Below are 56,438 nucleotides of genomic sequence, written 5' to 3'. Positions count from 1 at the left end.
CCGTGCCCGCGGCGGAGGGCTCCGGCGTGGCCGCCGCGGCCGCCCTGGCGTTCTTGGTGGTCGCGGTGCGGGGCTGGCGGGTGGGCGTGCGCTGTGAGCGTGACCGGCTGGTCGTCCGGGGCTTCCTGTGGACCCGCCGGGTCGATCGTGCTCGGATCGGCGCGGTCACGGGCTTCCCCGCCGTCCGCTGGACGTCCCGGCGCGGCGGGCGGCGGTGGACCCCGGTGCTCGCCCTCCTGGACTCTGCGGGGGAGGAGACCGCCGGGTCGTACGCGCGCAAGCGGGAGAACCTGGCGCGGCTGCGGCGCTGGGCCGCCCGGCGCGGCTGAGTCAGCGGGCCGACGGGCGGGTCTTCGGGCGGCTGCGGAAGGAGAGGGCCTCCAGCAGGGGGCGGTGCTTCGTCTTCTGGACGGCGGCGATGCGCCAGGTGCCGTCGGGGACGCGGACCAGGGTGTACGTGGCGAGCTTGCCGAGGCGGCGGGGGCGGGCGCTCTTGTGGACCTTGCCGCGGGTGACCGCGACGGCCGTGCCCGGCGCCGGGAAGCGGAGGTCGACGACGTCCAGGGTGAGCCGGGTGCCCTTGAGGAAGCTGTCGAAGAGCGCCTGGTGGGCCCGGCCGATCTCGTCCCCGCCCTGGTAGACGGTGCCGACGAAGGTGACGTCCGTGGCGTCCTCGGTGAAGTGCGCCCCGTACCCGGCGCCGTCGCCCCGGCCCCAGGCCTCGGCGCTGGACCGGAGGAGGTCGTGGCTCGCGGTGGTGTCGGCGCCACCGACCTCTACGCGCTCAACATCCTGGACCTGGCCGGGCCCATGACCCCCGCGAGATCGGCGAGCGCACCGGCCTGACCACCGGGCCCGCCACCCGGCTCGTCGACCGCCTGGAGAAGGCCGGCTACGTCCACCGCGCCGCCGATCCCCATGACCGGCGCAAGGTCATCGTTGAACCCGTCGGCCGCCCCGACGAGCTCGACCGGGTCCTCGCCCCGGCCGGACGCCGCATCGCCGAGCTCCTCGGCGGCTACCCGCCCGAGCAGCTCGCCGTCCTCTTCGACTACTTCGGCCGCGCCGCCGAGGTCTGTCGCCAGGCGGCCGAGGATCTCTGACCGCCGGTCAAATGCGTTGCGGCCGACGGGGGGACGTCCGACACTGCGTCCCGTGAACGACGTGAGCATGATCCAGACCGCGCGGCTCCGACTGCACCCGCTCTCCCTCGACGACGCCCAGCGCATCGTCGACGCCCGACCCGCCCCCGGCGACCGCTGGGCCGAGGACTACCCCGGCGCCGGTGACACCGCCAGCGCGCGCGGCTTCCTCAACGGGGTCGCCGAGCGCGGCGATCCCGGCGTCTACCGGCCGTACGCGATACGCCTCGCGGACGGCGCCACCGTCGGCGGCATCGGCTTCCACGGCCCGCCGGACGCCGACGGCGTGGTCACCATCGGCTACGGCCTCGTCCCCGGCGCCCGCGGCCACGGCTATGCGAGCGAGTCGCTGCGCGCCCTGATCGCCCGCGCGCGCGAGGCCGGCGCGACCGCCGTGCGCGGCGACGCCGACCTCGACAACATCCCCTCCCAGCGCGTCATGGAGGCCGCGGGAATGGCGTACGAGGGGGAGGACGAGCGGGTCCGGAACTACCGCGTGGTGTTCCCGGACGCCTCCTAGTCCCCGGTCGGCCCCGTGCTGCCCCGGTTTCGGCCCCGTCCTGCCTCGGTCGGCCCCGTCCTGCCTCGGCGGGCTCCGTCCCTCCTCGGGCGGCGCCGCCTGGAGCCCGTCCGGCGGACCAGGGGCGGACGACGGCGGACTAGGGGCGGACGACGGCGGACCGGCACCCCCTAGCGCTGCGCCAGCTCCGACGGCGCCTCCTGCACCACCCAGCCGTTGCCGTCCGGGTCCTGGAACGACATGAAGGAGTTCCAGGTGCCGCCCTTGCCGGCCTCCCAGCCCGTCGCGCCCACGTGCATCACCGGCGACACGTGCACGCCCGCCGTCAGCAGCCGGTCCCGCGCCGCCTCGATGTCGGTGACGCACAGCTGGAGGCCGTGCAGGGCGCCCGGAGCCGTGAGGCCCGTGCCCGGGAACGGCGGCATGCCCTGGATCAGGGAGATCGAGCAGCGCGAGCCCGGCGGGGTGATCTGGACGATCCGCACCCCCGGGGCGACCTCCTGGTCCAGGTCCACCGTGAAGCCGCACTTCTCGCCGTAGAACTCCTTCGCCCTGTCCAGGTCGGTGACGGGCACGGTGATGACTTCCAGCGTCCAGTTCACGGTCGCATCTCCTCGGTCTCGGCTGCTCTCGGTCGGGGTGCTCTCGGGGTGCTCTCGGGGTGCTGTCGGGAGTCCAGGGTGGTCCGTACCACCCTCGCCCGCCAGCCCGCCGCCGCGCACCCGGAGGGCTTCGCCGGATAGGCTCGACCGGGGACTGGACCGAGCGGTATCGACCGGTGGAGGAGCGGCGGCATGACGGTGCCGGGACGCAGGAGCAGCACGTTCACCCGGCTGCTGCGGCACGGGTTCACCGATCCGTCCGCCGCCGAACGGCTGCTCGACCTGGACGACCTCGCCCCCCTGCGCGACGACTCCGTGCTCCTGGACGCCCTCGGCGCCACCGCCGACCCCGATCTCGCCCTGCGCGGCCTGGTCCGGCTCGTCGAGTCCCAGCCGGCGCCCGAGCGGTCGGCCCTCACCACCACCCTGCTGTCCGCCAAGCCGTTCCGCGACCGGCTGCTCGGCGTACTCGGCGCGTCCGAGGCGCTCGCCGACCACCTGGCCCGGCACCCCCACGACTGGCAGGCCCTCGTCACGTACGAGGCGGCCGACCTGCACCCGGGCGTCACCGAGTTCGAGCGCGGGCTCGCCGAGGCGACCGACCCGGTCTCGCTGCGCGTCGCCTACCGCCGCTGCCTGCTCGCCATCGCGGCCCGCGACGTGTGCGGCACCATCGACGTGGCCCAGACCGCCGCCGAGCTCGCCGACCTCGCCACCGCGACCCTGCGCGCCGCGCTGGCCCTGGCCCGCGCCGCCGCGCCGGAGGACGCGCTCCAGTGCCGCCTCGCCGTCATCGCCATGGGCAAGTGCGGCGGCCACGAGCTCAATTACGTCTCCGACGTGGACGTCATCTTCGTGGGAGAGGCGACCGACGAGAGCGCCGCCCGGGAAGGGGGCGAGGCCAAGGCACTGCAGGCCGCGACCCGGCTCGCCTCCCACCTCATGCGGATCTGCTCCGAGACCACGGTCGAGGGCACCATCTGGCCCGTCGACGCCAATCTGCGCCCCGAGGGCCGCAACGGCCCGCTGGTCCGCACCCTGTCCTCCCATCTCGCCTACTACCAGCGCTGGGCCAAGACCTGGGAGTTCCAGGCCCTGTTGAAGGCCCGCGCGGTGGCCGGCGACCAGGAGCTCGGCGCCGCGTACATCGACGCCGTCTCGCCGCTCGTCTGGCAGGCGGCCGAGCGCGAGAACTTCGTGGCCGACGTGCAGAAGATGCGCCGACGGGTCGTCGACAACATCCCGGCCGGCCAGGTCGACCGCGAGCTGAAGCTCGGCCCCGGCGGCCTCCGGGACGTCGAATTCGCCGTCCAGCTCCTGCAGTTGGTGCACGGGCGCAGCGACGGCAGCCTGCACAGCGGCACCACCCTCGACGCGCTCGCCGCCCTCGCCGCGGGCGGCTACGTCGGCCGCGCCGACGCCGCCCAGCTCGACGAGGCCTACCGCTTCCTGCGCGCCATGGAGCACCGCATCCAACTGCACCGGCTGCGCCGCACCCACCTCGTCCCCGAGGGCGAGGACGACCTGCGCCGCCTGGGGCGCTCCCTCGGCCTGCGCACCGACCCGGTCGCCGAGCTCAACCGCGAGTGGCGGCGGCACGCGGCCGTGGTGCGCCGGCTGCACGAGAAGCTGTTCTACCGCCCGCTCCTGGACGCCGTCGCCCAGCTCGCCCCCGGCGAGATCCGGCTCAGCCCGAAGGCCGCGGGGCAGCGGCTCGAAGCGCTCGGGTACGCCGATCCCGCCGCCGCCCTGCGCCACCTGGAGGCGCTGTCCTCCGGCGTCACCCGCAAGGCCGCCATCCAGCGCACGCTGCTGCCGGTGCTGCTCGGCTGGTTCGCCGACTCCGCCGACCCGGACGCGGGCCTCCTCGGCTTCCGCAAGGTGTCCGACGCGCTCGGCAAGACGCCCTGGTACCTGCGGCTGCTGCGGGACGAGGGCGCCGCGGCGGAGAACCTCGCCCGGGTCCTGTCCGCCGGCCGGCTCGCCCCCGACCTGCTGCTCCGGGCCCCCGAGGCGGTGGCGATCCTCGGCGACCCCGAGGGCCTGGGGCCGCGCGGCCGGGAGCACCTGGAGCAGGAGATCCTCGCCGCCGTCGGCCGCGCCGAGGGCGCCGAGCAGGCGGTGGCGGCGGCCCGGGGGGTGCGCCGCCGGGAGCTGTTCCGTACCGCGGCGGCCGACCTCATCGGCTCGTACGGCACCGAGGAGAATCCGCGCGAGCCCGACCCCGGCGCGCTCGTCGACCGGGTGGGGCAGGCGGTCACCGACCTCAACGCGGCCACCCTCTCGGGCGCGCTGCGGGCGGCCGTACGGGCCGAGTGGGGCGACGAGCTGCCGACCCGCTTCGCGGTGATCGGCATGGGCCGGTTCGGCGGGCACGAGCTCGGCTACGGCTCCGACGCGGACGTGCTCTTCGTGCACGAGCCGCGCGAGGGCGTCGACGAGCAGGAGGCGGCCCGGGCCGCCAACCGGGTCGTCACCGAGATGCGTCGGCTGCTCCAACTCCCCACCGCCGACCCGCCGTTGCTCATCGACGCCGACCTGCGCCCGGAGGGCAAGAACGGCCCGCTGGTGCGCACCCTCAAGTCGTACGAGGCCTACTACCGCCGCTGGTCCCTCGTCTGGGAGAGCCAGGCCCTGCTGCGCGCCGAACCGATGGCCGGCGACAAGGACCTGGGTGAGCGCTTCCTCGAACTCGTCGACCCGCTGCGCTACCCGGTGGAGGGGCTGGGGGAGGACGCGGTGCGCGAGATCCGCCGCCTCAAGGCCCGCATGGAGACCGAACGGCTGCCGCGCGGCGCCGACCCGACCCTGCACGCCAAGCTGGGCCGGGGCGGGCTGAGCGACGTCGAGTGGACGGTCCAGCTGCTCCAGATGCGGCACGGCTGGGCCGAGCCGGGCCTGCGCACCACGCGGACCCGCGAGGCCCTGGCCGCCGCCCACGCGGCCGGGCTCATGGGCACGGACGAGGCCCAGATCCTCGACGAGGCCTGGGTTCTCGCCTCGCGCGTCCGCAACGCGGTCATGCTGGTCCGCGGCCGCCCCGGCGACACGTTCCCCTCGGAACCGCGCGAACTGGCGGCGGTGGGGCGCTATCTGGGCTACGGACCGGGCAAGGTCGGCGAGATGGTCGACGACTACCGCCGCATCACCCGGCGCGCCCGAGCGGTGGTGGACGACCTCTTCTACGGCGCGTAGGGCGCGCCCGCCCGTTGCGGGGGCCTCCGCCCGCCCCCCCGTTGTGGGCAGTCGTTCCGCTGGGGCGGAACGGGTGGGCACAACGGAACGCAGCGCCTTGCCGCGCCCAGGCCCCTACCGCCTTGACGCCGGCCACAAGGGCGCGGCGCCGTGGTGGCGCGGGCAGGGAGCAGGGGGCGGACGCGCCACCAGGCGCGGTCCCGTGTGCCCACCCGTCCCGCCCCAGCGGGACGATTGCCCACACGGCGGTGGGCGAGCCCCGCGTGAGTGTGGGCGCGGCCAGGGTGGGCGGCGCCGCCCCAGCGGGGCGGTTGCCCGCACGGCGGTGGGGCGGACGCCCGCGTGAGTGTGGGCGCGGCCAGGGTGGGCGGCGTCGCCCCAGCGGGGCGATCGCCCGCACGGCGGTGGGCGAAGCCCGCGGGGGCGTCAGGCGCCGTCGCCCCCGCCCAGCGCCGACACGTCGTCGCCGTTCCGGCCCCCGCGGCCGGTCCGGTTCGCCTTGCGGGTCACCTCGCCCGCCGCCAGCGTGGCCCTGGCGACGCCGCGGGTCCAGCGGGGACCGCCGCGCGCCGCCCAGACCACGCAGACGCAGCCGGCGACGACGAGCACGAGGACGCCGGAAAGGATGAGCAGGGTCATGCGAGTCCCCCTTCACGAGTGGCCGCCGAGGGCGTCCCGGCGGCGGTCGGGCCCATGGTCTCAGGCCGAGGCGGCGAGCAGGCGACGGCACTGTTCCAGGTAGCCGGCGAGGGCGACCTCGAATGCCGCGTCGGAGCGGCCCCCGGCGACCGCCGCCAGGGCGTCGGCGAGCCGTGGCGTGGCCGTCTCGTCGGCGAGCTCCCACATCATCTCGGGCGCGGCCATGTCCAGGGCCGAGCCGAGGACGAGGTTCTCCAGGGCGAGCAGCATCACCGGCGCGCAGACCGCTGACGCGGCGAAGAACGGGACCGCCCGGGTGGGCGGCGAAGGCGACGCGATACGTGACTGGCGCCCACGGCATGGATCTCGGCGGCCACGACGTCCCCGGCCTGTTCACCGCGATCGAGGCCCGACGACGAGCTGCCGAACCGACGAGTGGTCGAAGCGGCTCGGCGAGGAGCGGGCCGCCCGGGCCTGGCGCTTCCGGGACCTCAGGGACGCGGGCGTGACGCTCGCGCTCGGCTCGGACTGGCCCATCGCCCACCCCGACGCCCGCCAGGTCCTCGCCACCGCCCAGGCCCCGCTCGGCGCCGCCTCGGCACGAGCCGGGCTCACCGGCCTGACGGCCCTGGAGGGCATGACCACGCACGCGGCGCTGGCGGCGGGGGAGGAGCGCATCGCGGGCCGGAATCGCCCCCGGCTACCGGGCGGACCTCACGGCTTTCACCGTCGACCCCACGGAGGCCCCGGCCGACGAGACGGCGACGGCCTCGGTCCCGCTCACCGTGAGCGGCGGCCGGATCACTTACCGGAGCTGACCGCTTCCGGCGTTCACCGTGCGGAGCTGACCGCCTCCGGGGTTCACCGTGCGGAGCTGACCTTCTCCTGCTCCACCGGCTCCTGGTCCGTCCCCGTCACCGGGGGCGGACCGCCCGCGGTCACGCCCTGCGGCACCGACGCCGCCGGCTCCACCAGCCGCGGCAGCTTGTGCGGGCGGGAGCCGTACCAGAAGTACGAGGCGGTGAAGCCGAAGGCCAGGCAGATCACGCCACCGACCGCGTCCAGCCAGAAGTGGTTGGCGGTGGCCACGATGACCACCAGGGTGGCCGCCGGGTAGAGCAGGCCGAGGATCCGGGCCCAGGGCGCCTTGGCGAGCAGGAAGATCGTCACGCCGCACCACAGCGACCAGCCGATGTGCATCGACGGCATCGCCGCGTACTGGTTCGACATGTGCTTGAGGTTGCCCGAGGCCATCGAGCCCCAGGTGTGGTGCACGAGCACGGTGTCGATGAAGCTCTGGCCGTTCATGAGGCGCGGCGGGGCCAGCGGGTACAGGTAGTAGCCGACCAGGGCCACGGCCGTGGTGGCGAACAGGACGGTGCGGAACGCCGCGTAACGGCCCGGCTGCGATCGGTACAGCCACACGAGCACACCGATCGTCACGACGAAGTGCAGGGTGGCGTAGTAGTAGTTCATCGACACGATCAGCCATGTCACCGAGTTCACGGCCTGGTTGACGGTGTGCTCGAAGGCCAGGCCGAGGGAGTGCTCGACCTGCCAGATCCAGTCGGCGTTCTTCAGCGCCTGGGTCTTCTGCTCGGGCACCGCGTTGCGGATGAGCGAGTACAGCCAGTAACTGACCGCGATGAGCAGGACCTCGAACCAGATCCGCGGGCGTCGCGGGGTACGGACGCGCAGTGCGCGCGCGAACCTGCCGCCGTCCACGGTGGGTGACGACGGGGTCGTCCGACTTTCCGAGGTCTTCACGGTCGTTTCACCCATGAGAGGAGAGTGTGCCAGATCCCGTTCCCTCGACCGATCATCCCTCGGTCGGGTATGAAGCGCACCCTCTCCGTCTCAGGAAGGAGAGGGAGCCGCGACCGAGGGCGCGGGCGCGGAGGCCGTTGAACCGCGAACCACCAGCTCAGGCATGAAGACGAACTCGCTGTGCGGGGCCGGCGTGCCGCCGACCTCCTCCAGGAGCGCCCGCACCGCGGCCTGCCCCATCGCCTGCACCGGCTGCCGGATCGTGGTCAGCGGCGGGTCGGTGAAGGCTATGAGCGGAGAGTCGTCGAAGCCGACCACCGACACGTCCTTCGGCACCTGGAGCCCCTGCTGCCGGGCGGCCCGGATCGCGCCGAGCGCCATCATGTCGCTCGCGCACACGATCGCGGTGCAGCCCCTGGAGATGAGCGCGGACGCGGCGGCCTGGCCGCCCTCCAGGGTGTAGAGGGAGTGCTGGATCAGGTCCTCGGACTCCTCGGGGGCGAGCCCGAACCGCTCCTGCATGCCCTTGCGGAAACCCTCGATCTTGCGCAGCACCGGCACGAAACGCTTCGGTCCGACGGCCAGCCCGATCCGGGTGTGTCCGAGCGCCGCCAGGTGCGTCACGGCGAGCACCATCGCGGCCCGGTCGTCGGGGGAGACGAAGGGGGCCTGCACCTTGGGCGAGAAGCCGTTGATGAGGACGTACGGGACGCCCTTGCCGCGCAGCTGGTCGTAGCGGGTGGTGTCGGCCGTGGTGTCGGCGTGCAGCCCGGAGACGAAGATGATGCCGGAGACACCGCGCTCCACGAGCATGTCGGTGAGTTCGTCCTCCGTGGACCCGCCGGGGGTCTGGGTGGCGAGCACCGGGGTGTATCCCTGCCGGGTGAGGGCTTGCCCGATGACCTGCGCGAGCGCGGGGAAGATCGGGTTGTCCAGTTCGGGGGTTATGAGTCCGACGAGGCCCGCGCTGCGCTGGCGCAGCCGTACCGGGCGTTCGTAGCCGAGCACGTCGAGTGCGGCAAGCACGGATTCACGGGTGGCCGCGGCCACACCGGGCTTGCCGTTGAGCACGCGGCTGACTGTGGCTTCACTGACCCCCGCCTGGGCTGCGATGTCGGCGAGCCTCGCGGTCATGGGTGTGGACTGTACCGGTCATGCGTCGGATTGCCCACCGAACGCGGGTTTCGGACGTCCCGACGGACTTGCGCAAGTTCTTGCAAGAGGTGACACGCCCCAGAAGCTGTCAAGCGGCTCGTCGGCAACCTTAGGGACACGCGGATGTAACGATCCCCGGGTCTTGCAGAAATTTCACGCAAGCTCTTTCGGCTCGTTTTCATCCCTGTTACGTTCCTGGCAACCCGGCGCGCCGCGAGGGAGCGGTCGCAGAGGAAGGTTCCAGCCCCTCGTCATCCGGGACCATCTGAAGGAGTTCACATGCGGCGTGGCATAGCGGCCACCGCGCTGGTCGCGGCCCTGGGCGTGACCCTGGCGGCGTGCGGAAGCGACAACGGTTCCACCGGCGGCGACACCAAGGGCTCGGGCGAGCTCTCCGGCACCGTCACCTGGTGGGACACCTCCACGGTCGGTTCCGAGGACAAGGTCTTCAAGAAGATCGCCGAGGGCTTCACCAAGAAGCACCCCAAGGTCACGATCAAGTACGTCAACGTGCCCTTCGGTGACGCCCAGAACAAGTTCAAGAACGCCGCCCAGTCCGGCGCCGGCGCCCCCGACGTGATCCGCTCCGAGGTCGCCTGGACCCCGGACTTCGCGAACCTCGGCTACCTCGCCCCGCTGGACGGCACGGCCGCCCTGAAGGACAAGGAAGACTTCCTCAAGCAGGCCGCCGCGTCCACCGAGTACAACGGCAAGACCTACGCCGTGCCGCAGGTCATCGACTCCATGGGCATCTTCTACAACAAGAAGATCTTCAAGGACGCCGGCGTCGAGGTCCCCAAGAGCATCGACGAGCTCAAGGCCGTCTCCGCCAAGATCAAGCAGAAGACCGGCAAGACCGGCCTCTACCTGCGCGGCGACGACGCCTACTGGTTCCTCTCCTTCCTGTACGGCGAGGGCGGCGACATGGTGAACGCCGACACCAAGACCGTCACCATCGACAACCCCGCGGGCGTCAAGGCCTTCAAGACCGTCAAGGACCTGGTCGACTCCAAGGCCGCGATCACCGACGCGACCAACGGCTGGGACAACATGCAGGCCGCCTTCAAGGACGGCAAGGTCGCGATGATGATCAACGGCCCGTGGGCCGTCGCCGACACCTACACGGGCAAGGAGTTCGCCGACAAGGCCAACCTGGGCATCGCCCCGGTCCCGGCCGGCTCGGCCGGCCAGGGCGCCCCGCAGGGCGGTCACAACCTCGCCGTCTACGCCGGCTCCAAGAACCTGGACGCCTCCTACGCCTTCGTCGAGTACATGAGCTCGACCGAGGTCCAGGCCCAGGTCGCCAAGGAGCTCAGCCTGCTCCCGACCCGTACCTCGGCGTACGGCAAGTCGGAGGTGGCCACCAACGAGATGATCGCCTTCTTCAAGCCGGTCGTCGACAAGGCCGTCGAGCGTCCCTGGATCCCGGAGGGCGGCAGCCTCTTCGCCCCGCTCGTCACCGAGTACACCAAGGTCCTCACCAACCAGGCCACCCCGGAGCAGGGAGCGAAGACGGCGGGTGACTCCTACCGCAAGCTCCTGAAGGACTGGAAGTAACAAGGAAGCGGGAAGGAAGGCAGACCGGCTGATGGCTGTGGACACCAGCAGCCAGTCGGTGGCGAAGGCCGCGGGCGAGAACGTCGCCCGCGGCCGGAGCCGCGGAACTGGCAAGCACAAGGGCGGGGGCCAGGGCGCCGTGCGGCGTTCGCTCTCCATCCACTGGTACGCCTGGGCGATGGTCGCCCCGGTGGTGCTCGTGATCGGCGTGATCATCGGATACCCGCTGGTCCGCGGCATCTGGCTGTCGCTCACCGATGCCGACGAACGCAACGTCGAGCGTTCCATCGGCGTCAACCACATCCCCGCGACCTACGAGTTCAAGGGCCTGGAGAACTACACCGACGCGCTCACCGGCGGCCAGTTCCTCGGCACGCTCGGCTGGACGCTGGTGTGGACGGTCTCCTGCGTATCGGTGACCTTCGCCCTCGGCCTGGCACTCGCCAACATCCTGAACCGGAAGATGGCCGGACGCTCCGTCTACCGGATGCTGCTGATCCTGCCCTGGGCGGTCCCCGGCTTCGTCTCCGTCTTCGCCTGGCGCTTCCTCTACGACGAGCGCCGCGGCATCCTCAACCAGTTGCTCGCGGGCGGCGGCATCGACGCCGTGCCGTGGCTCAACGACCCCACCTGGGCCAAGTTCTCGGTCATCGCCGTGAACGTCTGGCTCGGCGTGCCGTTCATGATGGTCGCCCTGCTCGGCGGTCTGCAGTCCATCCCCGGCGAGCTGTACGAGGCCGCCGAGATGGACGGCGCCGGCGCCTGGCAGCGCTTCCGGCACATCACCCTGCCCGGACTGCGGTCCGTCAGCACCACGGTGATCCTGCTGAGCACCATCTGGACCTTCAACATGTTCCCGGTGATCTTCCTGCTCACCCGGGGCGGTCCCGGCGAGGCCACCCAGATCCTGGTGACCCAGGCCTACAAGTTCTCCTTCGAGATCAGCCCCCGCGACTACGCGCAGTCCTCCACCTGGGGCGTGCTGATCCTGATCCTCCTGATGGTCTTCGCCGCGGTCTACCGGCGGGTCCTCCGCAAGCAGGGAGAAGTCTGGTGACCACCGCCCCCGCCCCCGCCCCGGTCAACGCACCCCGCCGCGGCCGCCGTTCGCCGCTCGCCTCCGTCGGGCTGCACACGACCCTGATCGTCGCCTCCGTGATCGCCGTCTTCCCGGTGCTCTGGGTGCTGCTGACCTCGCTCAAGCCGGCGAAGTTCGCGACCACCACGGACTTCGTCAAGGAGCCGACGCTCGAGAACTACACGAGCCTGCTGAACGACACCCCGTTCCTCACCTGGTTCGGCAACTCGCTGCTCGTCGCCGCCCTCACCACCGTGCTCGGCGTCTTCGTCTCCTCCACCACCGGCTACGCCGTCAGCCGCTTCCGGTTCCCCGGCAAGCGCGGCCTGATGTGGACCCTGCTCGTCACCCAGATGTTCCCGGTCGCCGTCCTCATCGTGCCGATCTACAACATCATGGCGTCGATGGGCCTGCTCAACAGCCCGACCGGCCTGGTCATCACGTACCTGACCATCGCCGTCCCGTTCTGCGCCTGGATGATGAAGGGCTTCTTCGACACCATCCCGCGCGAGATCGACGAGTCGGGCCAGGTCGACGGCCTCACCCCGTTCGGCACCTTCTGGCGGCTGATCCTGCCGCTCGCCAAGCCGGGCATCGCGGTCACCGCCTTCTACTCCTTCATCACCGCCTGGAGCGAGGTCGCCTACGCGTCCGCCTTCATGGTCGGCGACGAGAACCTGACCCTCGCCGGCGGACTGCAGAAGTTCGTCAACCAGTACGGCGCCCAGTGGGGCCCGATGACCGCGGCCTCCGTGCTCATCGCGATCCCGGCCGCCCTGGTGTTCCTCTTCGCCCAGCGTCACCTGGTGACCGGCATGTCCGCCGGCGCCGTCAAGGGCTGAGCTCCGAAGAGCCGCCGTGTCCGCGCACTCCGTGTCCGCACACTCCTTACGAAGCAAGGAAGACATGACCCAGCACCTCGCCGCCCCCGCCGACGCCGCAACCGCCACCGGCACGCAGTCGGGCTGGTGGAGAGACGCGGTGATCTACCAGGTCTACCCGCGCAGCTTCGCCGACGGCAACGGCGACGGCATGGGCGACCTGCAGGGCATCCGCAGCCGGCTCCCGTACCTGAAGGAGCTCGGCGTCGACGCCGTCTGGCTCTCCCCCTTCTACGCCTCCCCGCAGGCCGACGCCGGCTACGACGTCGCCGACTACCGGGCCATCGACCCCATGTTCGGCACCCTCCACGACGCCGACGCCGTCATCCGCGAGGCCCACGACCTGGGCCTGCGGATCATCGTCGACCTGGTGCCCAACCACTCCTCCGACCAGCACGAGTGGTTCCAGCGGGCGCTGCGCGAAGGCCCCGGCTCCCCGCTGCGCGAGCGCTACCACTTCCGCCCCGGCCAGGGCGTGCACGGCGAACTCCCGCCCAACGACTGGGAGTCCATCTTCGGCGGCCCCGCCTGGACCCGCACGGAGAACCCGGACGGCACGCCCGGCGACTGGTACCTGCACCTCTTCGCGCCGGAGCAGCCGGACTTCAACTGGGAGCACCCCGCCGTCCGCGACGAGTTCCGCTCGATCCTGCGCTTCTGGCTGGACATGGGCGTCGACGGCTTCCGCGTCGACGTCGCCCACGGCCTGGTCAAGGCCGCCGGCCTGCCCGACATCGGCGCGCACGACCAGCTGAAGCTGCTCGGCAACGACGTCATGCCCTTCTTCGACCAGGACGGCGTCCATGAGATCTACCGCACCTGGCGCAAGGTCCTCTCCGAGTACGACGGGGAGCGCGTCCTCGTCGCCGAGGCGTGGACCCCGACCGTCGAGCGCACCGCGAACTACGTGCGCCCCGACGAGATGCACCAGGCGTTCAACTTCCAGTACCTGGGCACCCACTGGGACGCGGCCGAGCTGCGCGGGGTCATCGACGCCTCGCTCGCCGCGATGCGCCCGGTCGGCGCCCCCACCACCTGGGTGCTCTCCAACCACGACGTCACCCGGCACGCCACCCGGTTCGCCAACCCGGCGGGCCTGGGCACCCAGCTGCGCACCCCGGGCGACCGCGCCCTCGGGCTGCGCCGGGCCCGCGCGGCGACCCTGCTGATGCTGGCGCTGCCCGGCTCCGCCTACGTCTACCAGGGCGAGGAGCTCGGCCTGCCCGACGTCACCGACCTGCCCGACGAGGTCCGCCAGGACCCGTCGTTCTTCCGGGCCACCGGCCAGGACGGCTTCCGCGACGGCTGCCGGGTGCCGCTGCCGTGGACCGCCGAGGGCTCCTCGTACGGCTTCGGGGCCGGCGGCTCCTGGCTGCCGCAGCCCGCCACGTGGGGCGGGCTGAGCGTCGAGGCGCAGACCGGCGACCCCACCTCCACCCTGGAGCTGTACCGCAGCGCGCTCGCCGTGCGCCGCGCGCAGCCGGGGCTCGGCGCGGGCGAGTCCATCGAGTGGCTGGACGCCCCCGAGGGCGTCCTCGCCTTCCGGCGCGACGGTTTCGTCTGCGTCGCCAACACCACCGGCCGGGCCATCTCCGTCCCGCTGCCCGGCCGGCTGCTCCTCTCCAACTCGGAGATCCTGATCGTCGACGATGCGGCGGAACTTCCCGCCGACACCACCGCCTGGTGGGCGGTGTGACGATCCCCCTGCCGCGGGGCGCCGGAGGGGGCGCCCCGCGGCTCGCGGACATCGCCGCCCAGTCCGGGGTGAGCGAGGCCACCGTCAGCCGTGTCCTCAACGGCAAGGCGGGGGTGGCCGGCGCGACCCGGCACAAGGTGCTGGCCGCGCTCGACGTGCTGGGCTACGACCGTCCCGTACGCCTCAAACGGCGCAGCGCGGGCCTCGTCGGCCTGGTCGTGCCCGAGCTGACGAACCCCATCTTCCCGGCCTTCGCGCAGGTCATCGAGCAGGTCCTGGCCGGGCACGGCTACACCCCGGTGCTGTGCACGCAGATGCCGGGCGGCGCGACCGAGGACGAGCTGGTCGAGCAGCTCGTGGAGCGCGGGGTGGCCGGCATCGTCTTCCTGTCCGGCCTGCACGCGGACGCCGCCGCCGACCCTGCCCGCTACACCCGGCTGGCCGCTCGCGGGGTGCCGTTCGTCCTCATCAACGGCTTCAACGAGCACGTCGACGCCAACTTCGTCTCGCCCGACGACCGGGCCGCGGCCCGGATGGCCGTACGGCACCTGGTCGAACTCGGCCACGAGCGGATCGGGCTGGCCATCGGGCCGACCCGCTACGTGCCCTCGCGCCGCAAGGCGGAGGGCTTCTGCGCCGAACTGCGCGAGCAGCTGGGCGTCGAGCGGGCCGAGGCCGAACGCTTCGTGCGGCCCACCCTGTTCGGTGTGGAGGGCGGCCACGCCGCCGCCGACCTGCTGTTCGCCGAGGGCTGCACCGGCATCGTGTGCGGTTCCGACCTGATGGCGCTCGGGGTGGTCAGGGCGGCCCGCGCCCGGGGCCTCGACGTGCCCCGGGACGTGTCGGTGGTCGGCTTCGACGACTCCCCGCTGATCGCGTTCACCGACCCGCCGCTGACCACCGTGCGCCAGCCGGTGCAGGCGATGGCGACGGCGGCGGTCGGCGCGCTGCTGGAGGAGATCGAGGGAAACCCGGTCCAGCGCACGGAGTTCGTCTTCCAGCCCGAGCTGGTCGTGCGCGGTTCCACGGCGCAGCCGCCGCAACTCCTTGCGTAATCGCTTGCCTTGGGTCGTCCGAAGGGTTGACCGCACGCCTGTACGCCCCTACGGTCGCGGCTGAAAACAGTTGCTGTCATTTTCGGCAACTTCTTGCGAACAGCTCTTGCGACAGGGACGTCGTACAGGAGGAAGCATGGCAAGAAAGACCGTGGCCGCTGCACTCGCCCTTGTGGCAGGAGCCGCTGTGGCCGTCACGGGAACCCCCACCGCGCAGGCCTCGGCCCCCGGCGAGAAGGACGTCACCGCGGTGATGTTCGAGTGGAACTTCGCCTCGGTGGCCAAGGCCTGCACCGACCAGCTCGGCCCCGCGGGCTACGGCTACGTGCAGGTCTCACCGCCCCAGGAGCGCATCCAGGGATCCCCGTGGTGGACCGCCTACCAGCCCGTCAGCTACAAGATCGCCGGACCGCTCGGCGACCGCACCGCCTTCAAGAGCATGATCGACACCTGCCACGCGGCAGGGGTGAAGGTCGTCGCCGACTCCGTCGTCAACCACATGGCCGGACCGTCGGACCCCAACGCCACCTTCACCGGCACCGGCGGATCCGCCTACAGCAAGTACAACTACCCCGGCGTCTACTCCGGCGCCGACATGGACGACTGCCGCGCCACCATCTCCAACTACCAGGACAAGGCGAACGTCCAGAACTGCGAGCTCGTCAACCTCGCCGACCTCGACACCGGCGAGGAGTACGTACGCGGCCGGATAGCCGCCTACCTCAACGACCTGCTGTCGCTCGGCGTCGACGGCTTCCGGATCGACGCCGCCAAGCACATGCCGGCCGCCGACCTCGCCAACATCAAGTCCCGGCTGACGAATCCTTCCGCCTACTGGAAGCAGGAGGCCATCCACGGCGCCGGCGAGGCCGTCTCCCCGAGCGAGTACCTCGGCAACGGCGACGTCCAGGAGTTCCGCTACGCCCGCGACCTCAAGAGGGTCCTGCAGAACGAGAAGCTCTCCTACCTGAAGAACTTCGGCGAGGCCTGGGGCTACATGCCGAGCGGGCAGTCCGCCGTCTTCGTCGACAACCACGACACCGAGCGCGGCGGCGACACCCTCACCTACAAGAACGGCGCCCAGTACACCCTGGCCTCCGTCTTCATGCTCGCCTGGCCCTACGGCTCCCCGGACGTCCACTCCGGCTACGAGTGGACCGACAAGGACGCCGGCGCCCCCAACGGGCACCAGGTCAGCGCCTGCTACAGCGACGGCTGGAAGTGCCAGCACGCCTGGCGCGAGATCTCCTCGATGGTCGCCTTCCGCAACACCGCCCGCGGACAGGCCGTGACCGACTGGTGGGACAACGGCAACAACGCGATCGCGTTCGGCCGCGGCACCAAGGCCTACGTGGCGATCAACCACGAGACCTCGGCCCTCACCCGTACCTTCCAGACCTCCCTGCCCGCCGGCACCTACTGCGACGTGCAGCGGGGCAACGCCGTGACGGTGAACTCCGCCGGCCAGTTCACGGCCACCCTCGGCGCCGACACCGCCCTCGCGCTGCACGCCAACGCCACGAGCTGCGCCTCCCAGCCGGTGGCCTCCGGAGCCTCGTTCAACGTCAACGCGACGACGGTGACGGGCCAGAACATCTACGTCACCGGCAACCGCGCAGAGCTCGGCAACTGGTCCCCGGCCGCCGCCCTCAAGCTCGACCCCGCCGCGTACCCGGTGTGGAAGCTCGCCGTCGCGCTGCCCGCCGGAACGGCCTTCGAGTACAAGTACATCCGCAAGGACGCCGCCGGGAACGTCACCTGGGAGTCCGGTGCCAACCGCACCGCGACCGTCCCCGCCTCCGGCCAGGTCGTCCTGAACGACACCTTCCGCAACTGACGCTCCCCGCGTCCCAGGGCCGCCCCGACCGGGGCGGCCCCCCTTCCCGTCCTCCTGGGAGCACCCCCGTGACACGCAAGAGAACGGCGGTCACCCTGGCCGCCGCCCTGTGCGCGGCCCTCGTGCCCGCCATCCCCGCGACGGCCGCGCCGCGGCCACCGGCCCCGCCCTCCGACCGGACCCTCGCCGCCGCCCCGGCCCGCCACGACCTGACCCGCGAGCAGTTCTACTTCGTGCTGCCCGACCGCTTCGCCAACGGCGACGCCTCCAACGACCGCGGCGGTCTCACCGGCAGCCGGACGTCGACCGGCTTCGACCCGAGCGACAAGGGCTTCTACCAGGGCGGCGACCTCAAGGGCCTCACCGAGCGCCTCGACTACATCAAGGGCCTCGGCACCACCGCCATCTGGATGGCGCCGATCTTCAAGAACCGGCCCGTCCAGGGCGAGGGCAAGGACGCCAGCGCCGGCTACCACGGCTACTGGATCACCGACTTCACCCAGGTCGACCCGCACTTCGGCACCAACGACGACCTCAAGCGCCTGATCGCCGCCGCCCACGCCAAGGGCATGAAGGTCTTCTTCGACGTCATCACCAACCACACGGCCGACGTCGTGGACTACGAGGAGAAGTCCTACGGCTACCTCTCCCAGGGCGCCTTCCCCTACCTGACCAAGGACGGCGTGCCCTTCGACGACGCCGACTACGCCGACGGCACCCGGCGCTTCCCCGCGGTCGACCGCGACTCCTTCCCGCGCACCCCCGTCGTCGCCGCGGACGAGAAGGACGTCAAGGTCCCCGCCTGGCTCAACGACCCGACGATGTACCACAACCGGGGCGACTCCACCTTCGCCGGCGAGTCCTCCACGTACGGCGACTTCGTCGGCCTGGACGACCTGTGGACCGAGCGTCCCGAGGTCGTCGCGGGCATGGAGAGGATCTACCAGCGCTGGGTGCGCGACTTCGACATCGACGGCTTCCGCATCGACACCGTCAAGCACGTCAACACCGAGTTCTGGACCCAGTGGGCCACCGCCCTCGACGAGTACGCCGCCGAGCGGGGCCGCGAGGACTTCTTCATGTTCGGCGAGGTCTACTCCGCCGACCCGGCGATCACCGCCCCGTACGTGACCGAGGGACGCCTCGACGCCACCCTCGACTTCCCCTTCCAGGACGCCGCCCGCGGTTTCGCCTCCCAGAGCGGCCCGGCGGACAAGCTGGCGAACCTCTTCGCGCAGGACTACCGCTACACCACCGACAAGGCCAACGCCTACGAGTCGGTCCCCTTCCTCGGCAACCACGACATGGGCCGCTTCGGCACCTTCCTCGAGCAGGACAACCCCGGGGCCGACGAGGCCGAACTCCTCCAGCGCTACCGCCTCGCCAACGAGCTGATGTTCCTCAGTCGCGGCAACCCCGTCGTCTACTACGGCGACGAGCAGGGCTTCACCGGCGCCGGCGGCGACAAGGACGCCCGGCAGACCCTCTTCGCGTCGAAGACCGCCGACTACCTCGACGACGACCAGCTCGGCACCGACCGCACCCACGCGAGCGACGCGTACGACACCACCCACCCGCTCTACCGCCAGATCGCCGCACTCTCCGCGCTCACCCGGCAGCACCCGGCGCTGCGCGACGGCATCCAGCAGGAGCGCTACTCCGAGGGCTCCGTCTACGCCTTCTCGCGCACCGACGCCCGGCGGCGCACCGAGTACCTCGTCGCCGCCAACAGCGCCACCACCCCGCGGACCGTCACCGTGCCCGTCGACTCGGCCGCCTTCCACGTCCTGCACGGCGGAAAGGGCGCCGTCACCGCGCAGGACGGCAAGGTCACCGTGACCGTCCCGGCCCTGTCCGCCCTCGTCCTCAAGGCCGACGCCCCGCTCCCGGCCCCGGCCACCGCGCCGCGGCTCACGCTGAAGGCCCCGGCCGCCGGCGCCACCGGCACCGTCGAACTCGCCGCCGACGTCACCGGCGGCGGCCTGAACCGCGTCGTCTTCGCCGCCCAGGCCGGCGACGGGCCGTGGCAGGTCCTCGGCTCCGCCGACCACGCCCCCTACAAGGTCACCCAGAAGGTCACGGCCCCCGCCGGAACCGCCCTGCGCTACAAGGCCGTCGTCGTCGACAGCGCGGGACGCACCGCGAGCGCGACCGCCGCGACCACCAGCGGCGCCCCGGCCGTCGAGCAGCCGCCGACCGCCACCCAGCGCGACTACGCGATCGTCCACTACAAGCGCGCCGACGGCGACTACGCCGACTGGGGCCTGTACACCTGGGGCGACATCGCCGACGGGGAGGGCACCAGCTGGCCCGCGGGCAAGCCCTTCACCGGCCGCGACGCCTACGGCGCCTTCGCCTACGTCCGGCTCAAGCCCGGCGCATCCTCGGTCGGCTTCATCGCCGTGAACAAGGACGGCGTGAAGGACACCGACGCCGACCGCAGCATCGACCTCTCGAAGACCGGCGAGGTCTGGATCGAGCAGGGCCGCCCCGAGGTCCGCACCGCCGCCCCCGACGGCGCCTACCCGCCCCAGGACACCACCAAGGCCGTCCTGCACTACAAGCGCGCCGACGGCGACTACTCCGGCTGGGGCCTGCACACCTGGACCGGGTCCGCGAACCCGACCGACTGGAGCAAGCCGCTGCAGCCCGTCCGCACCGACGCGTACGGCGCCGTGTTCGAGGTTCCGCTCGCGGCCGGGGCGACCTCGCTCAGCTACATCCTGCACAAGGGCGACGAGAAGGACCTGCCGACCGACCAGTCCCTCGACCTCAGGGCGAACGGGCACGAGGTGTGGCTGCTCGGCGGACAGGAGAAGTACCTGCTGCCGCAGCCCAAGGGCAGCGGCGCCGCCCTCGACCTCACCAAGTCCCAGGCCGTCTGGATCGACGCGAACACCCTCGCCTGGAACGGCAGCGACGCCGCCGCCTCCAGCGTGCTCCTCGCCTCCCGCGACGGCTCCCTCGCCGTGCGGGACGGCGCCCTCACCGGCGACCGCACGGTGCTCCGCCTCCAGCGGACCCAGCTCACCGACGCGCAGAAGGCCGCCTTCCCGCACCTGAAGGCGTACGGGGCCTACACCGTCGACCCGCGAGACCGCGACCGCGTCCGCGCGGCCCTCCGAGGCCAGCTCGTCGCCGCCCAGTACGCGGCGAACGGCGCCGTCCTCACCGCCACCGGCGTCCAGACCGCCGGCGTTCTCGACGACCTGTACGCGGCGCAGGCCACCGGCGCCGCCCTCGGCCCGGTCTTCCGCGCCGGCCGCCCCACCCTGTCGCTCTGGGCCCCGACCGCGCAGTCCGTCGCCCTCGAACTCGACGGCAGGGCCGTGCCCATGCGCCGCGACGACGCCTCCGGCGTCTGGTCCGTCACCGGGCCGAAGTCCTGGACGGGCAAGCCGTACCGGTTCGTCGTGAAGGTCTGGGCGCCCGGCGCCCGGAAGGTCGTCGAGAACCGGGTCACCGACCCGTACTCCACCGCCCTCACCACCGACTCCGCGCGCAGCCTCGTCGTCGACCTCTCCGACCCGGCCCTCGCGCCGGCCGGCTGGAAGACCCTGAAGAAGCCCGCCGCCGTACCGCTGCGGGACGCGCAGATCCAGGAACTCCACGTCCGCGACTTCTCCGTCGCCGACCCCACCGCGAAGGCCGACCACCGCGGCACCTACCTCGCCTTCACCGACCAGGACAGCAAGGGCTCCCGGCACCTCAAGGCCCTCGCCGCCGCCGGCACCTCCTACGTCCACCTGCTGCCGGCCTTCGACATCGGCACCATTCCCGAGAAGAAGTCCGAGCAGACCGCGCCCGCCTGCGACCTGAAGGTCTACGCCCCCGACTCCGAGGAGCAGCAGGCCTGCGTCACCGCCGCGGCGGCCAAGGACGCCTACAACTGGGGCTACGACCCGCTGCACTACACCGTTCCCGAGGGCTCGTACGCCACCGACCCCGAAGGCACCCGCCGCACCGTCGAGTTCCGGCGCATGGTCCAGGCCCTCAACGGCGACGGCCTGCGCACCGTCATGGACGTCGTCTACAACCACACCGTCGCCGCCGGACAGTCCGACAAGTCCGTCCTCGACAAGATCGTCCCCGGCTACTACCAGCGCCTCCAGGCCGACGGCTCCGTCGCCACCTCCACCTGCTGCGCCAACACCGCGCCCGAGAACGCGATGATGGGCAAGCTCGTCGTCGACTCGGTCGTCACCTGGGCCAGGCAGTACAAGGTCGACGGCTTCCGCTTCGACCTCATGGGCCACCACCCGAAGGCGAACATCCTCGCCGTCCGCAAGGCCCTGGACGCGCTGACCCCCGAGAAGGACGGCGTCGACGGCAAGGCGATCATCCTCTACGGCGAGGGCTGGAACTTCGGCGAGATCGCCGACGACGCCCGCTTCGTCCAGGCCACCCAGAAGAACATGGCCGGCACCGGCATCGCGACCTTCTCCGACCGGGCCCGCGACGCCGTCCGCGGCGGCGGCCCCTTCGACGAGGACCCCGGCATCCAGGGCTTCGCCTCCGGCCTCTACACCGACCCCAACGCCTCGGCCGCCAACGGCACCCCCGAGCAGCAGAAGGCCCGGCTGCTCCATTACCAGGACCTGATCAAGGTCGGGCTCTCCGGCAACCTCGCCTCCTACACCTTCACCGACACCTCCGGGCGCACGGTCAAGGGCTCCGAGGTCGACTACAACGGCGCCCCGGCCGGCTACGCCGCCGCCCCCGGCGACGCGCTGGCCTACGCCGACGCCCACGACAACGAGAGCCTCTACGACGCCCTCGCCTTCAAGCTGCCGGTCGGCACCCCCGCGGCCGACCGGGCCCGCATGCAGGTCCTCGCCATGGCCACGGCCACCCTCTCCCAGGGCCCCGCGCTCTCCCAGGCGGGCTCGGACCTGCTCCGCTCCAAGTCCCTCGACCGCAACTCGTACGACAGCGGCGACTGGTTCAACGCGATCCACTGGGACTGCCGCGACGGCAACGGCTTCGGGCGGGGGCTCCCGCCGGCCGCCGACAACGCCGCCAAGTGGGCGTACGCGAAGCCGCTGCTCGGCAACCCGGCCGTGACGCCCGGCTGCGCCGAGATCGACGGCGCCTCCGCCGCCTACCGCGACCTGCTGCGGATCCGCAGCGGCGAGCCCGTCTTCTCCCTCGACACGGCCGCCCGCGTCCAGGACGCGCTGTCCTTCCCGCTCTCGGGCCGTGACGAGACCCCGGGCGTGATCACCATGCGCCTCGGCGACCTGGTCGTCGTGCTCAACGCCACCCCGCAGGGGCAGCGGCAGACCGTCGGCGCCCTGGCAGGGAAGGGCTACCGCCTGCACCCGGTCCAGGCGAACGGCGCCGACGCCGTGGTGCGGACCGCCGCGTACGAGCAGGGTTCGGGCACCTTCACGGTCCCGGCCCGCACAGTGGCCGTCTTCACCGCGCGCTAGCCGCGCAGAGGCGTACTGCGAGGGACCGTCCGGTCACCGGACGGTCCCTTGTGCGTGCGGCGGGAGGCCGGTCAAGCTGTGCCCCGACATCCGCATCACCAGGAGCGACTCCCATGCCGCACATCACCGTCGACTACTCCGCGCCCCTCGACCGGCGCGGCTTCGCCCGCGCGCTGCACCCGATCGTCGTCGAGACGGTCGGGGCCCGCCTCGCCGGCTGCGTCACCAGCTTCCGCGAGATCGAGGAGACCGTGGTCGGCGACGGCGCGGACGAGACCGCGCTCGTCCATGTGGACATCGCCCTGCTGCCCGGCCGCAGCGCCGAGGCCAAGGGGCGACTCTCCGCGGCGGTCCTCGCGCTGCTCCCGGAGTACCTCAAGGACACCGAGGGCGTCACCCTCACCGCCGAGGTGCGCGACCTCGACCCCTCCTACGCCAAGCGCTGACCCGGGATCTCCGGCACCAGCCCCACGAGCCGGCCCACCAGGTCGCCGAACGGCCCGTCGGCCGGCTCGTCGGCGAGGATCCGGACCAGGATCTCCGCCATCTGCGTGTCGTAGGCCGCGCTCACCGCCGCGAGCGCCGCGAAGTCGTGCACGAGCTGCAGCTCCAGCTCCGCACGCGGCACCCGGCGCCCGTCCAGCCACAGCAGCGCGGTCGACTCGGCGAGCGACACCCACGAGCGGACGACCAGTTCGAGCCGCGCCGGGGGCTCGTCGACCTCCAGGTGGGCCAGGATCTGCTCGTACGCGGCCTGCCGCACCTCGTCGATCATCGCGTTCGTGGTCGAGGAGCCGACCGCCGGGCCGCCCCGCATCAGCGCGGCGAAACCCGGGCCGTGGTCGTCCACGAAGTCGAAGAACCGGCGCATCACCCGCAGCAGGCGCGCCCCGAGCGGGCCCTGCGGCGGTTCCACGAAGCGGGCGGCCAGCTCGTCGGCCGCGCGGCGCAGGGCCGCCTCGTACAGGGACTGCTTGCCGGGGAAGTAGTGGTAGACGAGCGGCCGTGAGATGCCCGCGGCGGCCGCGATCTCGTCGATGGAGACCTCGTCGGGCGAGCGGTGGCTGAACAGCTCAAGGGCCACCCCGATCAGTTGCTGCTTGCGCTCCTCGACGCCCATCCTGCGGCGCACCCCGGTCGTCATGCGAACAGCCTAACGGGAGTCCTATACGCTCCCGGCACATGAGCGCTTCTGAGCAGGCCCCCGAGCAGGACACCCCGGACGCGCCGGACGCGACCGACACCCCGGACGCGACGGACGCGACGGACGAGCCGACGGGCCTGACCCCCCGGCAGGCGCGGCTGCTGCGGGTGGTGGCCGGATCGGTCCTGCTCGTCGTGACGGGCGCGGTGCTGGTGGCCAGGCTGGCCAGCCACACCTCGGTGCTCGTCGTCGGCGTGTACGGGCTCGCCATGATCCTCTGCGGAGTCGTGATCGAACTCTCCCGCAACGGGCGTACGCGGCTTGCCACCTGGCTCCTGGTGGGGGGTCTGGCCACCGCGTTCACCCTGGACTGGCTGGTCCTCCCGTAACGGCTACAGATCGAGGACGAGCCGTTCCCCGGCGCACCGCGACACGCAGATCAGCATGGAGTCAGCCCGCTCGGCATCGGTGAGCAGCTCGTCGCGGTGGTCGATCTCGCCCTCCAGGACCCGCTGTCGGCAGGTCCCGCAGAAGCCCTGCTGACAGGAGTAGAGGAGCCCCGGCACGGCCTCGCGGACCGCGGACAGCACCGACTGGTCGGCCGCCACCGTCAACGTCCGCCCGGTGCGCCGCAGTTCGACCTCGAAGGCCTCGCCGTCCTCGGCCCGGGCGGCGGAGAAGCGCTCCAGACGCGGTGTCCGGCCCTCGGGCAGGGCGGCGCCGACCGCCTCCATGAGGCCTTCGGGGCCGCAGCAGTAGACCACGGTCCCGGCGGGGAGGCCGCCGAGGAAGGAGAGGTCGGGGAGCCCGCTCTCGTGCTCGGTGACCACGGTCGTCCGGTCGCGGCCCAGCTTCTCGGTCTCGTGGACGTACGGCATGGTGGCGCGGTGGCGCCCGCAGTACAGCAGCCGCCAGTCGGCCCCGGCGGCCTCGGCGGCGCGCACCATCGGCAGGATCGGGGTGATCCCGATGCCGCCGGCCACGAAGACGTAGGCGGGAGCGGGGGCCAGCGGGAAGCGGTTGCGCGGCCCGCGGATCTCCACCTCGGTGCCGACGTGCAGCTGTTCGTGCACCTCGGCCGAGCCGCCGCGGCCGCCCTGCTCGTCCTCGATGAGGCGGACGGCCACGGTGTAGGCGTCGCGGTCGGCCGGGTCGCCGCAGAGCGAGTACTGGCGGACGGTGCCGGAGGGCAGGACGAGATCGATGTGCGCGCCGGGCTGCCAGGCGGGCAGCCCGGAGCCCTCCAGGCGGAGCTGGACCACCCCGGCCGCCGGCGAGTGGCGCTCGGCGACGAGCACCCGCCGGGTGACGGTGGCCTGCCGGCCGCGCCCGGAGATCGGCTCCTCCAGGGCGGGCAGCGGCCACAGCGGCGAGCCGGTGATCCGGCGCCGGAGCGCGCGCCTGACGAGCAGGGCGCCCCCGGCGACGAGGACGACGGTACGGATGCGGGGCACGGGTCAGCGACCTCCGTTGGCGCCGGGGGAGCTTGCCAGGTAGGCGACGGCCTGGGCGGTGGAGCCCTCCTGGGCGGGGTGGTAGCTCCGGCTGAGATAGCGGGGGATCGAGCGCAGCATGTCGGGCGTCGACGGCAGGACGCCCTCGCGGCCCTTGCGGACGAACTGGCCGACGGTCGGCTTGGCGTCGAGGAGCGTGGGGTCGTTCTCCATGAAGAACCGCACCCCGCGCTGCCACAGGAAGACGAGCGCGGAGAACGCGGCCGCCCAGGTCCGGGCGCGCCGCCGGTAGCCGCCGTCGAGGTGCAGGAACAGCTCGAAGGCGACCGAGCGGTGCTCGACCTCCTCGGCCCCGTGCCAGCGCAGCAGGTCCAGCATGACGGGGTCGGCCCCGACGCGGTCCAGCTCCTCCGCGTTGAGCACCCAGTCGCCGAGGAAGGCGGTGTAGTGCTCGATGGCGGCGATCAGCGCGACCCGCTCCATCAGCCACCACCGCCGGGGCCGCCCCGGCGGCAGCGTCCGGTCCCCGAGCAGCTTCTCGAAGAACCAGTCGACCTGGGCGGTGTACGGCGTGGGGTCGAGCCCGAGGCGCTTGAGATGCGGCAGCACGTCGTCGTGCGCCTGGGAGTGCACGGCCTCCTGCCCGATGAAGCCGATGACGTCCGCGCGCAGCCGTTCGTCGGTGATGGAGGGCAGCACCTGCTTGTACACGTGGACGAACCAGCGTTCGCCGGCGGGGAGCAGCAGGTGCAGCACGTTGATGGTGTGGGTGGTGAACGGGTCGTCAGGCACCCAGTGGAGCGGGGTGTCCTCCCAGTCGAAGGACACCTTGCGGGCCTTGAGCTCGATGTGCTCCGACGCCACCGGTGCAGGCTGCGTATTAGACATGGCGTCAATGTACTGAGCGGTAAGCCAACCGGCCAGATCCCGTGCACCCACTTTTTTCGCCGCGGGCAAGGGCGGCCCGGCCCCGGGCCTCCGTGCCGGTTCTCAGCGCAGGGCGTTCAGGCGGGTGCCGTCCGGGAGGGCGCCCGTCAGGTCCGCGCGGCTTCCCCGCACGGCCCTCACCGCCAGGACGTGCCCCTCGGCGCTGCCCTTCACGCCCCCCGACAGCGTCAGGGAGGCGAAGTCCCCCGACCCCGCCGCCAGCACGTACCAGTGCCCGCTCTTCGCCTGCCACACCACCCCCGCCAGCACCCGCGGCTCCCGCGGCCCGCACGCCGGTGACCCCTCCGAACGGGCGGCGAGCGCCGCCGTGCCCGTCGCGCCCGGCGCCCCGAACAGGGCCAGGCTCCGGTTCCCCGTGCCCCGCCACGTCTCCGCCCGGGCGCACAGCCACCGCGCGCTCCCCGCGCCCTCGGGCAGCCGCTGGGTCGCGTACGCCCAGGAGTTCACCGTCCGCACCCCGTGCGAGCGCACCGCGAGCAGCTGGCAGGCCGCCCGAGCCCACTCCTCGCGCGCCGCCGCGCCGGTGACGTCCGTGGGCCGGCCGGGCGGGCCCGCGGTGAGCCGGGCAGGGGCCAGTTCACCCAGGTCGGTCAGCAGCCGCACCCCGGTCGCGTCGCGCAGCTGGAGTGCGCTCCAGCGCGTACAGCTCCGCGCCGTCACCGGACTCGGGATCGGTTCGCTCACCCCGTGCCGGTCCCGCACCAGGACCCGCGCGGCCTTCGCCGGCACCAGCAGGTCCCGCACCGCCGCCTCCGTCACCCACGGAGCCGTCAGATAGCGCACGTTGCCCGCGGCGCGCGACACCACGAGCGCCGCCGAACCCACCGCGTCCGCCCCGTCCGTCCGCGCGAAGTCGAGCGCCGCCCCGCTCGCGTTCCCGACCGGCTCCGCGTACCGCACCACCCGCAGTCCGTCGAAGAACAGCACCACGCGCACCGCGTCCACGCGCCCCGCGAAGAGCAGTTGCGCCGGCCCCATCGGCGGCCCCACCGGCGTCGCGGGAGTCGCCGAGGCGTGCACGCTCGGCCCCGGCCGGGCCCACACCGCGAGCGCCCGGCGCAGCAGCGCCGTGTCGCCGGTGAGCTCGCCGCGGGCCGGCCACACGGAGAAGTCGGTACGCGACGCGTACCGCCAGTCCGCCGCGCCGATCCGCTTCAGACCGGCCGGGTCCAGCGCCGCCTCGGCCGCCGGATTGCGCGCGTACGAGGGCGCCGCAGCACCGTTTCTGCCCCACCCGTCGCCCGGCAGCCCGAGCAGCGCCCCGCACACCAGGAGGGCGGCGGCCGCCGCGGCCGCCGCCCGGCCGTGCTGGCGCCGCCGCATCAGGTCCGTCGGCCGCGCCTGGAGCGAGCACGGGTCGAACTCCGGTGACTCCAGGAGCACGTACTGCGCCTCGACCCCGTCCGCCTCCGCCAGTGCCGCCCGGGGGTCCTCGACCTCCGCGGCGGCCAGGACCCGCAGCACCTCCGGGTCGCCCTGCCGCTCCAGTCCGCGCAGCACGTACGCCGCCCGCGCCGGTCCGGAGAGCGCGGACAGGCGCTGGTCCAGGGCCAGTTCGTCGGCGCCGCCCGCGCGCGGGAACAGCCGAAGCCCCCACACCTGCGGCAGCAGCGGCGGGAACTGTGCCCGGCGCGGCAGCGCCCGGCGGCGCAGCGGCAGCCCGGCGACGAGCGCCTGCCGCAGCACCTCGCCCCGCACGTACGCGTACCCGGGGTCGACCGCGTCCTCCGCAGCCCGCCGAACCCCCGGCACGGCACCGGAGGTGCGCCGCCGCGGCAGCGAACGCTGCACCAGCGCGTGCGCGGTCAGCACCCGGCGATTGCGCCCGAGGGAGGGCGGCAGGACCAGGTAGGCGATCCGGACGAGCCGCGGATAGTGCTCGACGAGCGCGGCCTCGGCCTGCTCGACGTCCACCGGGACGGGGGGGTCGGGGACGGGGGAGGAGGGGGCGAGTTCCTGGGTGCTCACGTTCAGCAGAACGAGCGAATCTTGCGATGGTCACCCCGGCCGCACGCGACCACCGGCGTCCCGCGCGGGCGGCGCGGGTCGCCCGTGGCCGTCCTCAGGCCGCGTACACCGTAAGCCGCTCGCGGATGACCGCCACGGTCTCGTCCGGGACCCCGAGCCCCTCCCGGACGTACTTCTCCATCGACCCGTGCCGCAACGCGACCTCGTCCAGGGCCGCCTGCAGGTACCCCGGCACGACCCCGAGCAGCGCGAGCGCCAGCTCCGGGTCGCCGCCCTGCAGCGTGAAGCCCTCGATGAGCGGCGCGAAGGCCTCCCGCACCCCCGGGTTGACCGCCAGGTACTCGTCCATCACCGTCCGCTCGTCCGCGCCGAGCAGCGAGAGCACCACGGTCGCCGCCCAGCCCGTGCGGTCCTTGCCCGCCGTGCAGTGGAAGAGCAGCGGCCCGGCGGACGGGTCGCCCAGCTCGGTGAGGAACGCCCCGTACGAGGCGAGCGCCGAGTCGCTGGTCACGAAGGCCCGGTACGTCCTGGTGAACGCGGCCTGCGCCCGGCCCCCGCCCAGGTGCTCCTCGGCCAGCGCCGGATCGGACAGCAGCGTCTTCAGGCGGGCGGCGGGCGGCAGGCCGCTGGTCGCCAGGAAGTCGGCGAGCACGTCCGCGACGAGCAGCCGTCCGCCCGGCGGTACACGGTCGGGCCGTTCGGCGCGCTCGGCGGCGGTGCGGAAGTCGACGACGGTACGGATGCCCAGGCCGGCCACCACCGGCTCGCCCGGGTCGAGACGGTCGAGCTGCCCGGAACGGAAGAGCAGGCCTTCGCGCACGCTGCGGCCTTCGCCGAGGGGGAGGGTGCCGAGGTCACGGAGGTTGGCGACGGTCGCGGCGGGGATGGCAGGCATGCGTCGAATCCTCCGATACCGGTATGAATCCTTGTTTTCCTCCGAACGGTAGCCGATGGGCGGGGGACGCGGTCGCTCGTACGGGGTGGCGGGATGACACCATGGGCGGACCATGACGCACACCCGATCGCCCCTGCGCGCCCTCCGGGCCGCGCTCTTCGCGGTGGTGTGCGTGACGTTGGCGGCGGTGGGGCACGCGTCCATGTCCGCCCACGCGATCCCGCCGGGCTCCCTCCTCGCCGCCTTCGCCGTGACGGGCGCCCTCGCCTGGGCCGCCGCGTGCCGACGCCGCGGCCCCGTCGCCCTCGCCACCGGCCTGACGGCGGTCCAGGGTGCCCTGCACCTGCTGTTCGGCCTGGGGGAGAACACCGGACCCTCCGGTACCGCGGCAGGCGGCACGGCGGGGATGCCGGGCATGACGGGGGCGACGAGCACGGGCGGCGCGCAGCTCGCGGCCGACGGTGCGGGCACCCTCGCCGGTTCCGCCGCCGAACTGCCCGCGGCGGTCCTCGCCGACCCCTTCCTCACCCACGCGGCCCACGCCGCCCAGATGACCCAGGCCGGCCACCTGGCCCACGGCCACACCATGGGCGGCGGCGCGGACTCCGGCGCCGGCATGCTCGCCGCGCACCTGCTGGCCGCCCTGGCCTGCGGACTCTGGCTGGCCGGGGGCGAGGCCGCCCTGTTCGCGCTGGCCCGGACGGTCGGAGCGCTCGCGTCCACCCCGCTGCGCCTCGCGCTCGCCGCCGTACGCGTCCTGGTCCCCGTACCGCCGTCCCTCCGCCCCGTACGCGTCCGCCCGTACACCCGCCGCCTGCACGGCGTCGTCCTCGCGCACGCGGTCTCCCGGCGCGGCCCGCCCGGCCGGCCCGCACCCCGCGCCACGGCCCTCGGAGCACTCGTCTGACGTGATCGACCGGGGGTCGCCTCCCCATGTCGACACACGACTCACGCACACGAGTCACGACTCCAAGGACCGTCATGACCATCGACGACCTCGCACGCCCGGAAACGCCCGAGGCGGCCGCCAGACCCCGAACCGACGGCACGACCGACGGCACGACCGACGGCACGACCGACGGCACGACCGACGGCAGGACCGACGGCACGACCGACGGCAGGACCGACGGCAGGACCGACGGCAGGACCGACGGCACGACCGACGGCAGGACCGGCGGCAAGGCGAGCGGCTGGGCCGCCCTGCGCCCGCTCGTGCTGCGCCTGCACTTCTACGCGGGCGTCCTCGTCGCCCCGTTCCTCCTCGTCGCCGCCGTCAGCGGACTGCTCTACGCGCTCTCCTACCCGGCCGAGAAGGTGATCTACGCGCACGAGCTCGAAGTCCCGGTGCCGGACGGCGCCACCGCCCTGCCGCTCTCCCGCCAGGTCGAGGCCGCCCGCGCCGCCCACGCGGACGGCACCGTCACCGCCGTCTGGCCCGGCGCCGAGCCCGGGGCCACCACCCGGGTCCTCATGGCCGACCCGGACGCCCCCGAGGGCACCTCGCTCGCCGTCTTCGTCGACCCCTACACCGGCGACATACGCGGACAGCTGCCCAGCTACGGCAGCTCCGGCGCGCTCCCGCTGCGCACCTGGATCTCGCAGTTCCACGTCGACCTGCACCTCGGCGAGCTCGGCCGCAACTACAGCGAGCTGGCCGCCAGCTGGCTCTGGGTGGTCGCGCTCGGCGGCCTGCTGCTGTGGCTGGGCCGCCGCCGCAAGAACCGCCGCGCCCTCTTCCTGCCCGAGCGCGGACCGAAGTCCCGCCGCCGCACCCTCTCCTGGCACGGCACGGTCGGCCTGTGGGCCGTGGCCGGTCTCGTCGCCCTGTCGGCCACCGGTCTGACCTGGTCGCGGTACGCCGGCGAGAACATCGGCAGCGTCCAGGACCGGCTCGGCGGCGCGACCCCGGCGCTCTCCGCGGGCCTCGCCGGCGACGCCGGCGCGGGCGGCGAGCACGCGGGCCACGGCGCCGGCCACCACCCCGCGCCCCCCACGACGGGTGCGGACATCGGCATCGACAAGGCCGTCGAGGCCGCCCGTGCCGCCGGGATCGACAGCCCGTCGCTCTCCGTGGTGCCGCCCGCCGAAGGCAGCGGCTACGTGGTGAAGGAGACCGACAAGCAGTTCCCGGCGCAGCTGGACTCCGTGGCCCTGAACCCGGCCGACGGCACGGTCCTCGACGAACTCCGCTTCGCCGACTACCCGCTGCTCGCCAAGCTCACCCGGATCGGCATCGACGCCCACATGGGCGTCTACCTCGGCCTCTTCAACCAGCTGGCGCTCGCCGCCCTCGCGCTCGCCCTGATCCTGCTGATCGTCTGGGGCTACCGCATGTGGTGGCTGCGCCGCCCGGGCAAGCCGGTCGCCCGCGGCACCTGGCGCAAGGTCCCGCCGACCATGCTGCTCCCGCTGCTCGCGGTGACGGCGCTGGTGGGCTGGTTCGTGCCGATGCTCGGCCTCAGCCTGGTGGTCTTCCTGGCCGTCGACCTCGCCCTGGCGCTCGTCGCGCGGGCGAGGTCGCGGCGAACCGCCTGATCAGGGCGTGTACTTGTAGCCGACCCGCCGCACGGTCTGGATCGTGCGGCGGTGCTCGGCGCCCAGCTTGCGGCGCAGCCGGGCCACGTGGACGTCCACGGTCCGGCCGTCGCCCACGTGCCCGTACCCCCACACCGTCGTGACCAGCTGGTCCCGGGTGTGCACCCGGTGCGGGTGGGCGACGAGATGGGCGAGGAGCTCGAACTCCAGGTAGGTCAGGTCGAGCGCCCGCCCGTCGACGCTGGCGATGCGCTGCACGCTGTCGATGGTCACCGGCCCCTGCTCGCCCGCGGGCGGCGCCGGCGGCTGCTGGTCGGCGGGCAGCAGGACCAGGTACCCGACCATCGGCGGCCGACCGGGCAGCGACGGCAGCGCGTGCGGCGGCGCGGGCAGGAGCGTGGCGCCCGGCGGCAGGAAATCGGCGACCTGCGCGAGCCCGGCGACCTCGTCGGGTGCGACGGCCCGCAGGCGGGGGCGGAGCGGGGCGAGAGGGGCGGCGGCGGTCTGGGTGTGGGCCATCAGGACTCAGCTCTTTCGCGCGGGTTACGAACGGACGGAACGTCGTACGTCGTGCGCGTCGGCCGAAGGCCGCGGGACCGGCATCGGTACCGGTCGGGGCTTTAGAGGGCCGACGCGTTCCTCACGCGCCGACAGCACCGGTCGAAGTCGTGGTGCTGCCGGGAAGGCCAGAACGGCTCGAGGTCGTGGCGACCCGTCGCGGTGTCGTTCTGCATGCTGGCCATATCCCTATTAAACCAGCAGGGAATCCGACTGGGGACCCCCTGTTCGGCCACTGGGACGCTCAACCGACCAGACGCCTGCGCCAGTCGAGCTCCGTGACGAGGATCGCCTGCCCGGGATCGCCGTCCCACCGGACCGTGAGACCCTGCCCGCGCAGCGCCTCGACCACCTCGCCGCCGACCGCCGCCGTCGTGTCCGCGGAGTCGTCGAACCCGCCGTACAGCAGGTACAACGGCCCGCCGTTCGCCGCGCCCTCCGTGCACTGGGAGTGGAAGAAGACGAACCCGCGCGCGTGCTCGGCGCCCTCCTCGGCGCCGATCTCCGACGTGCCGCAGTTCCGGCAGCAGGTGAAGTGCTCCCGGGCGACGATCCCGGCGGCGTCGAGCGCGGCGAAGGCGGCCGTGATCCGCTCGGGATCGGTCGTCCCCTCCCAGCCGGCCATCTCCTCGACCCGCTCCAGCCACAGCCGGTCCACGAGCGCCTCGGCCTGTTCCCGCGACACCGGGTACTCCTCCGGGGAGAACACCTCCTCCTGGGCGGTCCGGGTCAGCCGCGACCGGTCCTGATAGCCGCAGCGGAGCTGCTCGCGCACCCGCTCCTCCAGCTGCTCCCGTATCTCCCCGGGGAGTGCGGGCACCTCCGGCGCGGGCGGGAAGCCCATGTTCTCCCAGGCGAGATCGGCGTCCCAGCCCTCCTCCCCGCGCGCCCAGGCCGCCAGGACCTCGGCGACCCGGCCGGGCGCGTCGAGCTTCGCCTCGAAGTGCAGCTCGGGCGCCCCGGCGCGGTGCTCCAGCTGGTAGTGACCGCCCTCGGCGTGCCACACCTGGGCGAAGACGGCCGGCAGGTCCGGTATCCGCTGGAGGATCAGGAAACGGTCGCCCTCGGCGCCGAGGCGCCGCACGAGGCCGGCCAGCTCCTCCTCGGACGGCCGGACGTGCTTCTCCCGGTTCTCGGTCTGCACCGCGATGTCGAGCATGGGTGCACTGTGCCAGACCCCACCGACAACACGAGGAGGGCGCCCCCGCCGTCGCGTACGACGGCGCGAGCGCCCTCCTCGGAGCGTGCGCGGCCGGGACCGGGTCGCGGACCCGGTCCCGATCCGGACTCAGACCTGGCCGGCCTTCGCCAGGGCCTCGCAGCAGGTGTCCACCAGGAGGCGGGTCACCGTGTACGGGTCCACGTTGGCGTTCGGGCGACGGTCCTCGATGTAGCCCTTCCGGTCCTGCTCGACCTGCCACGGGATGCGGACCGAGGCGCCGCGGTCGGAGACGCCGTAGGAGTACTGGTCCCACGGGGCGGTCTCGTGCAGACCGGTCAGACGGTCGTCGATGCCGGCGCCGTAGTTCTTGACGTGGTCGAGCGGCTTCGAGCCCTCGCCGAGCGACTCGCAGGCGGTGATGATCGCGTCGTAGCCCTCGCGCATCGCCTTGGTGGAGAAGTTGGTGTGCGCGCCGGCGCCGTTCCAGTCGCCCTTCACCGGCTTCGGGTCGAGGGTCGCGGAGACGTTGAAGTCCTCCGCCGTGCGGTAGAGCAGCCAGCGGGCCACCCACAGCTGGTCGGCGACCTCCAGCGGCGCGAGCGGGCCGACCTGGAACTCCCACTGGCCCGGCATGACCTCGGCGTTGATGCCGGAGATGCCCAGACCGGCCTTGAGGCAGTTCTCCAGGTGCGCCTCGACGATCGGACGGCCGAAGATCTCGTCGGCGCCGACACCGCAGTAGTAGCCGCCCTGCGGGGCCGGGAAGCCGCCGACCGGGAAGCCCAGGGGGCGCTCGCCGTCGAAGAAGGTGTACTCCTGCTCGATGCCGAAGATCGGCTCCTGGGCGGCGTACTTCGCGTACACCTCGGCCAGCGCGGCACGCGTGTTGGTCTCGTGCGGCGTCATGTCCGTGTTGAGGACCTCGCACAGCACCAGGATGTCGTCGCCGCCGCGGATCGGGTCCGGGCAGGAGAAGACCGGCTTCAGGACGCGGTCCGAGGCGTGGCCCTTGGCCTGGTTGGTGCTGGAGCCGTCGAAGCCCCAGATCGGCAGCTCCTCCAGCGGGAGGCCCTCGCCCGCGATGATCTTCGTCTTGGAACGGAGCTTCGCGGTCGGCTCGGTGCCGTCGATCCAGATGTACTCAGCCTTGAACGTCACGGGGCCTCATCCTTTGGCATGCGGGTGCTGGGGGTCCCCCCACGCCGCCAGGCGTAGGGGAACTCGGCGGCGCTCGCGGCATTGCGAGAGCTGCGGTGGCGTTGTCTGCGTCGTCCGCAGCTTCGCAACACGGGATTTCCCGTCGGTTGCCCGATTGTGAACCCCGTGTTACTCAGCTTTCCTGCTTTTCGCGCAGCCGCTGTGCGACGACGTGCGCGTCGAGCAGGGAGCCGAACCCGGCCCGCCGGATCCGCGCCACCAGCTCCGCGTACGAGGTGCCGAGCGCCTCCGCCGTGCGCTCCAGGTGCCAGTCGCAGTCCGCGAGCCGCCGCAGCAGGTACCCCCGCCGGATCTGGTTCTCCGTCAGCCGGAAGGTCTTCAGATAGAGCGTCCGCCCCTTGTGGTCGCAGATCAGCTCGCCGATGTGCTGCTCCTGGCCGGAGCGCAGGAACGGCGGCAGGAAGCGGTAGAGCCGGAAGCCTCCCATCCGGTGGACCCGCTCGAAGGCGTACGGGGTCTCCAGCAGGTCCCGCGCCATCAGCCCGTCGTGCGCCTCGGCCCAGGCCCGCTCCTGTGCGCGGGCGGCCCGGCGCAGATCCGCGAGCGAACCGACGGCGCCGGCGTCCAGGGACGCCGCGAAGTCCGCGACGGGTGAACCGTAGAGCGCGTACTGGTGCACCAGCTCCCCGAAGAGGTCCTCCACCAGCGTCGGGTGCAGCACCCGGTAGTCGTCCGGGTGCGGGACCACGAAGGCGGCGGCCAGCGCGTCGGACACGTACAGCATCATCCCGCACTGCCCCGGGTGGATCTCGAAGACCCGCAGCGCCTCCGCGAGCCCCGGCACCTGCAGGCCCGCGTAGGCCGCCTCCGCGCGCGGCGAGAGTCCGCGCCGCACCGCCTCCCGCGACCACTCGTCCCACACGACGGACGGCCCGCCGAAGTGGAGCGCCAGATAGCCCTCCAGGGCGAGGTGGAGCGGGAGGAACCGCAGCCGGGACTCGCCCCGGCGGCGCCGGGCGAGCCGTCGCACGGGGACGGGGACCGGCGCCTCGTCCCCGAGCCGGGTCCCGTAGGCGGCGGCCTCCGCGCCGGTCCCGGACCAGTCGGCGACCAGGCCGTGCGGGATGTACGAGGTGTACGTGGTGCCGTCGCCGACGTCCACCGTGTCGCGGCACGGCCCGCGCTCGTAGACCTCCCGGTGCAGCCGCAGGCCGGCCACCGGCTCGTCCCGCACCAGCGGCACGAGCCGGACCCCGCCCCACACCTGGGCGGGCCGGACGGCGAGGCCCGTCAGATCGATCCGTGTCATGCCCGTGCCTCCTCCGGGGCCGTCCCGAGGAACAGCTCCACCCGGCTGTCCAGATACGCCCGCAGCGCGGGCAGCCCCTCGCGGCCCTCCGCGAACCGGGCGATCTCCACCAGAGCCGGCAGATCCTCCGCGTCCCGGATGCCCGCGGTCGGCACCCCCGGCGCCAGCCGGCGCACGTCGAAGACGTCCGCGTCGTATACGGGGTTCACATGCACCACCCCGGTCCGCCGCTGCGGATCGAGCCGCGTCCGCCACACCCGCAGCACCTCGCCCGCGAGCCCGGGCGGCGCGTTGTCCCACCCGTCCGAGACGATCACCAGCCGCTCCGGGGCGTCCTCCAGGGCGTCCAGGATGCGGGCGCCCAGCGGGGTCGGCCCCCACGGACGCACCAGCAGCGGATCGCGCCCGCCCGAGGTCCAGTGCGCCGCGTACGCGCCCGGCCCGGCCAGCGCCTCCAGGAGGAAGTGGCAGCCGAGTGCGACGGCCAGCGGGCGCCGCCGCTTCATACCCGAACCCGAGGCCGACCAGCTGTCGTCGAGCACCGCCGCGACCCGCCCCCAGCGCCCGGCGTGCGGCCCCGCCACCCGCCGCGCGGCCGCCCGCAGGGCCCCGGTCAGCTCGTCCCGCCGTGCCGCCCGCTCCTCGAAGGGGAGGGACAGCACGTACAGCGCGAGCCGGGTCAGCGGCATCACGGACAGGTCGGTGCCCGGCTCGGCGGCGCGGGTGCGCAGCCGCTCCAGACGGGTCATCCGCGGCGCCATCCGCTCCAGGAACACCTCGCGGGGCACCCCGTGCCGGGCGGCGAACCCCTCGGCCACCGTGAACGGCAGCTCGTACAGCGCCCCTTGCTCGTGGCGCGCCCGGCGGAAGGCCTCCAGGGTGGGGTGCGCGTAGCGGGCGCGGCGACCGGGCGCGAAGAGGAAGTCGCCCAGCTCGGCCCCCCGCTCCCCGGACCGGGGGAACGGCAGATGCGCGTGGCGCGCCGCGGACCTGAGCCCGGACCGGTACTTCACGGCGTCGTGCGCCAGGTCGCGACCCGCCAGCCAGTCACGGACGATCGCCCGGGTGCGCCGGTTGTTCACCCCGGCGGCCCGCAGGGCGCCGAACAGGCGGTAGACCCGCTGCGGCGGCAGCTTCGCGAGCCGTGCGGCGATCAGCGGCCCCTCGCCGGGGGCCGCCTCGCGCGGAGTGCGGAGCAGCCGCTCGACGATCAGGGCCGCGTTGTGGTCGTTGATGTCCAGCGCGAGCGTGGCGGCGTACAGGGGGCGGTAGTTGACGCACACGTACTCGTGGACGAAGCCGAGGGAGAGCTTCTGCTCCTCGGCGGAGGAGCGGAACTCGCGCTGACCCGTGGCCGTGACGGCCGCGTTGACGAAGAGCAGGACGTCCTCGGCGGCGACGCGGTCCGACATCGTCCCTCCTTCCTTGGTGCCGGCCGGGGAATGGGGGCGCGAACAGCGAATACGTTGCTTCAGAGGCAGGTCCCGGAAGTCGCACCGGAGTCCCGCGGCCGGCGCGGAAACGCTAACACCGCGAGCGGGGAGGGCCTCCACCGAATTTCGGGCGGTCCGGACCGCGGGGCGTGCCTGCGGGGGCGCACCCGTCCGGAGCGCTCCCCGGGCGTGCGCTCGGGGACGGGCCCGGGTCGTTTCCGGGGGATCCCGGAGCCGGGCGCCGGGCCGGACCGGCAGACTGGGGGCATGACGAAGCTTCCCGGCGCCAAGCCCCGTATCGGTCTTCTCGGCACCGGCCCCTGGGCCGAGCGCACCCACGGGCCGGCCCTCGCGGCCCACGCGGGCGTCGAGTTCAGCGGAGTGTGGGGGAGACGCCCCGAGGCGGCCGACGCGCTGGCGGCCGCGTGCGGGACCCGGGCGTACGAGGACGTGGACGCGCTCTTCGCGGCGAGCGACGCCGTGGCCCTCGCGCTGCCGCCGGACGTCCAGGCGCCGCTCGCGATGCGGGCCGCGGCCGCCGGCTGTCATGTGATCCTCGACAAGCCGGTGGCGACGACCGTGGCGACGGCCCGAGAGCTGTCCGACGCGGTGACGGCGGCCGGGGTCGCGTCGGTCGTCTTCTGCACCCTGCGCTTCGCGGAGACCACCGCCCGCTGGATCGACGAGCAGGCGGCGGCGGGCGGCTGGTTCCTGGGCGAGGCCCACTGGCTGGGCTCGCTGTTCGCGCCGGGCTCGGACAGCGCGTACGCGGCCTCGCCCTGGCGGCGCGAGAAGGGCGGCCTGTGGGACGTCGGCCCGCACGTCCTCTCCGTCTACCTGCCGGTCCTCGGCGACGTCACCTCCGTGACCTGCGCCGCCGGCCCGGCGGACACCCGCCATCTGGTGCTCCGCCACGCCTCGGGGGCGAGCAGCACGGCCACCCTCACCCTGAGCGCCCCGCCCGGGGCCTCCGAGGCCGCGCTCTCGCTGTACGGCGAGCGCGGCAGGGCGACGATGCCGGCCTGGGACGGCGCCCTCGGAGCCTTCGAGGGCACGGTGGACGCCCTGCTGGGCGCGATACGCACCGGTGAGCCGCACGCCTGCGACGTCCGCTTCGGCGCCCGGCTCACCGAGATCCTGGCGGAGGCGGAGGCCCAGGTGGCAGCGGCGGTGGAGGCGGCGGTGGAGGTGGCGCTCTGAGAGCGGGGGCGCCGCGCCCAGCGCGGCCGCCCGGACGGTGTGCCGGTCCACCGGGGCCGGGTCAGCGGGGCCGGGTCACCGGGGCCGGGTCAGCGGGACAGGGCGTCCCGCACCGCCTCCTCGGACCGGGCGACCACGGCCGTGCCGTCCTCGGCGGTGATGATCGGGCGCTGGATCAGCTTCGGGTGCTCCGCGAGGGCCTCGACCCAGCGGTCCCTGTTCGCCTCGTCCCGCGGCCATTCCTTGAGCCCGAGCTCCTTCGCGACCGCCTCCTGCGTCCGCGTGATGTCCCACGGCTCCAGGCCGAGCCGCTTCAGGACCGCCCGGATCTCGTCCGGCGAGGGCACGTCCTCCAGGTAGCGGCGCACGGTGTAGTCCGCGCCCTCGGCGTCCAGCAGGGTCAGTGCGCTCCGGCACTTGGAACAGGCGGGGTTGATCCAGATCTCCATGCCCTCCAACCTACGGCAAAGGCTGTCTGGCCAGGGGCGATTGTCAGTGGGGGGCACTAAAATCGAGGGTGAAGGTGAGGGTCCCGGGGAGGGCCCTCGCCCACCGTTCGCCAGGAGGTCGCCCGTGGCCGTCGCCATGATCCGGACACCGTCCCTCGAACCCTGGAAGCCGCTCCAGAAGAAGCCGCTCCCCGCGGGCCGCCCCCGCGAGTGGTACGTCACGCACAACCGCCGGCTGAAGGCCATGCGCCTCGCGATCGCACTGCTCGACGCGGGCGTGTACCTGCCGTCCCGCGCCACCAACGCCAAGATACGCACGACCGCCGTCCAGCTCGGCATCCACCCGCCCTCCGACACCACCTGCCACATGGTCCGCGCGCTCATCCGCTACGGCCGCTGAGCCGCCGGACCCATCCCGACGGCGCTGCCCGGCACCGGCATTCGCACCCGGGCCGGGCAGCGCTCCACACTCCGCGTGCTCCCGCGCCGACTACCAGGCGACCGGGAGCCGCTCGGGCAGTCGCTTCATGAAGTTGGTACGCCAGACGAGCTGCTCGACCGGCACCGCCAGCCGCAGCTCCGGCAGCCGGTCGAGGACCGTCTCCAGGGCGATCTCGGCGTGCCGCTTGCCGAGCGCCGTCGCCGGGCAGAAGTGCCGTCCGCCGCCGAAGGACAGGTGCTCCGCGGCGTTCTCGCGGTCCGGCCGGAAGACCAGCGGCTCGGGGAACCGCTCGGGATCGTGGTTGGCCGCCTCCACGAGCACGAGCACCAGCTCGCCCGCCCGCACCAGCGTGTCACCGAGCCGCACGTCCTCCAGGGCGAGCCGGGGCAGCCCGTCGCCGATCGACAGGTTGACCCGCAGCAGTTCGTCCATCGCGCCGACGACCCCGCCGCCGGCCAGCGCGTCCCGTACGTCCTGCCGGGTCAGCACCGACACCAGCGCCATCGTCAGGAAGCCCGCGGTGGAGATCACGCCGGCTCCGAAGAGCGTCACGCCGACCGTCGCCAGCATCTCGTCCGTGAGGTGCGCGTACTCGGGATCGTCGCGCAGCGCCGCGAGTTCGGCCATCAGCCCGCCGGTCGCCGGGTCGTCCAACCGCTCGGCCATGTAGGCGATGTCCCGGTCCCAGTGGAGACGGGCGGCCTCGATCTCGCGCGGCGCGTTCATGAAGGCCACGTCCAGGCTGCGCAGCAGCCCTGGGGCGTCCTCCTCCGGGATCCCCAGGAGCCGGCAGTGCAGCCCGGCCGAGTACGGGTCGGCGAAGCCGCTCCGCAGCTCCCCGGGCGCCCCCTCGGCGAGCAGGGCGTCCACCAGGGCCCCGGCCTTGGCGCGCAGCCACTCCTCCAGACCCGGGGCCTTCGGGTTGATCGCCTTCATCACGGCCTTGCGCAGCCCCGCGCCGGTGATGTTGCCCATGTTGTTCACGACGTGCGGGGGAATCGTCAGCGCGTACTGCCGCGGCGCCCCCGGCGCCGAGGTGTCCTTCAGGCTGAACCGCGGATCCTCCAGGACCTGCTTGCACAGCCCGTACGAGGAGACCAGCCAGGCCTCGGCACCGGCGATGGTCCGCACCTTCCGCACGGGCTCGGCGCGCAGCGCGTCGACCTCGGCGGGCAGCCGGGTGCCGTTCCAGTCGAAGGGGAAGTCGGGCAGGGTCTCGACGGCGAGGGTCATCGCGCATCTCCTTCGGCGGGTTCGGGGGACTCGGGGGACTCGGCGGGCGTGAGGATGCCGTGCCCCTGGTTGCGGGAGGCGCGCAGCCCGGATCCCCGGGCGTAGAGCAGGTCGGCGAGCGGCAGCGCCTGGTGGTAGACGTTCAGCGAGGACGGCACCCCGAGGATCGCCGGGGTGTCGAGGAAGAGCGGCACCTCGGCGCAGATGTACTCCCGGCACACCTCCTTCTGCCGTTCGGTGATCTCCTGCCCGGGCGTCAGCTTCCCGGCCAGGAAGATCCCGGCGAGCACGTCGCAGGTCGCCCGCACCACCGGATCCTCGGCCACGGCCGCCACGACCTCGCGGTGCAGGGCGTCGTACGCCGGCACCCCGCGGAACTCGGACATCCCCCGGCCGCGCAGCCGCCCGCCGGCCTCGGCCTCCGCCACGGCGCCCTGGACCTTCGCCCGCACCCCGCGCAGGTTCTTCACGGCCTTGCGCCGTGCCTCGTCGGCCCCGTAGCCGAGGGCCTCGTACATGTCGGCGACATGCAGATCGGTGTAGACGAAGTCGACCCGTTCGTAGTGGTCGAGCCCCCAGCGCGCCAGTTCACGCATGCGCTGAGCGGTGAAATAGCTGTTTCCCGGTGAGACGCCGATGACCACGTGCGCGCCCTCGTCGGCGATGACGCGGCAGTGGTCGGTGTACGGCTGGAGCCGGAGCGTCTCAACAGGGGCGTAAGCCGCCTGAGTCACGTAAGAAACCCTCATCGCGCCACTAGTCCCAGCGGAGCCCTGTGCTCCGGGTGTGGCGGCAGCGACGACGACACGCTATCGATCAGTCGCGGAGCGTGAACCCCTTACTCGTAGGTATGTACGAAAGTTTTTCGCCCGTTCGCTTTTCTGTAAGAAACGCCGGAGGGCCGCCGTCCCCGGGAAGGGGACGACGGCCCTCGTCAGGCAGCCTGCGGCTTAGAGGTCGAAGTAGAGCTCGAACTCGTGCGGGTGCGGGCGCAGCTGGATCGGCGCGATCTCGTGGGTGCGCTTGTAGTCGATCCAGGTCTCGATGAGGTCGGGCGTGAAGACGCCGCCGGCCTGCAGGTACTCGTTGTCCTCCTCCAGGGCGGTGAGGACGGCCTCGAGGTTGGTCGGGACCTGCGCGACGCCCGCGTGCTCCTCGGGGGCGAGCTCGTAGAGGTCCTTGTCGATCGGCTCGGCCGGCTCGATCTTGTTCTTGACGCCGTCGAGGCCCGCGAGGAGGAGGGCGGAGAAGGCGAGGTACGGGTTCGAGGACGGGTCCGGCGCGCGGAACTCGACGCGCTTGGCCTTCGGGTTCGAGCCCGTGATCGGGATGCGCATGGCGGCGGAGCGGTTGCGCTGCGAGTAGACCAGGTTGATCGGGGCCTCGAAGCCCGGCACCAGGCGGTGGTAGGAGTTCACCGTCGGGTTGGTGAAGGCGAGCAGCGACGGGGCGTGCTTCAGGATGCCGCCGATGTAGTAGCGGGCGGTGTCCGACAGGCCCGCGTAGCCGGCCTCGTCGTAGAACAGCGGGTCGCCGTTCGACCACAGCGACTGGTGGACGTGCATGCCCGAGCCGTTGTCACCGAAGATCGGCTTCGGCATGAAGGTCGCGGTCTTGCCGTTGCGCCAGGCGACGTTCTTGATGATGTACTTGAACAGCATCAGGTCGTCGGCCGCGGCGAGCAGCGTGTTGAACTTGTAGTTGATCTCGGCCTGGCCGGCGGTGCCGACCTCGTGGTGCTGGCGCTCGACCTGCAGGCCGACCTTCTCCAGCTCCAGGGACATCTCCGCGCGCAGGTCGGCGAAGTGGTCGACCGGCGGGGCCGGGAAGTAGCCGCCCTTGTAGCGGACCTTGTAGCCCCGGTTGTCCTCCTCCTTGCCGGTGTTCCAGGCGCCGGCCTCGGAGTCGATGTGGTAGAAGCCCTGGTTCGCCGAGGTCTCGAAGCGGACCGAGTCGAACACGTAGAACTCGGCCTCGGGGCCGAAGTACGCGGTGTCGGCGATGCCGGTGGAGGCCAGGTAGGCCTCCGCCTTCTTCGCGATGTTGCGCGGGTCACGGCTGTACTGCTCGCCCGTGATCGGGTCGTGGATGAAGAAGTTGATGTTCAGCGTCTTGTCGCGGCGGAACGGGTCCAGGCGGGCCGTCGACAGGTCGGCGCGCAGGGCCATGTCCGACTCGTGGATGGCCTGGAAGCCGCGGATCGACGAGCCGTCGAAGGCCAGCTCCTCGGACGGGTCGAACGCCGTCGCCGGGATCGTGAAGTGCTGCATCACGCCCGGAAGGTCGCAGAACCGGACGTCGACCATCTTGACGTCATTGTCCTTGATGAACTTCTTGGCCTCGTCGGCGTTCTGGAACATCCAACTCCTCCTACTCCCGGCCCGGGGAGGGGCGGGCTTGCAGCTCGGTCGTGCGGCCAGTGCGGTGGCACACGCAGGACCCGACCATAGGCAGACCGGATTTCTCAAGCATGACCCATTTGTTTCGTCGAAGTTAACCGAGGCGGGTGCGCCGCGCAGGCCCGCAAGGTCTCGGCCACCCAGGCCGAAGTGATCAAAAACGGGCGCAGTACCGTGGTCGGGTGGACAACAGGCAAGCACTCGGATCATGGCTCTCCGGCCCGCGCGCCGCGGCCGAAGAAGCAGGCGTGGACTTCGGTTACCGGGGGCAGCAGCTCGGGCTGCCGGAGGAGGGGCCGGGCTCGATCGCCCGCCCGGGCCGCCGCCTCGGAGCCCTCGCCGTCGACTGGGCCCTCTGCATGCTGATCGCATACGGCCTCCTCACCCACGGCTACAACCAGGCCACCGGCAACTGGGCCCTGCTCCTCCTGCTCGTGGTGAGCGTGCTCACGGTCGGCACCATCGGCTCCACCCCCGGGAAGCGGCTCTTCGGGCTCCGGGTCGTCTCCGTGCGCGGCGGCCGCCTCGGCCTCCCCCGGGTCGTCCTGCGCAGCCTGCTGGTCTGCCTCGCCATCCCGGCCCTCATCTGGGACCGCGACGGCCGCGGTCTGCACGACCGGTTCTCCGGCGCCGTCCAGGTCCGGATCTAGCGGACCGCGGCGGAGACGAAGAGCCGCGGCAGGGACGAGAACCGCGGCAGGGGCGAGAACAGCGGCAGGGCCGAAGAACCGCGGCGGAGACGAGGAAGGGGCGCCCCGGACCGAACAGGTCCGGGGCGCCCCTTCCTCGTCCCTCGGGCTCAGCGCATCTTTCCGCCGCGCGGCATCCGCATGCCCTTCGGCATCGGGCCCTTCGGCAGCGGCATGTTGCTCATCAGGTCGCCCATCGCCCGCAGGCGGTCGTTGGTGGCCGTCACCTGCGGACCGGACAGCAGCCGGGGCAGCTTGAGCATCTTGGTGCGGACCTTCTTCAGCGGCACCTGGCCGGCGTCCTCGTCGTTGCCGACGACGATGTCGGTCACCGGCACGTCCACCGCGACGCGGGCCATCTTCTTCTTCTCGGCCGCGAGCAGCGGCTTCAGCCGGTTCGGGTTGCCCTCGCCGACCAGCACGATGCCCTGGCGGCCGACCGCCCGGTGCACGACGTCCTGGTTGCGGTTCATCGCGACCGCCGGGGTCACGGTCCAGCCGCGCCCGATGTTCTGCAGCACCGCCGCGGCGGCGCCGGGCTGGCCCTCCATCTGCCCGAATGCGGCCTTCTCCGCGCGCCGTCCGAAGACGATCGCCATCGCCAGGAACGCGAGGACGAAGCCGAGAATGCCCAGGTAGACCGGGTGACCGATCAGGAAGCCGATCGCGAGGAGGACACCGAGTACGACGATGCCCACGCCCGCGACGACGAGACCGACCTTCGGGTCGGCCTTCCGGGTCATCTTGTACGTGAGGGCGATCTGCTTCAGTCGCCCGGGGTTCGCGGCGTCAGCGCCGCCCGTGTTTGCCTTCCTCGCCATGTCCTGAAGTTTACGTGGCCCGGGAGGCCCGACCGGCCACGGCCTCCATCACGTTTTGGGCTTCCACGCGGTCCTTCGCGCGGCGGCGGTCCTCCAGGACGGACGTCCAGGCGTTGCGCCGTGCGGTGCGCTGCCCACGGGCGAGCAGCAGGGCCTCCACGGCCCGCAGGGCGTCGGTGACGGACGGGAACGCGGTGGCTCGGATGTGCGCGGCCTGCATGGGCGTGGGCCTCCGTGAACGTTCGGTGGCGGTGAGTGAGAACAGGCTCACAGATTGGTGTTACCAGGGCGTGACCCGATGGTCAAACACTGATGAAGACACCGACAAGACGGATGCGGCCATCCGGACGGACGGCCGCATCGATCGGGGCACGAGAAGCTGGGGGACCGGGACCTACGCCCCGGCTCGGCTGCGCTGCTCCATCGCCTGCTGGTACAGGCGGCCGGCCCGGTACGACGAGCGGACCAGCGGGCCCGACATCACGCCGGAGAAGCCGATCTCGTCGGCCTCCTCCTTCAGCTCCACGAACTCCTGCGGCTTCACCCAGCGCTCCACGGGGTGGTGCCGGACCGAGGGGCGCAGGTACTGGGTGATGGTGATCAGCTCGCAGCCCGCGTCGTGCAGGTGCTGCAGGGCCTCGCTGATCTCCTCGCGGGTCTCGCCCATGCCGAGGATGAGGTTCGACTTCGTGACCAGACCGTAGTCACGGGCCTTGGTGATCACGTCGAGCGAGCGCTCGTAGCGGAAGCCGGGGCGGATCCGCTTGAAGATCCGCGGCACCGTCTCGACGTTGTGCGCGAAGACCTCGGGGCGGGAGGCGAAGACCTCCTCCAGGAGCTCCGGGACCGCGTTGAAGTCGGGGGCGAGCAGCTCGACCTTGGTGCGGCCGGTGGCACGCTCCGCGGTCTGCTGGTGGATCTGGCGCACGGTCTCCGCGTACAGCCAGGCGCCGCCGTCCTCCAGGTCGTCGCGGGCGACGCCGGTGATGGTGGCGTAGTTCAGGTCCATGGTGACGACCGACTCGCCCACGCGGCGCGGCTCGTCACGGTCGAGGGCCTGCGGCTTGCCGGTGTCGATCTGGCAGAAGTCGCAGCGGCGGGTGCACTGGTCGCCGCCGATGAGGAAGGTCGCCTCGCGGTCCTCCCAGCACTCGAAGATGTTGGGACAGCCCGCCTCCTGGCACACCGTGTGCAGGCCCTCGCTCTTCACGAGACCCTGCAGCTTGTTGTACTCGGGCCCCATCTTCGCCCGGGTCTTGATCCACTCGGGCTTGCGCTCGATGGGGGTCTGGCTGTTCCGGACCTCCAGGCGCAGCATCTTGCGTCCGTCGGGTGCGACTGCGGACACATCGGCTCCTGTAGCTTCGATTCTTCGGCGCACACCAGGGTACGCCCGTTGCTTCCTATGCCTTCACCCTTGGCCAACCCGTGGCCAGGGGTCGGCATTCCTAGGCCGAGGCCCGCTCCGTCTCGCGCGCGCCTTCGCCCGCGTCGTCACGGGCCGTTTCGCCCGCGCCCTCGCGCTCGACGACCCGCGGCTTCAGGTCCGCGTTCTCCAGCACGTCCTTCAGGTGCTTCTCCACGATCGGGAGCACCTCGTCGATCGTGACGTCCCGGCCGAGCTCGTTGGCCAGGGAGGCCACGCCCGCGTCGCGGATGCCGCACGGGATGATCCGGTCGAACCAGGTGTTGTCCGGGTTCACGTTGAGCGAGAAGCCGTGCATGGTGACGCCCTTGGCGACCCGGATGCCGATGGCCGCCAGCTTGCGGTCCTCGCGGCGCTGGCCGGCGTTGGACGGGGCGTACTCGGGGCCGTTCAGCCGGGGGTCGAACTCGTCGTCGGCCAGCCGCGGGTCGAAGTCCAGCGACAGGCCGCCGAGCGCCGGGCGCTGCTCGACCGGGTCGCCGAGCACCCACACGCCGCTGCGGCCCTCGACCCGGCTGGTCTCCAGGCCGAACTCGGCGGCGGTGCGGATCAGCGCCTCCTCCAGGCGGCGGACGTGGGCGACCACGTCGACCGGGCGGGGCAGCTTCATGATCGGGTAGCCGACCAGCTGGCCGGGCCCGTGCCAGGTGATCTTGCCGCCGCGGTCCACGTCGATGACGGGAGTCCCGTCCAGCGGGCGCTCGCTGTCCGCGGTGCGGCGGCCCGCGGTGTACACCGGCGGGTGCTCCAGCAGCAGACAGGTGTCCTCGACCTCGTCGGCGAACCGGGCGGCGTGCACCTCGCGCTGCTTGTCCCACGCCGCCTGGTACTCGACGGCGTCCTCGCCGAAGCCCAGACGGACGAATCGCAGCTCACTCACGGCCTTGCCTCCTCCTGGGTGCCGCGAGCCGGGTTCCGGGGATCGTCCCGGGGCGGGAGCCGGCGCGGCACCATGCGTCATTCACGCCCATGCCACTGTACGGCGACACGCCGGACGGCCCTCCGCCAGGTGTTCGAGGGTCCGGGTCCCGTGACGGACGGTCGTCGACGCCCTCCGGCCGGGCACGGAACGTGACGGCGTGTCGCTGTCGGGAGAATCGGTTCACCGTGCCGCGCCGTCCCTACGGTCACCCCGACACCTTTTCCTCGGCGTCGGACGACGCGCCCACCGGCGGCGGGGTGCGCCGGCTCCGGCCCACCCCCTCGACCGACTCCGGTCCGGCCCCCTGGGGCCGGACCGCCCTCGCCGCCGTCCCCCCCCCGGGTCGCCGCTGGTCACCGACCAGCGGCAACCCTCCCTCCCGTTCCTCACACGATCGGATGAATGTGGGGCGAAGGTGGCGGTTAGGGCGGTCGCTGCCGCTAAATTCACGCCGTTCCATGAGGGCCATGAGGGTCCGTTACGGGCTGCCACCCGGGCCCGGAAGGCAGGAGACCGCACAGCTGATGACGGAACGACCCCCGCAGCGCATCCCGAACCGCCAGCTCGCCGCGCTCATCGCCGAAGCAGGTTTCTCCAACGCGGGTCTCGCCAGACGGGTGGACCAGCTCGGTCTGGAACACGGACTCGACCTGCGCTACGACAAGACCTCGGTGACCCGATGGCTGCGCGGGCAGCAGCCGCGCGGCACCACGCCCGCGCTGATCGCCGAGGTCTTCACCCGGCGGCTCGGCCGTCGTCTCTCCGCGCAGGACCTCGGGCTCGACGCCTGCGCCCCGGTCTACGCGGGCCTGGAGTTCGCGGCGACGCCGGAGGAGGCCGTCGACATCGTCAGCGGGCTGTGGCGCAAGGACTCCGGCAGCCACGCAGAGCTGCGGAAGATCGCCTTCACCCCGGCGGGACTCGTCGTCCCCAGCCGGGACTGGCTGATCGGCCGGGCCGACGAGCGGGTGGCGCGCGGCGAGCCCGCGGGCGGCGCGCCCGTCGGCCCCGCCCCGAAGACCCCCGCCCCCGACCCGCGGGTCCCGCTCCAGGGCCGGTTCTCCGTCCCCCGGCAGCGCGGCACCGACCGGGGCCCCGGCCAGCGGGTCTCCAGCGGCGACATCGCCGCGCTGCGCTCGGTCGGCGAGCTCTTCCGCACCCTCGACCACGCCTACGGCGGCGGCCACGCCCGCCAGGCCCTGGTCCGCTACCTGGAGCACGAGGCGGAGCCGATGCTCCGCGGCACGTACGGCGAGAGCGTCGGCCGCCGCCTGTTCGCCGCCGCCGCCGACCTCACCCGGCTCGCCGGGTGGACCTCGTACGACATCGCCGCGCACGGCCTCGCCCAGCGCTACTTCGTGCAGGCGCTGCGGCTCGCCCAGGCGGCCGGGGACCGGGCCTACGGCTCCTACGTCCTCGTCACCATGAGCCACCAGGCCGTCTACCTGGGCCACGGCCGCGAGGCCGTGCAGCTGGCCCGGGTCGCCCAGCAGGGCGTCGGCACCGCCGCCCCGCCCGTCGTCCAGGCCCTCCTGCACGCGGTCGAGGCGCGCGGACACGGCGTGCTCGGGGAGTCCCGGGCCTGCGGCGCCGCGCTGGCCCGGGCCGAGCGCGCCCTGGAGGCGGCCCGGCCCGGCGACGAGGTGCCGTACTGGGCCCGGTCCTTCGACGAGGCCCAGCTCGCCGACGAGTTCGGGCACTGCCACCGCGACCTCCAGCAGTACCGGGCCGCCGCCCAGCACGCCGAGCGCGCCCTCCAGCTCCGCGCCCCCGGCTACGCCCGCAGCCGGCTCTTCTGCCGGGTCGTCCTCGCCTCCGCCCGGCTCGCGCTCGGCGAGCTCGACCAGGCCTGCGCGCTCGGCGCCGAGGCCGCCCAGCAGGCCTCCGAGATGCGCTCCGCCCGCGCGGTCGAGTACGTGCGCGACTTCGAGCGGCGCCTGGAGCCCTACCGCGACGCCCCCGCCGCCCGCACCTACCGCGACCGCGTGGCCGCCCTCGGCTAGGGGTCCCGGCGTCGGACCCCGCCCGCCCTGCGGGCGACGACCGGCCTCGACGACGGGACCTGCCGGCCGGGGCTACGCCGCCTTCACCGCGCCGCTCTCCGGCCCGCTCAGCGGCAGCCCCAGGTCGGCGAGGAGGGCCGCGGTGACACGGCGGGCCGAGGACAGGGCGCCGACGGGGGTGCCGGTGGCCCGGTGGTCGCCGCACACGTAGAGGCCGGCCAGGACGCGGACCGGGCGCTCGGGGTCGAACGGCGGCCGCATCGCCGGGAAGGCGTACGGCGTGTGGTGCGAGGCCAGCAGTTCCCACTCGTCCGTCGACACCCCGTAGAGCGTCGCCAGGTGCTTGCGGACCCGGCGCTCGGTGTCGTCCGGCGGGGTGCCGAGGACCGTCGAGGTGATCAGGGTCCGGCCGGCCGGGGCCCGGGTCGGGTCCACCGCGCTCATGACCGCCGTGTACGCCACCGGCCCGCCCGGATCGGACTCCAGGAGCAGCACCGGGTCGGTGCCGGGGGCGGCCGGCGCCGTGTGGTGGAGCACGGTCGCCGCCTGGTACGCCGGCACGCGCAGGCCCGGAAGCAGCTCCGCCGCCGTCCGCCCACCCGTCGCCACGACCACCGAGCGGCAGGAGAACACCCCGTGCTCGGCCGTCGTCACCCGCGAGATCGACGCCTCCGTGACCCGTACCCCGGTGTGGACCGTCCCCGGTGGCAGCGCCGCCGCGAGCCGCTCCGGCAGCGTGCCCGAACCGCCCTCCGGCACGCCCAGCCTGCCCCGCGCGAAGGACCGCAGCGCGAGGTCGGCGCGCCGGCTGGAGGTCGTCAGGTCCGGGTCCCCCAGCAGCGCGGCCAGCAGCGGCCGCAGCACGCCCTGCACCGTACGGGCCGGCAGCCGGGCCGCCAGGGCCTCGCGGGCGGTCCGCTCCGTGCGGGTGAGCAGCCGCTGCGGCGGCGTCGTGGCCAGCCGCACCAGAGAGGCGCCGAGCCGTGCCTGGTCGAGCGAGACGGCCGGATTCCGCGGGGCGCCCGCGAGGGCACGCGCCACTCCCCGGGCTCCCGCGACGCCCCGTGCACCCCCTGCGCCCCGTGTGCTCCACGGCGCGTGCGGCGCGCCCCACCGTCCGTACCGCCCGTCGCTGTGCACGAGCACGCCCGGAGCGAACGGGCGCAGCGGGACGCCCTCGACCTCCGGCACGGTGAACAGCGGCCCGACATGGTCGAGCCGGAAGCCGTCGACGGTGTCGGTCGCCATCCGGCCGCCGACCCGCGGCGCGGCCTCGAGGACCGTCACCGAGAGCCCGGCCCCGGTCAGCTGATGAGCCGTCGCGAGTCCCGCGAGCCCCGCTCCCACGACGACGACGTCCGTTTCCTTGCGCACGTGCCCCTCCCCAGGTCGGCGCGGCTGGTTTGAGGCCTATGCCCCCGACGCGCCCCCGGAATGCCCGAGTTCGCAAGAGAGTAGGCAGCGCTCCCACCGCCGGGCGCCGCGCGCGACGGGGGTGCACGCAGCACGGGGGAGCGCACGCGCCCGGGGGCCCGTCCTTCGGATCATGCCGCGCTCGCGGCGTCCGGCCCCTGATCCGGCCCGGCCCGGAAGGCAGGCCCGAAGCGGGAGGTGGCGGGTCGTCAGCGGGTCGCGGCGCGCACCGCGTCGTCGATCGTCGGGAACGCGAAGTCGAAACCGGTCTCCAACAGGCGCCCCGGAAGCACGCGTTGGCTGCCGAGCACGTCCTGGGCGAACTCCCCGAGCGCCACCCGCAGCGCGGGTGCCGGCACGTGGAGGACGGCAGGGCGACGCAGCACGCGCCCCATCGCCGCCGTCACCTCCCGGTTGGTGACGGGCTCGGGCGCGGTCAGGTTCACCGGGCCCGTCAGGCCGGGGGTGTCCATCAGGTGCCGCAGCGCGGCGACCTCGTCGTGCAGCGAGATGAAGCTCCAGTACTGGCTGCCGTCGCCCATCCGCCCGCCGAGCCCGGCCCGGAACAGGGGGAAGAGCCGTCCCCAGGCGCCGCCCTCACGGGCCACCACCAGTCCGGTACGGGCGTACGCCACGCGGATGCCCGCCGCCTCGGCGGGCGCCGCCGCGGACTCCCACTCCACGCACACCGAGGGCAGGAAGCCCTCGCCCGCCGGTGCGCTCTCGTCCACGGCACGGCTGCCCGTGTCGCCGTAGTAGCCCAGGGCCGTCCCGCAGACCAGCACCTCGGGCGGGGTCGCGAGCGAGGCCAGCGCCTCGGCGATCGCCCGCGTGCCGAGCACCCGGCTGTCGCGGATCTCCTTCTTGAAGGTCTCGCTCCAGCGCCGCTCGCCGACGCCCGCGCCCGCCAGGTGCACGACCGCGTCGACCCCGACGAGCCCGGCGGCGTCCACGTACAGCCGGGCCGGGTCCCACTCCACCTCGTCGGCCGCGGCGGCCGGCCGCCGGACCAGCCTCAGCACGTCGTGCCCGTCGGCGCGCAGGGAGCGCACGAGGGCGGAACCGATCAGTCCGGACGCGCCGGTGACGGCCACCCGCCTGCGGGACGCCGGGGCCGGGTGCGACGAGTGCTGCGAGGAGGGCTGCATGCCGCCATCCTGCCCTCCCGGGGCCCGTCGTGGCACAGTGGCTCGCATGATCGTGCCGGAGATACGGATCCGCGGGGCCGTGCGCGACGACGAACGCGCCCTCGCCGCGCTCGACCGCGCCACCTGGTCGCACCTGCACGCGGTGCTGCCCGCCCCCGCGCCGGGGCAGCCCTTCTACGACGAGCGGCACCTGCCCGAGCACTACCTGGTCGCGGAGACGGCGGGCGCGGAGCTCGTCGGCTACCTCCGGCTCGTGCCGCCCACCCCGATGGCCTGCCACCTCCACGTCCGGCAGATCCAGGGCCTCGCCGTCGCCGCGTCCGTCCGCGGCCGGGGCGTGGCCCGCGCGCTGCTGCGTGCCGCGTTGGACCGCGCCCGCGCCGAGGGCGCCACCCGGATCACCCTCCGGGTCCTCGGCCACAACGCGCCCGCCCGCGCCCTCTACGCCGCGGAGGGCTTCGCGGTCGAGGGCGTGCTGCCGGGGGAGTTCCTGCTCGACGGGGCGTACGTGGACGACGTCCTCATGGGCAGGTCACTGCTCGGCTGAGGCCGCCGGCTCCGCGACCGCCGGGGGCGGCGTCGGCCCGGCCGGGACCGGCGCGAGGAGCCGCATCCCGCCCGTCAGTTCGCGCAGGCAGCGCACCGCCAGCTCCGCCGGGGCGCCGTCGCCCCGCACGGGTGCGTCCGTCTCCGCCCAGGTCTCCAGCGCGATCCGGATCGCGTCGGTGGCCGCGGCGGCGGCCAGCCTGAGCTCCAGGGGGTCGGCGCCGGGACCCGCGAGGCCGGCGAGGACCTCGCGGAGGCGGTCCTCGGACTCCTGGTTGACCCGGTACCAGACGGCCCGCAGCGCCGGGTCCCGTTCCGCCGCGCGCAACAGCCCACGGGTCCAGCGCAGGCCCTCCTCCTCCGCCGCCCCGTCGGCCGCGAGGGAGCCGGCGATGGACCGCTCCAGGGCGGCCGGCAGCGCGGTGCCCGGTTCGGTGGCGGCGAGCTCGGCCCGCCAGCGGTCGGCGCCGCCCGCGAGGAGCGGGGCGACGGCGTCCTGCTTGGAGCGGAAATAGCGGTAGAAGGTGCGCAGCGCGACTCCGGCCCGCTGGGAGATGTCCTCGGCGGTGGTGTCGTCGGGGCCGCGCTCGGTGAACAGCTCCGCGGCGGCGCGGGCGATGTCGAGCTGGGTGGCGGCCTTGCGGCGCTCGGTCAGCGTCAGGGGCCGGGGCGGGCGGGGTGATCCGGGCTGCATGCTCACCCACCCAGCGTACGCTCCAGGATGCCAGGAGGGCATTTCATGCAGCTATGGCAAAACGTGCCACCTGGGCGTACGGTGTCATCACTCCGGAAAACTCGACATCGAGAGGTTGTCGTCATGAACCAGCTGACCCGCTACGAAGGACGCCGCGCACTCGTCACCGGCGGCGGCTCGGGCATCGGCCAGGCCACCGTGCTGCGCATGCTGGCGGAGGGCGGCACCGTGGTCGCCGCCGACATCAGCGAGGACGGCCTCAAGGACACCGTCGCCAAGGCCGGCGACGCCGCCGACCGCCTCACCACGATCGTCGTGGACGTCGCCGACGAGACCTCCGTGCGCGCGGGCGTCGCCGCCGCCGTGGCCGCCCTCGGCGGCCTGGACGTCCTGGTCAACGCGGCCGGCATCCTGCGCTCCTCGCACACCCACGAGACGAGCCTCGACGCCTTCGAGCAGGTCGTCCGGATCAACCTCACCGGCACCTTCCTCGTCATCCGCGAGGCGATACCGGCGCTCCTGGAGGGCAACGGCTCCGCCGTCGTCAACTTCTCCTCCACGTCCGCGATGTTCGCCCACCCCTACATGGCGGCCTACGCGGCCAGCAAGGGCGGCATCCAGTCCATGACCCACGCGCTCGCAGCCGAGTACGCCAAGCAGGGCATCCGCTTCACCGCCGTCCAGCCCGGCTCCATCTCCTCCGGCATGACCGACGGCTCCGGCGCCAGCAAGCAGTCCGTCGGCCCCGGCCTGCCCGAGGACACCGACTGGTCGCTCTTCGCCAAGCTCGCCCCCGCCCTCGGCCAGGGCTTCGCCGGCCCCGAGACCGTCGCCGGCGTCGTCGCGATGCTCGCCTCCGAGGACGGGAAGTTCATCACCGGCACCGAGGTCCGCATCGACGGCGGGACCCACTTCTGAACCCCGGGCCACCTCTCGGGGACTGACAGGCCCCCGGTTCGGTCCCGGGACCCCGTACCCCCGTCACCCGGGACCGAACCGGGCCCACAGCCTCGGGAAGCGGGCCGCGAGCGCCCCGTCGTCGTCCAGGTCGAACGGGGCGCCCTCCGGCTCCGCGCCCGGCGGCGGAATGCCCAGGTCCGGCGTCTCCGCGCCGGTCAGGCGCTCGTACGCCTCGTCCGCGGCGAAGCCCAGCTCCTCGCCGTCCCCGTCGATCTCCTCGTCGAAATCGGCCAACAGCTCCGCCAGCGCGTCGGGATCGTGCACCGCCCCCTCGAAGACCTCCCGGCCCTGGCCGATCAGCCAGCAGCGGAAGTAGTCGAAGGCCTCGACCCCCGCCCCGTCGAGCAGCAGCGCCGCCGCGCCCCACACGTCCCAGGTGTACGCGCGGTTGTAGCGGGCCTCGAAATGGCGGGCGAAGTCCACGACGGCGTCCGGGTCGAGCAGCGTCAGCCGCTCCACGAGCAGGTCGGCGTGCTCCTCCGGATCGCCCTCCGCCCGCTCCCGGGTGGAGTCGATCATCTCCCAGAACTCCGTCTCGTCCATCACGGGACAAGCATCGTGGGTCGAGGAGGCCGACGCACCCGGAAACGGCCGAAAACAATCCGGACAGAAGATGTCGGATTTCCCTGTCAGGCTGCTCGCATGACCACGGAAACGAAGCCCCTCGCGGGCCGCATCGCCCTCGTCGCAGGCGCCACCCGAGGAGCCGGACGGGGCATCGCCGTCCAGCTCGGCGCCGCCGGAGCGACCGTCTACGTCACCGGCCGCACCACGCGCGACAGGGTCAGCGAGGTCGGCCGCGCCACCGAGACGATCGAGGAGACCGCCGAGCTCGTCACGGCGGCCGGCGGCGAGGGCGTCGCCGTCCCCACCGACCACCTGGAGCCCGAACAGGTCCGCGCGCTCGTCGAGCGGATCGACCACGACCACGGGCGCCTCGACGTGCTCGTCAACGACGTCTGGGGCGGCGAGCACCTCGTCGGCCCGTCCTTCGGCAGGAAGACCTGGGAGATCGACCTGGACGGGGGCCTGCGGATGCTCGAACTCGGCGTGAAGACGCACGCCGTCACCTCGCACGCCGTGCTGCCGCTGCTGATCCGCCACCAGGGCGGACTCGTCGTCGAGGTCACCGACGGCACCGCCGCGTACAACGCCACCCGTTACCGCGAGAACCTCTTCTACGACCTCGCCAAGAACGCCCCGATCCGGATGGCCTTCGGCCTCGCGAAGGAGCTGGCGGAGTACGGCGGCACCGCGGTCTCCGTCACCCCCGGCTGGCTGAGGTCCGAGCAGATGCTCGCCGCCTTCGGCGTCACCGAGGAGAACTGGCGGGACGCCACCGAGGACCTGCCCGGCTTCGCGATCGCCGAGTCCCCCGTGTACGTGGGCCGGGCCGTCGCCGCGCTCGCCGCCGACCCCGACCGGGCGCGCTGGACCGGGCAGTCGCTGTCCAGCGGACAGCTGGCGGCGGAGTACGGCTTCACCGACGCGGACGGCTCACGCCCGGACGCGTGGGGCTTCATGATCGCCCAGGAGACCGACCCGGACGCCTCCGTGGAGGCCTACCGCTAGGGACCACGGCCGGGTGCGGCGCCGGGCGCCCTCCCGGCGGCTCAGGGCCGCGGAGGCGTCGGCGGTGGGACCGGCGGTGGCCCGTCGTCGCCGTCGCCGCCCTGGAGGTAGAGCGCCGCCAGACCCCGGGCGGCCTCCGTGAAGCGCTCGCGGAGCGCTGCCGGGGCCAGCACCTCGACCTCCGGGCCCAGACCGAGCAGCTGGCCGAACGCCACCTCCTCGTCCTCCACCCGGAGCGCCACCCGGACCCGTCCGTCCTCCTCGGCCGCCCCCGCCGCCAGCGCCTCCTCGGCCGCCGCCCGGTCCGTCACGTGCGGCAGCCTCCGCGCGCCCGCCGCGGTGAGCCGCAGCTGCACCTCGGCCCGCAGCAACGAGCGCGCGAACTCGGCCGAGCGCTCGGTCCAGAACTCCGCCAGGTCGAACTCCGGATCCCGCGCGAAGGGCACCTCGCCCACCGTCACCTCGGCGAACCGGTCCACCCGGTAGGTCCGGTACACGGAGCCGGCCCGGGCGCACACGTACCAGACCCCCGCCTTCAGGACGAGGCCGTACGGCTGCAGCTCCCGCGCCACCTCGGTGTCGCCCCGCCGGTAGCGGGCCCGTACCGGCCGGTCGTCCCACACCGCCTCCGCCAGCGGGGCGAGCGACTCCGGAGTCTCCGGCTCCTGGTACCAGGCGGGCGCGTCCAGATGGAAGCGGCGCCCCGCCGCCTCCGGCGCGTCCCGCAACGAGGGCAGCAGCGCCGCCGACACCTTCAGGCGCGCCGCCGAGGCCGCGTCCGCGAGCCCCATGTCCCGCAGCGCCCCCGGCAGCCCCGACAGGAAGAGCGCCTCCGCCTCCCCGCGCGCGAGCCCCGTCAGCCGCGTCCGGTACCCGCCGACCAGCCGGTACCCGCCCGTCCGGCCCCGGTCCGCGTACACCGGCACGCCCGCCTCGGACAGCGCCGACGCGTCCCGCGTGACGGTCCGTTCGGACACCTCCAGCTCCTCCGCCAGCTCGGCCGCGGTCATCGAAGGCCGGGACTGCAGAAGGAGCACCATCTTGATGAGGCGGGCGGCACGCATGGCCCCAGCGTGCCAGCCGTCCGGCCCCGTGGGGCCGCGGACCCCGCAGGCGACGAACAGGCCGAGGGGTCGAGCGGCCGGGGGCGAAGCGGCCGGGGGCGAGACGGACGGGGTGAAGCTGCCGAAGGGCGAGACGGCCGGGGGCGAGTCGGCCGAGAGGTGAAGCGGCCGGGGTGAGGCGGCTGAGGCGTGAAGCGGCCCCGAGGGGTGAAGCGGCCCCGAAGGGCGAGACGGCCGAGGGGCCGGGGCCCGGCCCGGGGGGCGGGCCCGGGGCCCCCCGCCGCGGGGGGCGCGCCCCAGCCGGCGAGGGGGGGGGGTGGGGGGATGGTGTTAAATG

General features: G+C 73.2%; 49 protein-coding genes and 4 pseudogenes (1 of these 53 running past the window's edge). 24 read left to right on the top strand and 29 right to left on the bottom strand.

All coding sequences use genetic code 11. The features are described 5' to 3' along the window. On the top strand, window positions 1-329 hold the 3' portion of the coding sequence (locus AB0M16_RS33280; RefSeq protein WP_365349694.1) for a hypothetical protein. It extends 73 nt beyond the left edge of the window; only the last 329 of its 402 coding nucleotides appear in the window; its start codon lies beyond the left edge, outside the window; it ends in the stop codon at window positions 327-329. A 1-nt stretch (window position 330) separates the two neighbouring features. Here the strand turns inward: AB0M16_RS33280 and AB0M16_RS33275 are convergent. Continuing rightward, window positions 331-723, bottom strand: a pseudogene (locus tag AB0M16_RS33275) (SgcJ/EcaC family oxidoreductase); the annotation flags it as partial. 101 nt (window positions 724-824) lie between these two features. On the opposite strand from AB0M16_RS33275, the gene AB0M16_RS33270 reads away from it, so the two are divergent. Together AB0M16_RS33270 and AB0M16_RS33265 are read left to right on the top strand one after the other, a co-directional pair. Further along, window positions 825-1,103, top strand: a complete 279-nt coding sequence (locus AB0M16_RS33270; protein ID WP_365349729.1) for a MarR family transcriptional regulator — start codon at window positions 825-827, stop codon at window positions 1,101-1,103. Between the two features lie 52 nt (window positions 1,104-1,155). After that, entirely contained in the window at window positions 1,156-1,662 is a 507-nt protein-coding gene (locus AB0M16_RS33265) for a GNAT family N-acetyltransferase (protein ID WP_365349692.1), read from the top strand. A 170-nt stretch (window positions 1,663-1,832) separates the two neighbouring features. Here AB0M16_RS33265 and AB0M16_RS33260 read toward each other — a convergent pair whose 3' ends face one another. Continuing rightward, window positions 1,833-2,264 carry a VOC family protein gene (locus tag AB0M16_RS33260; protein WP_365349690.1) on the bottom strand — a complete coding sequence of 144 codons (432 nt, stop codon included), beginning with the start codon at window positions 2,262-2,264 and terminating at the stop codon, window positions 1,833-1,835. A 192-nt stretch (window positions 2,265-2,456) separates the two neighbouring features. Between AB0M16_RS33260 and AB0M16_RS33255 the strand changes: the two genes are divergently transcribed. Continuing rightward, entirely contained in the window at window positions 2,457-5,459 is a 3,003-nt protein-coding gene (locus AB0M16_RS33255) for a bifunctional [glutamine synthetase] adenylyltransferase/[glutamine synthetase]-adenylyl-L-tyrosine phosphorylase (RefSeq protein WP_365349688.1), read from the top strand. A 426-nt stretch (window positions 5,460-5,885) separates the two neighbouring features. Here AB0M16_RS33255 and AB0M16_RS33250 read toward each other — a convergent pair whose 3' ends face one another. Next, window positions 5,886-6,098, bottom strand: a complete 213-nt coding sequence (locus tag AB0M16_RS33250) for a hypothetical protein (RefSeq protein WP_365349686.1) — start codon at window positions 6,096-6,098, stop codon at window positions 5,886-5,888. Window positions 6,099-6,158: 60 nt separating this feature from the next. Next, window positions 6,159-6,453, bottom strand: a pseudogene (locus AB0M16_RS33245) (TetR/AcrR family transcriptional regulator); the annotation flags it as partial. 72 nt (window positions 6,454-6,525) lie between these two features. On the opposite strand from AB0M16_RS33245, the pseudogene AB0M16_RS33240 reads away from it, so the two are divergent. Beyond that, a pseudogene (locus AB0M16_RS33240) lies at window positions 6,526-6,916 on the top strand (amidohydrolase family protein); the annotation flags it as partial. A 43-nt stretch (window positions 6,917-6,959) separates the two neighbouring features. Here the strand turns inward: AB0M16_RS33240 and AB0M16_RS33235 are convergent. Together AB0M16_RS33235 and AB0M16_RS33230 are read right to left on the bottom strand one after the other, a co-directional pair. Further along, window positions 6,960-7,880: a phosphatase PAP2 family protein gene (locus tag AB0M16_RS33235; RefSeq protein ID WP_365349684.1), complete on the bottom strand. Its 921-nt coding sequence runs from the start codon at window positions 7,878-7,880 to the stop codon at window positions 6,960-6,962. A gap of 75 nt (window positions 7,881-7,955) precedes the next feature. Continuing rightward, entirely contained in the window at window positions 7,956-8,999 is a 1,044-nt protein-coding gene (locus tag AB0M16_RS33230; RefSeq protein WP_365349682.1) for a LacI family DNA-binding transcriptional regulator, read from the bottom strand. A gap of 300 nt (window positions 9,000-9,299) precedes the next feature. Between AB0M16_RS33230 and AB0M16_RS33225 the strand changes: the two genes are divergently transcribed. The 8 genes from AB0M16_RS33225 to AB0M16_RS33190 all read left to right on the top strand — a co-directional run bounded on the left by AB0M16_RS33225 (window position 9,300) and on the right by AB0M16_RS33190 (window position 23,002). Continuing rightward, a complete protein-coding gene (locus AB0M16_RS33225) occupies window positions 9,300-10,577 on the top strand; it encodes an extracellular solute-binding protein (protein WP_365349680.1) in 1,278 nt (425 codons plus the stop codon). Window positions 10,578-10,608: 31 nt separating this feature from the next. Beyond that, window positions 10,609-11,634, top strand: coding sequence for a sugar ABC transporter permease (locus tag AB0M16_RS33220; protein ID WP_365349678.1), 1,026 nt, complete (start codon window positions 10,609-10,611; stop codon window positions 11,632-11,634). Continuing rightward, complete coding sequence (locus AB0M16_RS33215) at window positions 11,631-12,497, top strand: carbohydrate ABC transporter permease (protein ID WP_365349676.1); 867 nt, start codon at window positions 11,631-11,633, stop codon at window positions 12,495-12,497. Before AB0M16_RS33220 ends, AB0M16_RS33215 begins: the two co-directional genes overlap by 4 nt. A gap of 64 nt (window positions 12,498-12,561) precedes the next feature. Next, window positions 12,562-14,232: a glycoside hydrolase family 13 protein gene (locus AB0M16_RS33210; protein WP_365349674.1), complete on the top strand. Its 1,671-nt coding sequence runs from the start codon at window positions 12,562-12,564 to the stop codon at window positions 14,230-14,232. Then, window positions 14,220-15,287 (top strand): LacI family DNA-binding transcriptional regulator, encoded by a 1,068-nt coding sequence (locus AB0M16_RS33205; RefSeq protein ID WP_365349672.1) that lies wholly within the window; start codon window positions 14,220-14,222, stop codon window positions 15,285-15,287. The genes AB0M16_RS33210 and AB0M16_RS33205 overlap by 13 nt, the downstream gene beginning before the upstream one ends. A 136-nt stretch (window positions 15,288-15,423) precedes the next feature. Beyond that, window positions 15,424-17,124 (top strand): carbohydrate-binding module family 20 domain-containing protein, encoded by a 1,701-nt coding sequence (locus AB0M16_RS33200; protein WP_365349670.1) that lies wholly within the window; start codon window positions 15,424-15,426, stop codon window positions 17,122-17,124. 68 nt (window positions 17,125-17,192) lie between these two features. Next, the gene (gene pulA / locus AB0M16_RS33195; RefSeq protein WP_365349668.1) at window positions 17,193-22,556 is read left to right on the top strand and encodes a pullulanase-type alpha-1,6-glucosidase; all 5,364 of its coding nucleotides are present in this window, start codon (window positions 17,193-17,195) and stop codon (window positions 22,554-22,556) included. 113 nt (window positions 22,557-22,669) lie between these two features. Further along, window positions 22,670-23,002, top strand: a complete 333-nt coding sequence (locus AB0M16_RS33190) for an isomerase (protein WP_365349666.1) — start codon at window positions 22,670-22,672, stop codon at window positions 23,000-23,002. Here AB0M16_RS33190 and AB0M16_RS33185 read toward each other — a convergent pair. After that, on the bottom strand, window positions 22,987-23,700 hold the full coding sequence (locus AB0M16_RS33185; RefSeq protein WP_365349664.1) for a TetR/AcrR family transcriptional regulator: 714 nt from the start codon (window positions 23,698-23,700) through the stop codon (window positions 22,987-22,989). The genes AB0M16_RS33190 and AB0M16_RS33185 overlap by 16 nt on opposite strands. 38 nt (window positions 23,701-23,738) lie before the next feature. On the opposite strand from AB0M16_RS33185, the gene AB0M16_RS33180 reads away from it, so the two are divergent. Next, complete coding sequence (locus AB0M16_RS33180) at window positions 23,739-24,089, top strand: hypothetical protein (RefSeq protein WP_365349662.1); 351 nt, start codon at window positions 23,739-23,741, stop codon at window positions 24,087-24,089. A gap of 3 nt (window positions 24,090-24,092) precedes the next feature. On the opposite strand, the gene AB0M16_RS33175 is transcribed toward AB0M16_RS33180, so the two are convergent. The 4 genes from AB0M16_RS33175 to AB0M16_RS33160 all read right to left on the bottom strand — a co-directional run bounded on the left by AB0M16_RS33175 (window position 24,093) and on the right by AB0M16_RS33160 (window position 28,965). After that, window positions 24,093-25,154, bottom strand: coding sequence for a PDR/VanB family oxidoreductase (locus AB0M16_RS33175; protein ID WP_365349660.1), 1,062 nt, complete (start codon window positions 25,152-25,154; stop codon window positions 24,093-24,095). A 3-nt stretch (window positions 25,155-25,157) separates the two neighbouring features. Further along, complete coding sequence (locus AB0M16_RS33170; protein ID WP_365349658.1) at window positions 25,158-26,042, bottom strand: metal-dependent hydrolase; 885 nt, start codon at window positions 26,040-26,042, stop codon at window positions 25,158-25,160. A 102-nt stretch (window positions 26,043-26,144) separates the two neighbouring features. After that, a complete protein-coding gene (locus tag AB0M16_RS33165) occupies window positions 26,145-28,070 on the bottom strand; it encodes a hypothetical protein (RefSeq protein ID WP_365349656.1) in 1,926 nt (641 codons plus the stop codon). 94 nt (window positions 28,071-28,164) lie between these two features. After that, window positions 28,165-28,965, bottom strand: coding sequence for a tyrosine-protein phosphatase (locus AB0M16_RS33160; protein WP_365349654.1), 801 nt, complete (start codon window positions 28,963-28,965; stop codon window positions 28,165-28,167). 112 nt (window positions 28,966-29,077) lie between these two features. On the opposite strand from AB0M16_RS33160, the gene AB0M16_RS33155 reads away from it, so the two are divergent. The 3 genes and pseudogenes from AB0M16_RS33155 to AB0M16_RS33145 all read left to right on the top strand — a co-directional run bounded on the left by AB0M16_RS33155 (window position 29,078) and on the right by AB0M16_RS33145 (window position 31,500). Next, the gene (locus AB0M16_RS33155) at window positions 29,078-29,872 is read left to right on the top strand and encodes a hypothetical protein (RefSeq protein WP_365349652.1); all 795 of its coding nucleotides are present in this window, start codon (window positions 29,078-29,080) and stop codon (window positions 29,870-29,872) included. Window positions 29,873-30,073: 201 nt separating this feature from the next. After that, window positions 30,074-30,283 (top strand): annotated as a pseudogene (locus AB0M16_RS33150) (hypothetical protein); the annotation flags it as partial. Then, on the top strand, window positions 30,187-31,500 hold the full coding sequence (locus AB0M16_RS33145; protein WP_365349727.1) for a PepSY domain-containing protein: 1,314 nt from the start codon (window positions 30,187-30,189) through the stop codon (window positions 31,498-31,500). The pseudogene AB0M16_RS33150 and the gene AB0M16_RS33145, both read left to right, overlap by 97 nt. Here AB0M16_RS33145 and AB0M16_RS33140 read toward each other — a convergent pair whose 3' ends face one another. The 5 genes from AB0M16_RS33140 to AB0M16_RS33120 form a co-directional block, all read right to left on the bottom strand. Continuing rightward, a complete protein-coding gene (locus tag AB0M16_RS33140) occupies window positions 31,501-32,019 on the bottom strand; it encodes a winged helix-turn-helix domain-containing protein (RefSeq protein WP_365349650.1) in 519 nt (172 codons plus the stop codon). Window positions 32,020-32,302: 283 nt separating this feature from the next. After that, on the bottom strand, window positions 32,303-33,217 hold the full coding sequence (locus tag AB0M16_RS33135) for a hypothetical protein (protein ID WP_365349648.1): 915 nt from the start codon (window positions 33,215-33,217) through the stop codon (window positions 32,303-32,305). 129 nt (window positions 33,218-33,346) lie between these two features. Beyond that, complete coding sequence (glnII, locus tag AB0M16_RS33130) at window positions 33,347-34,378, bottom strand: glutamine synthetase (RefSeq protein WP_365349646.1); 1,032 nt, start codon at window positions 34,376-34,378, stop codon at window positions 33,347-33,349. A 172-nt stretch (window positions 34,379-34,550) separates the two neighbouring features. Further along, complete coding sequence (locus AB0M16_RS33125; RefSeq protein ID WP_365349644.1) at window positions 34,551-35,687, bottom strand: hypothetical protein; 1,137 nt, start codon at window positions 35,685-35,687, stop codon at window positions 34,551-34,553. After that, a complete protein-coding gene (locus tag AB0M16_RS33120; protein ID WP_365349642.1) occupies window positions 35,684-37,099 on the bottom strand; it encodes a hypothetical protein in 1,416 nt (471 codons plus the stop codon). Before AB0M16_RS33120 ends, AB0M16_RS33125 begins: the two co-directional genes overlap by 4 nt. A 288-nt stretch (window positions 37,100-37,387) precedes the next feature. On the opposite strand from AB0M16_RS33120, the gene AB0M16_RS33115 reads away from it, so the two are divergent. After that, the gene (locus tag AB0M16_RS33115; RefSeq protein ID WP_365349640.1) at window positions 37,388-38,320 is read left to right on the top strand and encodes a Gfo/Idh/MocA family oxidoreductase; all 933 of its coding nucleotides are present in this window, start codon (window positions 37,388-37,390) and stop codon (window positions 38,318-38,320) included. Window positions 38,321-38,409: 89 nt separating this feature from the next. Here AB0M16_RS33115 and AB0M16_RS33110 read toward each other — a convergent pair whose 3' ends face one another. Continuing rightward, complete coding sequence (locus tag AB0M16_RS33110; protein WP_365349638.1) at window positions 38,410-38,769, bottom strand: arsenate reductase family protein; 360 nt, start codon at window positions 38,767-38,769, stop codon at window positions 38,410-38,412. A gap of 124 nt (window positions 38,770-38,893) precedes the next feature. Here AB0M16_RS33110 and AB0M16_RS33105 point away from each other — a divergent pair, with 124 nt between their 5' ends. Further along, window positions 38,894-39,169: a hypothetical protein gene (locus AB0M16_RS33105; RefSeq protein ID WP_365349636.1), complete on the top strand. Its 276-nt coding sequence runs from the start codon at window positions 38,894-38,896 to the stop codon at window positions 39,167-39,169. Window positions 39,170-39,259: 90 nt separating this feature from the next. Here the strand turns inward: AB0M16_RS33105 and AB0M16_RS33100 are convergent, their stop codons facing one another. The 3 genes from AB0M16_RS33100 to glnA form a co-directional block, all read right to left on the bottom strand. Beyond that, window positions 39,260-40,444, bottom strand: coding sequence for a cytochrome P450 (locus AB0M16_RS33100; protein WP_365349634.1), 1,185 nt, complete (start codon window positions 40,442-40,444; stop codon window positions 39,260-39,262). Continuing rightward, window positions 40,441-41,178, bottom strand: coding sequence for a tRNA-dependent cyclodipeptide synthase (locus AB0M16_RS33095; RefSeq protein WP_365349632.1), 738 nt, complete (start codon window positions 41,176-41,178; stop codon window positions 40,441-40,443). Before AB0M16_RS33095 ends, AB0M16_RS33100 begins: the two co-directional genes overlap by 4 nt. A gap of 216 nt (window positions 41,179-41,394) precedes the next feature. Next, window positions 41,395-42,804, bottom strand: coding sequence for a type I glutamate--ammonia ligase (gene glnA, locus AB0M16_RS33090; RefSeq protein ID WP_365349630.1), 1,410 nt, complete (start codon window positions 42,802-42,804; stop codon window positions 41,395-41,397). Window positions 42,805-43,025: 221 nt separating this feature from the next. Here glnA and AB0M16_RS33085 point away from each other — a divergent pair, with 221 nt between their 5' ends. After that, window positions 43,026-43,493 carry an RDD family protein gene (locus AB0M16_RS33085; RefSeq protein WP_365349628.1) on the top strand — a complete coding sequence of 156 codons (468 nt, stop codon included), beginning with the start codon at window positions 43,026-43,028 and terminating at the stop codon, window positions 43,491-43,493. Between the two features lie 149 nt (window positions 43,494-43,642). Here AB0M16_RS33085 and AB0M16_RS33080 read toward each other — a convergent pair whose 3' ends face one another. The 4 genes from AB0M16_RS33080 to lipB form a co-directional block, all read right to left on the bottom strand. Continuing rightward, window positions 43,643-44,353: a DUF4191 domain-containing protein gene (locus AB0M16_RS33080; RefSeq protein WP_365349626.1), complete on the bottom strand. Its 711-nt coding sequence runs from the start codon at window positions 44,351-44,353 to the stop codon at window positions 43,643-43,645. A gap of 10 nt (window positions 44,354-44,363) precedes the next feature. After that, entirely contained in the window at window positions 44,364-44,573 is a 210-nt protein-coding gene (locus AB0M16_RS33075) for a hypothetical protein (protein ID WP_365349624.1), read from the bottom strand. Between the two features lie 174 nt (window positions 44,574-44,747). Continuing rightward, complete coding sequence (gene lipA, locus AB0M16_RS33070) at window positions 44,748-45,701, bottom strand: lipoyl synthase (RefSeq protein ID WP_365349622.1); 954 nt, start codon at window positions 45,699-45,701, stop codon at window positions 44,748-44,750. A 100-nt stretch (window positions 45,702-45,801) separates the two neighbouring features. Continuing rightward, the gene (lipB, locus tag AB0M16_RS33065; protein WP_365349620.1) at window positions 45,802-46,659 is read right to left on the bottom strand and encodes a lipoyl(octanoyl) transferase LipB; all 858 of its coding nucleotides are present in this window, start codon (window positions 46,657-46,659) and stop codon (window positions 45,802-45,804) included. A gap of 566 nt (window positions 46,660-47,225) precedes the next feature. On the opposite strand from lipB, the gene AB0M16_RS33060 reads away from it, so the two are divergent. Then, window positions 47,226-48,704: a regulator gene (locus tag AB0M16_RS33060; RefSeq protein ID WP_365349618.1), complete on the top strand. Its 1,479-nt coding sequence runs from the start codon at window positions 47,226-47,228 to the stop codon at window positions 48,702-48,704. A 72-nt stretch (window positions 48,705-48,776) separates the two neighbouring features. On the opposite strand, the gene AB0M16_RS33055 is transcribed toward AB0M16_RS33060, so the two are convergent. Next, entirely contained in the window at window positions 48,777-50,078 is a 1,302-nt protein-coding gene (locus tag AB0M16_RS33055) for an NAD(P)/FAD-dependent oxidoreductase (protein WP_365349616.1), read from the bottom strand. Window positions 50,079-50,326: 248 nt separating this feature from the next. Continuing rightward, on the bottom strand, window positions 50,327-51,265 hold the full coding sequence (locus tag AB0M16_RS33050) for a TIGR01777 family oxidoreductase (RefSeq protein WP_365349614.1): 939 nt from the start codon (window positions 51,263-51,265) through the stop codon (window positions 50,327-50,329). Between the two features lie 46 nt (window positions 51,266-51,311). Between AB0M16_RS33050 and AB0M16_RS33045 the strand changes: the two genes are divergently transcribed. After that, on the top strand, window positions 51,312-51,812 hold the full coding sequence (locus tag AB0M16_RS33045) for a GNAT family N-acetyltransferase (protein WP_365349612.1): 501 nt from the start codon (window positions 51,312-51,314) through the stop codon (window positions 51,810-51,812). Here the strand turns inward: AB0M16_RS33045 and AB0M16_RS33040 are convergent. Beyond that, window positions 51,798-52,505: a TetR family transcriptional regulator gene (locus AB0M16_RS33040; protein ID WP_365349725.1), complete on the bottom strand. Its 708-nt coding sequence runs from the start codon at window positions 52,503-52,505 to the stop codon at window positions 51,798-51,800. The two genes, AB0M16_RS33045 and AB0M16_RS33040, sit on opposite strands and share 15 nt — an antisense overlap. A 123-nt stretch (window positions 52,506-52,628) precedes the next feature. On the opposite strand from AB0M16_RS33040, the gene AB0M16_RS33035 reads away from it, so the two are divergent. Next, the gene (locus AB0M16_RS33035) at window positions 52,629-53,423 is read left to right on the top strand and encodes an SDR family oxidoreductase (protein ID WP_365349610.1); all 795 of its coding nucleotides are present in this window, start codon (window positions 52,629-52,631) and stop codon (window positions 53,421-53,423) included. 63 nt (window positions 53,424-53,486) lie between these two features. On the opposite strand, the gene AB0M16_RS33030 is transcribed toward AB0M16_RS33035, so the two are convergent. Beyond that, window positions 53,487-54,008, bottom strand: a complete 522-nt coding sequence (locus AB0M16_RS33030; RefSeq protein ID WP_365349722.1) for a DUF4240 domain-containing protein — start codon at window positions 54,006-54,008, stop codon at window positions 53,487-53,489. 99 nt (window positions 54,009-54,107) lie between these two features. Here AB0M16_RS33030 and AB0M16_RS33025 point away from each other — a divergent pair, with 99 nt between their 5' ends. After that, window positions 54,108-55,037, top strand: a complete 930-nt coding sequence (locus AB0M16_RS33025; RefSeq protein ID WP_365349608.1) for an SDR family oxidoreductase — start codon at window positions 54,108-54,110, stop codon at window positions 55,035-55,037. Between the two features lie 41 nt (window positions 55,038-55,078). Here AB0M16_RS33025 and AB0M16_RS33020 read toward each other — a convergent pair whose 3' ends face one another. Next, window positions 55,079-56,101: a WYL domain-containing protein gene (locus AB0M16_RS33020; RefSeq protein ID WP_365349606.1), complete on the bottom strand. Its 1,023-nt coding sequence runs from the start codon at window positions 56,099-56,101 to the stop codon at window positions 55,079-55,081. Window positions 56,102-56,438 lie beyond the last annotated feature (337 nt).

The organism is Streptomyces sp. NPDC051921 (assembly GCF_040680975.1).
GTDB lineage: Bacteria > Actinomycetota > Actinomycetes > Streptomycetales > Streptomycetaceae > Streptomyces.
This window is presented reverse-complemented; position numbering and strand designations above follow the sequence as displayed.

Coding starts and splice junctions, on each gene's coding strand:
- AB0M16_RS33040 (WP_365349725.1), bottom strand. CDS start 52,505: ATGCAGCCCGGATCACCCCGCCCGCCCCGGCCCCTGACGCTGACCGAG.
- AB0M16_RS33255 (WP_365349688.1), top strand. CDS start 2,457: ATGACGGTGCCGGGACGCAGGAGCAGCACGTTCACCCGGCTGCTGCGG.
- AB0M16_RS33235 (WP_365349684.1), bottom strand. CDS start 7,880: ATGGGTGAAACGACCGTGAAGACCTCGGAAAGTCGGACGACCCCGTCG.
- glnA (WP_365349630.1), bottom strand. CDS start 42,804: ATGTTCCAGAACGCCGACGAGGCCAAGAAGTTCATCAAGGACAATGAC.
- AB0M16_RS33025 (WP_365349608.1), top strand. CDS start 54,108: ATGACCACGGAAACGAAGCCCCTCGCGGGCCGCATCGCCCTCGTCGCA.
- AB0M16_RS33140 (WP_365349650.1), bottom strand. CDS start 32,019: ATGGCCCACACCCAGACCGCCGCCGCCCCTCTCGCCCCGCTCCGCCCC.
- AB0M16_RS33030 (WP_365349722.1), bottom strand. CDS start 54,008: ATGGACGAGACGGAGTTCTGGGAGATGATCGACTCCACCCGGGAGCGG.
- AB0M16_RS33115 (WP_365349640.1), top strand. CDS start 37,388: ATGACGAAGCTTCCCGGCGCCAAGCCCCGTATCGGTCTTCTCGGCACC.
- AB0M16_RS33035 (WP_365349610.1), top strand. CDS start 52,629: ATGAACCAGCTGACCCGCTACGAAGGACGCCGCGCACTCGTCACCGGC.
- AB0M16_RS33080 (WP_365349626.1), bottom strand. CDS start 44,353: ATGGCGAGGAAGGCAAACACGGGCGGCGCTGACGCCGCGAACCCCGGG.
- AB0M16_RS33045 (WP_365349612.1), top strand. CDS start 51,312: ATGATCGTGCCGGAGATACGGATCCGCGGGGCCGTGCGCGACGACGAA.
- AB0M16_RS33185 (WP_365349664.1), bottom strand. CDS start 23,700: ATGACGACCGGGGTGCGCCGCAGGATGGGCGTCGAGGAGCGCAAGCAG.
- AB0M16_RS33100 (WP_365349634.1), bottom strand. CDS start 40,444: ATGACCCTCGCCGTCGAGACCCTGCCCGACTTCCCCTTCGACTGGAAC.
- AB0M16_RS33120 (WP_365349642.1), bottom strand. CDS start 37,099: ATGTCGGACCGCGTCGCCGCCGAGGACGTCCTGCTCTTCGTCAACGCG.
- AB0M16_RS33110 (WP_365349638.1), bottom strand. CDS start 38,769: ATGGAGATCTGGATCAACCCCGCCTGTTCCAAGTGCCGGAGCGCACTG.
- AB0M16_RS33210 (WP_365349674.1), top strand. CDS start 12,562: ATGACCCAGCACCTCGCCGCCCCCGCCGACGCCGCAACCGCCACCGGC.
- AB0M16_RS33160 (WP_365349654.1), bottom strand. CDS start 28,965: ATGCCTGCCATCCCCGCCGCGACCGTCGCCAACCTCCGTGACCTCGGC.
- AB0M16_RS33125 (WP_365349644.1), bottom strand. CDS start 35,687: ATGACACGGATCGATCTGACGGGCCTCGCCGTCCGGCCCGCCCAGGTG.
- AB0M16_RS33250 (WP_365349686.1), bottom strand. CDS start 6,098: ATGACCCTGCTCATCCTTTCCGGCGTCCTCGTGCTCGTCGTCGCCGGC.
- AB0M16_RS33200 (WP_365349670.1), top strand. CDS start 15,424: ATGGCAAGAAAGACCGTGGCCGCTGCACTCGCCCTTGTGGCAGGAGCC.
- AB0M16_RS33075 (WP_365349624.1), bottom strand. CDS start 44,573: ATGCAGGCCGCGCACATCCGAGCCACCGCGTTCCCGTCCGTCACCGAC.
- AB0M16_RS33135 (WP_365349648.1), bottom strand. CDS start 33,217: ATGCTCGACATCGCGGTGCAGACCGAGAACCGGGAGAAGCACGTCCGG.
- AB0M16_RS33230 (WP_365349682.1), bottom strand. CDS start 8,999: ATGACCGCGAGGCTCGCCGACATCGCAGCCCAGGCGGGGGTCAGTGAA.
- AB0M16_RS33020 (WP_365349606.1), bottom strand. CDS start 56,101: ATGCGTGCCGCCCGCCTCATCAAGATGGTGCTCCTTCTGCAGTCCCGG.
- AB0M16_RS33220 (WP_365349678.1), top strand. CDS start 10,609: ATGGCTGTGGACACCAGCAGCCAGTCGGTGGCGAAGGCCGCGGGCGAG.
- AB0M16_RS33050 (WP_365349614.1), bottom strand. CDS start 51,265: ATGCAGCCCTCCTCGCAGCACTCGTCGCACCCGGCCCCGGCGTCCCGC.
- AB0M16_RS33225 (WP_365349680.1), top strand. CDS start 9,300: ATGCGGCGTGGCATAGCGGCCACCGCGCTGGTCGCGGCCCTGGGCGTG.
- AB0M16_RS33060 (WP_365349618.1), top strand. CDS start 47,226: ATGACGGAACGACCCCCGCAGCGCATCCCGAACCGCCAGCTCGCCGCG.
- AB0M16_RS33170 (WP_365349658.1), bottom strand. CDS start 26,042: ATGTCTAATACGCAGCCTGCACCGGTGGCGTCGGAGCACATCGAGCTC.
- AB0M16_RS33190 (WP_365349666.1), top strand. CDS start 22,670: ATGCCGCACATCACCGTCGACTACTCCGCGCCCCTCGACCGGCGCGGC.
- AB0M16_RS33180 (WP_365349662.1), top strand. CDS start 23,739: ATGAGCGCTTCTGAGCAGGCCCCCGAGCAGGACACCCCGGACGCGCCG.
- AB0M16_RS33155 (WP_365349652.1), top strand. CDS start 29,078: ATGACGCACACCCGATCGCCCCTGCGCGCCCTCCGGGCCGCGCTCTTC.